General features: G+C 72.6%; 50 protein-coding genes, 1 pseudogene and 1 riboswitch (2 of these 52 running past the window's edge). Of the genes and pseudogenes, 33 read left to right on the top strand and 18 right to left on the bottom strand.

Going from position 1 to position 57,250, the window contains the following annotated elements; translation table 11 throughout:
* Window positions 1-591: the 5' portion of an RNA polymerase sigma-70 factor gene (locus LN251_RS00780; protein ID WP_458242641.1), read on the bottom strand. Its footprint begins 297 nt before the window's first position; only the first 591 of its 888 coding nucleotides appear in the window; it begins with the start codon at window positions 589-591; the stop codon falls past the left edge of the window.
* A 230-nt stretch (window positions 592-821) separates the two neighbouring features.
* Window positions 822-952: riboswitch (FMN riboswitch) on the top strand.
* A 144-nt stretch (window positions 953-1,096) separates the two neighbouring features.
* On the opposite strand from LN251_RS00780, the gene LN251_RS00775 reads away from it, so the two are divergent.
* The 9 genes from LN251_RS00775 to LN251_RS00735 all read left to right on the top strand — a co-directional run bounded on the left by LN251_RS00775 (window position 1,097) and on the right by LN251_RS00735 (window position 8,405).
* Entirely contained in the window at window positions 1,097-1,702 is a 606-nt protein-coding gene (locus tag LN251_RS00775) for a riboflavin synthase (RefSeq protein ID WP_058926546.1), read from the top strand.
* Window positions 1,699-2,340 carry a nicotinamide mononucleotide transporter family protein gene (locus LN251_RS00770; RefSeq protein ID WP_383673025.1) on the top strand — a complete coding sequence of 214 codons (642 nt, stop codon included), beginning with the start codon at window positions 1,699-1,701 and terminating at the stop codon, window positions 2,338-2,340. Before LN251_RS00775 ends, LN251_RS00770 begins: the two co-directional genes overlap by 4 nt.
* Window positions 2,337-3,626, top strand: a complete 1,290-nt coding sequence (locus tag LN251_RS00765; protein WP_458242640.1) for a bifunctional 3,4-dihydroxy-2-butanone-4-phosphate synthase/GTP cyclohydrolase II — start codon at window positions 2,337-2,339, stop codon at window positions 3,624-3,626. The genes LN251_RS00770 and LN251_RS00765 overlap by 4 nt, the downstream gene beginning before the upstream one ends.
* 25 nt (window positions 3,627-3,651) lie before the next feature.
* A complete protein-coding gene (gene ribH, locus LN251_RS00760) occupies window positions 3,652-4,137 on the top strand; it encodes a 6,7-dimethyl-8-ribityllumazine synthase (protein ID WP_058926549.1) in 486 nt (161 codons plus the stop codon).
* A 34-nt stretch (window positions 4,138-4,171) separates the two neighbouring features.
* Window positions 4,172-4,444: a phosphoribosyl-ATP diphosphatase gene (locus tag LN251_RS00755; protein ID WP_458242639.1), complete on the top strand. Its 273-nt coding sequence runs from the start codon at window positions 4,172-4,174 to the stop codon at window positions 4,442-4,444.
* Window positions 4,445-4,492: 48 nt separating this feature from the next.
* Window positions 4,493-5,341, top strand: a complete 849-nt coding sequence (gene hisG / locus LN251_RS00750; protein ID WP_458242638.1) for an ATP phosphoribosyltransferase — start codon at window positions 4,493-4,495, stop codon at window positions 5,339-5,341.
* 46 nt (window positions 5,342-5,387) lie between these two features.
* The gene (locus LN251_RS00745; RefSeq protein ID WP_458242637.1) at window positions 5,388-5,831 is read left to right on the top strand and encodes a PH domain-containing protein; all 444 of its coding nucleotides are present in this window, start codon (window positions 5,388-5,390) and stop codon (window positions 5,829-5,831) included.
* Between the two features lie 175 nt (window positions 5,832-6,006).
* The gene (locus LN251_RS00740; protein ID WP_458242636.1) at window positions 6,007-7,332 is read left to right on the top strand and encodes a hemolysin family protein; all 1,326 of its coding nucleotides are present in this window, start codon (window positions 6,007-6,009) and stop codon (window positions 7,330-7,332) included.
* Window positions 7,329-8,405 (top strand): hemolysin family protein, encoded by a 1,077-nt coding sequence (locus tag LN251_RS00735; RefSeq protein ID WP_458242635.1) that lies wholly within the window; start codon window positions 7,329-7,331, stop codon window positions 8,403-8,405. Before LN251_RS00740 ends, LN251_RS00735 begins: the two co-directional genes overlap by 4 nt.
* A gap of 97 nt (window positions 8,406-8,502) precedes the next feature.
* Here the strand turns inward: LN251_RS00735 and LN251_RS00730 are convergent, their stop codons facing one another.
* Both LN251_RS00730 and LN251_RS00725 read right to left on the bottom strand, forming a co-directional pair.
* Entirely contained in the window at window positions 8,503-10,362 is a 1,860-nt protein-coding gene (locus LN251_RS00730) for an AAA family ATPase (protein ID WP_458242634.1), read from the bottom strand.
* A gap of 427 nt (window positions 10,363-10,789) precedes the next feature.
* Entirely contained in the window at window positions 10,790-11,410 is a 621-nt protein-coding gene (locus LN251_RS00725; RefSeq protein ID WP_458243237.1) for a uridine kinase family protein, read from the bottom strand.
* A 242-nt stretch (window positions 11,411-11,652) separates the two neighbouring features.
* Here LN251_RS00725 and LN251_RS00720 point away from each other — a divergent pair, with 242 nt between their 5' ends.
* The 3 genes from LN251_RS00720 to LN251_RS00710 all read left to right on the top strand — a co-directional run bounded on the left by LN251_RS00720 (window position 11,653) and on the right by LN251_RS00710 (window position 14,074).
* Window positions 11,653-13,005 carry a peptidase C39 family protein gene (locus tag LN251_RS00720; RefSeq protein ID WP_458242633.1) on the top strand — a complete coding sequence of 451 codons (1,353 nt, stop codon included), beginning with the start codon at window positions 11,653-11,655 and terminating at the stop codon, window positions 13,003-13,005.
* Window positions 13,006-13,151: 146 nt separating this feature from the next.
* Complete coding sequence (locus LN251_RS00715; RefSeq protein WP_458242632.1) at window positions 13,152-13,292, top strand: SCO1431 family membrane protein; 141 nt, start codon at window positions 13,152-13,154, stop codon at window positions 13,290-13,292.
* A 122-nt stretch (window positions 13,293-13,414) separates the two neighbouring features.
* On the top strand, window positions 13,415-14,074 hold the full coding sequence (locus LN251_RS00710; RefSeq protein ID WP_458242631.1) for a TetR/AcrR family transcriptional regulator: 660 nt from the start codon (window positions 13,415-13,417) through the stop codon (window positions 14,072-14,074).
* Between the two features lie 56 nt (window positions 14,075-14,130).
* On the opposite strand, the pseudogene LN251_RS00705 reads toward LN251_RS00710, so the two are convergent.
* Window positions 14,131-14,475: pseudogene (locus LN251_RS00705) on the bottom strand (glycosyl hydrolase family 18 protein); the annotation flags it as partial.
* Between the two features lie 533 nt (window positions 14,476-15,008).
* Between LN251_RS00705 and LN251_RS00700 the strand changes: the two are divergent.
* Window positions 15,009-16,181 carry an acyl-CoA dehydrogenase gene (locus LN251_RS00700; RefSeq protein ID WP_458242630.1) on the top strand — a complete coding sequence of 391 codons (1,173 nt, stop codon included), beginning with the start codon at window positions 15,009-15,011 and terminating at the stop codon, window positions 16,179-16,181.
* Here the strand turns inward: LN251_RS00700 and LN251_RS00695 are convergent.
* Entirely contained in the window at window positions 16,159-16,392 is a 234-nt protein-coding gene (locus LN251_RS00695) for a hypothetical protein (RefSeq protein WP_458242629.1), read from the bottom strand. The genes LN251_RS00700 and LN251_RS00695 overlap by 23 nt on opposite strands.
* Before the next feature lie 140 nt (window positions 16,393-16,532).
* On the opposite strand from LN251_RS00695, the gene LN251_RS00690 reads away from it, so the two are divergent.
* Window positions 16,533-17,633 carry a hypothetical protein gene (locus tag LN251_RS00690; protein ID WP_458242628.1) on the top strand — a complete coding sequence of 367 codons (1,101 nt, stop codon included), beginning with the start codon at window positions 16,533-16,535 and terminating at the stop codon, window positions 17,631-17,633.
* Window positions 17,634-17,645: 12 nt separating this feature from the next.
* Entirely contained in the window at window positions 17,646-18,743 is a 1,098-nt protein-coding gene (locus tag LN251_RS00685; protein ID WP_458242627.1) for a phosphotransferase family protein, read from the top strand.
* A gap of 6 nt (window positions 18,744-18,749) precedes the next feature.
* Here the strand turns inward: LN251_RS00685 and LN251_RS00680 are convergent, their stop codons facing one another.
* Complete coding sequence (locus tag LN251_RS00680) at window positions 18,750-19,184, bottom strand: hypothetical protein (RefSeq protein WP_458242626.1); 435 nt, start codon at window positions 19,182-19,184, stop codon at window positions 18,750-18,752.
* A gap of 235 nt (window positions 19,185-19,419) precedes the next feature.
* Here LN251_RS00680 and LN251_RS00675 point away from each other — a divergent pair, with 235 nt between their 5' ends.
* The 4 genes from LN251_RS00675 (at window position 19,420) to fxsA (ending at window position 23,477) form a co-directional block, all read left to right on the top strand.
* Window positions 19,420-19,860, top strand: a complete 441-nt coding sequence (locus tag LN251_RS00675) for an Lrp/AsnC family transcriptional regulator (RefSeq protein WP_030677853.1) — start codon at window positions 19,420-19,422, stop codon at window positions 19,858-19,860.
* Window positions 19,861-19,908: 48 nt separating this feature from the next.
* A complete protein-coding gene (locus LN251_RS00670; protein WP_458242625.1) occupies window positions 19,909-21,507 on the top strand; it encodes an amidohydrolase in 1,599 nt (532 codons plus the stop codon).
* A gap of 534 nt (window positions 21,508-22,041) precedes the next feature.
* Window positions 22,042-22,836, top strand: coding sequence for a polyprenol monophosphomannose synthase (locus LN251_RS00665; protein WP_458242624.1), 795 nt, complete (start codon window positions 22,042-22,044; stop codon window positions 22,834-22,836).
* 80 nt (window positions 22,837-22,916) lie between these two features.
* Window positions 22,917-23,477, top strand: a complete 561-nt coding sequence (fxsA, locus tag LN251_RS00660; protein WP_458242623.1) for an FxsA family membrane protein — start codon at window positions 22,917-22,919, stop codon at window positions 23,475-23,477.
* Between the two features lie 117 nt (window positions 23,478-23,594).
* Here fxsA and LN251_RS00655 read toward each other — a convergent pair whose 3' ends face one another.
* The 4 genes from LN251_RS00655 to yczE all read right to left on the bottom strand — a co-directional run bounded on the left by LN251_RS00655 (window position 23,595) and on the right by yczE (window position 27,112).
* On the bottom strand, window positions 23,595-23,969 hold the full coding sequence (locus tag LN251_RS00655) for an RNA polymerase-binding protein RbpA (protein ID WP_010046329.1): 375 nt from the start codon (window positions 23,967-23,969) through the stop codon (window positions 23,595-23,597).
* A 255-nt stretch (window positions 23,970-24,224) separates the two neighbouring features.
* The gene (locus LN251_RS00650) at window positions 24,225-25,562 is read right to left on the bottom strand and encodes an MFS transporter (RefSeq protein ID WP_458242622.1); all 1,338 of its coding nucleotides are present in this window, start codon (window positions 25,560-25,562) and stop codon (window positions 24,225-24,227) included.
* A 54-nt stretch (window positions 25,563-25,616) separates the two neighbouring features.
* Window positions 25,617-26,393 (bottom strand): glycerophosphodiester phosphodiesterase, encoded by a 777-nt coding sequence (locus LN251_RS00645; RefSeq protein ID WP_458242621.1) that lies wholly within the window; start codon window positions 26,391-26,393, stop codon window positions 25,617-25,619.
* Window positions 26,390-27,112 carry a membrane protein YczE gene (yczE, locus tag LN251_RS00640; protein ID WP_458242620.1) on the bottom strand — a complete coding sequence of 241 codons (723 nt, stop codon included), beginning with the start codon at window positions 27,110-27,112 and terminating at the stop codon, window positions 26,390-26,392. Before yczE ends, LN251_RS00645 begins: the two co-directional genes overlap by 4 nt.
* 30 nt (window positions 27,113-27,142) lie before the next feature.
* On the opposite strand from yczE, the gene LN251_RS00635 reads away from it, so the two are divergent.
* Entirely contained in the window at window positions 27,143-28,654 is a 1,512-nt protein-coding gene (locus tag LN251_RS00635; protein ID WP_458242619.1) for an SCO1417 family PLP biosynthesis transcription factor, read from the top strand.
* A 108-nt stretch (window positions 28,655-28,762) separates the two neighbouring features.
* Here the strand turns inward: LN251_RS00635 and LN251_RS00630 are convergent, their stop codons facing one another.
* Both LN251_RS00630 and LN251_RS00625 read right to left on the bottom strand, forming a co-directional pair.
* Window positions 28,763-30,379, bottom strand: a complete 1,617-nt coding sequence (locus LN251_RS00630) for a hypothetical protein (protein WP_458242618.1) — start codon at window positions 30,377-30,379, stop codon at window positions 28,763-28,765.
* Between the two features lie 40 nt (window positions 30,380-30,419).
* A complete protein-coding gene (locus LN251_RS00625) occupies window positions 30,420-30,614 on the bottom strand; it encodes a hypothetical protein (RefSeq protein ID WP_058926570.1) in 195 nt (64 codons plus the stop codon).
* A gap of 260 nt (window positions 30,615-30,874) precedes the next feature.
* Between LN251_RS00625 and LN251_RS00620 the strand changes: the two genes are divergently transcribed.
* The 5 genes from LN251_RS00620 to LN251_RS00600 all read left to right on the top strand — a co-directional run bounded on the left by LN251_RS00620 (window position 30,875) and on the right by LN251_RS00600 (window position 36,374).
* Window positions 30,875-31,267, top strand: coding sequence for an ankyrin repeat domain-containing protein (locus LN251_RS00620; RefSeq protein ID WP_058926571.1), 393 nt, complete (start codon window positions 30,875-30,877; stop codon window positions 31,265-31,267).
* A gap of 301 nt (window positions 31,268-31,568) precedes the next feature.
* Complete coding sequence (locus LN251_RS00615; RefSeq protein WP_458242617.1) at window positions 31,569-32,987, top strand: HEAT repeat domain-containing protein; 1,419 nt, start codon at window positions 31,569-31,571, stop codon at window positions 32,985-32,987.
* Window positions 32,988-33,229: 242 nt separating this feature from the next.
* Window positions 33,230-34,375, top strand: coding sequence for a glycosyltransferase family 4 protein (locus LN251_RS00610; protein ID WP_458242616.1), 1,146 nt, complete (start codon window positions 33,230-33,232; stop codon window positions 34,373-34,375).
* The gene (locus tag LN251_RS00605) at window positions 34,372-35,529 is read left to right on the top strand and encodes a glycosyltransferase (RefSeq protein WP_458242615.1); all 1,158 of its coding nucleotides are present in this window, start codon (window positions 34,372-34,374) and stop codon (window positions 35,527-35,529) included. Before LN251_RS00610 ends, LN251_RS00605 begins: the two co-directional genes overlap by 4 nt.
* A complete protein-coding gene (locus LN251_RS00600; RefSeq protein WP_458242614.1) occupies window positions 35,526-36,374 on the top strand; it encodes an SGNH/GDSL hydrolase family protein in 849 nt (282 codons plus the stop codon). The genes LN251_RS00605 and LN251_RS00600 overlap by 4 nt, the downstream gene beginning before the upstream one ends.
* Window positions 36,375-36,569: 195 nt before the next feature.
* On the opposite strand, the gene LN251_RS00595 is transcribed toward LN251_RS00600, so the two are convergent.
* From LN251_RS00595 to LN251_RS00575, 5 genes are read right to left on the bottom strand one after another with little or no spacing between them, the layout of a single operon-like run.
* Entirely contained in the window at window positions 36,570-37,439 is an 870-nt protein-coding gene (locus tag LN251_RS00595; protein WP_458242613.1) for a 5-oxoprolinase subunit C family protein, read from the bottom strand.
* Entirely contained in the window at window positions 37,436-38,053 is a 618-nt protein-coding gene (locus tag LN251_RS00590) for a 5-oxoprolinase subunit B family protein (protein WP_458242612.1), read from the bottom strand. The genes LN251_RS00595 and LN251_RS00590 overlap by 4 nt, the downstream gene beginning before the upstream one ends.
* On the bottom strand, window positions 38,050-38,808 hold the full coding sequence (locus tag LN251_RS00585; protein ID WP_458242611.1) for a LamB/YcsF family protein: 759 nt from the start codon (window positions 38,806-38,808) through the stop codon (window positions 38,050-38,052). Before LN251_RS00585 ends, LN251_RS00590 begins: the two co-directional genes overlap by 4 nt.
* A gap of 15 nt (window positions 38,809-38,823) precedes the next feature.
* Entirely contained in the window at window positions 38,824-39,657 is an 834-nt protein-coding gene (locus tag LN251_RS00580; RefSeq protein WP_458242610.1) for a putative hydro-lyase, read from the bottom strand.
* Entirely contained in the window at window positions 39,654-40,949 is a 1,296-nt protein-coding gene (locus tag LN251_RS00575; protein WP_458242609.1) for an MFS transporter, read from the bottom strand. The genes LN251_RS00580 and LN251_RS00575 overlap by 4 nt, the downstream gene beginning before the upstream one ends.
* Window positions 40,950-41,123: 174 nt before the next feature.
* On the opposite strand from LN251_RS00575, the gene LN251_RS00570 reads away from it, so the two are divergent.
* From LN251_RS00570 to LN251_RS00555, 4 genes are all read left to right on the top strand, one after another.
* The gene (locus LN251_RS00570) at window positions 41,124-41,819 is read left to right on the top strand and encodes a GntR family transcriptional regulator (RefSeq protein WP_458242608.1); all 696 of its coding nucleotides are present in this window, start codon (window positions 41,124-41,126) and stop codon (window positions 41,817-41,819) included.
* Window positions 41,820-41,931: 112 nt separating this feature from the next.
* The gene (locus tag LN251_RS00565) at window positions 41,932-43,458 is read left to right on the top strand and encodes a hypothetical protein (protein ID WP_458242607.1); all 1,527 of its coding nucleotides are present in this window, start codon (window positions 41,932-41,934) and stop codon (window positions 43,456-43,458) included.
* A gap of 34 nt (window positions 43,459-43,492) precedes the next feature.
* Entirely contained in the window at window positions 43,493-44,383 is an 891-nt protein-coding gene (locus LN251_RS00560) for a hypothetical protein (RefSeq protein ID WP_249835842.1), read from the top strand.
* Window positions 44,384-44,417: 34 nt separating this feature from the next.
* Entirely contained in the window at window positions 44,418-49,085 is a 4,668-nt protein-coding gene (locus tag LN251_RS00555; protein WP_458242606.1) for a hypothetical protein, read from the top strand.
* A gap of 10 nt (window positions 49,086-49,095) precedes the next feature.
* Here the strand turns inward: LN251_RS00555 and LN251_RS00550 are convergent, their stop codons facing one another.
* On the bottom strand, window positions 49,096-49,635 hold the full coding sequence (locus LN251_RS00550; RefSeq protein ID WP_458242605.1) for a hypothetical protein: 540 nt from the start codon (window positions 49,633-49,635) through the stop codon (window positions 49,096-49,098).
* A gap of 419 nt (window positions 49,636-50,054) precedes the next feature.
* Here LN251_RS00550 and LN251_RS00545 point away from each other — a divergent pair, with 419 nt between their 5' ends.
* The 4 genes in view from LN251_RS00545 to LN251_RS00530 are tightly spaced (at most 24 nt apart) and all read left to right on the top strand, a layout consistent with a single transcriptional unit that may run on beyond the window.
* Complete coding sequence (locus LN251_RS00545) at window positions 50,055-52,976, top strand: nitrate- and nitrite sensing domain-containing protein (RefSeq protein ID WP_458243236.1); 2,922 nt, start codon at window positions 50,055-50,057, stop codon at window positions 52,974-52,976.
* Complete coding sequence (locus tag LN251_RS00540) at window positions 52,973-53,410, top strand: roadblock/LC7 domain-containing protein (RefSeq protein WP_058926586.1); 438 nt, start codon at window positions 52,973-52,975, stop codon at window positions 53,408-53,410. The genes LN251_RS00545 and LN251_RS00540 overlap by 4 nt, the downstream gene beginning before the upstream one ends.
* 9 nt (window positions 53,411-53,419) lie before the next feature.
* Entirely contained in the window at window positions 53,420-53,815 is a 396-nt protein-coding gene (locus LN251_RS00535) for a DUF742 domain-containing protein (protein WP_249841161.1), read from the top strand.
* A gap of 24 nt (window positions 53,816-53,839) precedes the next feature.
* Window positions 53,840-57,250, top strand: partial view of a hydantoinase B/oxoprolinase family protein gene (locus LN251_RS00530; RefSeq protein WP_458242604.1) — the 5' portion only. Its footprint extends 207 nt past the window's final position; the window shows 3,411 of its 3,618 coding nt (coding positions 1-3,411); it begins with the start codon at window positions 53,840-53,842; its stop codon lies off the right edge, out of view.

Below are 57,250 nucleotides of genomic sequence, written 5' to 3'. Positions count from 1 at the left end.
GAGCAGCTTCTCCAGCCCGGCGAGATCCCCGTCGCGGGCCGCTCCGAGGAACGAGGCGACGAGCTCCGCCTGCCGCTCGGGCACCGGCTCGAACCGCGAGCGCTCCTCGCCGACCCGCCGCACCGCCCGCCGGTACAGCTGACGGCAGTTGGCTTCGGTCACCTCCAGCACCCCGGCGATCTCCCGGTGGCCGTAGCCGAAGGCCTCCCGCAGCACGTACACAGCCCGCTCCGTCGGCGTCAGCCGCTCCAGCAGGACCAGCAGCGCCATCGACACGGCCTCCCGCTGCTCGGCCGACTCCAGGGGGCCCAGCGTGCCGTCCGAGGTGACCACGGGCTCCGGCAGCCAGGGCCCGACATATCGCTCGCGCCGGGCCCGCGCCGATGTCAGGCGCGTGAGGCAGAGGTTGGTGACGACCTTGGCCAGCCAGGCCGCCGGATGCTCGATGCCCGCGCGATCGGCGCCGCTGAAGCGCAGATAGGCGTCCTGGACCGTGTCCTCGGCCTCCTCGGCCGAGCCCAGCATGCGGTAGGCCAGCCCGAACAGACGGGGGCGGTGGAGCTCGAACTCCTCGGCGATCGCGCTGCTCATGGCATCACCCTGCCAGAGCGTGCCGACCATGGCGTCGGGAGGCCCGGCGGCGGGCAAGGGCCGTCGTCACCGCCGCCGGACCGGTCTGTGAGATCCAAAAAGGACTAGACCATAGGGTCCATCAGGGGGACGGCAGTTGAGAAGGCCAGTGAAGGTGGCTGTGAGGCAACGCACACCCGTCACTCGTATGGACGTCGATCGGGCGTGGCACACTGGCCCTGTACCAGAAGCAGCGCACTCCGGGGTCGGTGAAATTCCGAACCGGCGGTTACAGTCCGCGACCCGGTCGCTTCCAGCGGCCGGTTGACCAGGTGGAATTCCTGGACCGACGGTTAAAGTCCGGATGGGAGGCAGTGCGCGGCGGGCGGGCATTCGTGCGCGCCGCCGTATGCGCTCATCCACGTGGATGAGTCTGTCCGGCGTCGCCCCCGGTGTCCTCGCTCGTACTCTGTCGTCTTCGACAGCCCCGGAGTCCGTGCCCCCATGAGGCAGGAGGACCCGGGAAGTGTTCACCGGAATCGTCGAAGAGCTGGGCGAGATCACCGCGGTCGAGAACCTCGGCGACGCCTGTCGCTTCCGAGTGCGCGGCCCCGTCGTCACCGAAGGCGCGAAACACGGGGACTCCATCGCCGTCAACGGCGTCTGCCTCACCGTCGTCGACCACGAGGACGACGAGTTCACCGCCGACGTCATGGCGGAGACCCTCCAGCGCTCCAGCCTCGGCGCCCTCGCGGCCGGCTCCCGCGTCAACCTCGAACGCCCCACGGCCGTCGGCGCACGCCTCGGCGGGCACATCGTGCAGGGCCATGTCGACGGCACGGGCGAGGTCCTGGAGCGCAAGCCCTCCGAGAACTGGGAGATCGTCAAGATCTCGCTCCCGGCGGACCTTTCGCGCTACGTCGTGGAGAAGGGCTCCATCACCGTCGACGGCATCAGCCTCACCGTCGTCGACGCCGGACCCGACTACTTCACGATCAGCCTCATCCCCACCACCCTCGCCCTGACCACCCTGGGCATCAAGCAGCCCGGCGACCCCGTCAACCTCGAGGTCGACGTCGTCGCCAAGTACGTCGAGCGCCTGCTCGCGAGCGGTCAGGGGGCGGCCAAGTGAACTGGCTCAACTCCCAGGCGTTCGTCATGTTCGGCCAGCACATCATCTGGTCCGACATGATCGGCAACATCCTCGGCCTGATCACCCTCGCCCTCGGCTGGCGCCGCTCCCTGCTGACCTGGCCCGTGCAGTTCCTCTCCGGCCTGGTGCTGTTCGTCGCCTTCTACGGCCACCTCGCCGGCAGCGCCGGCAAGCAGGTCGTCGTCATGGTGGTCGCCCTCTACGGCTGGTGGCGCTGGAACCGCGACAAGGACGGCTCCGCCGACGGCCACATCAACCCGCGGTTCGCCACCTGGCGCGAGCGCGGCGCGATGGTCGCCGCCGCCGCGGCCGGCACGGTCGCCGTGGCCCTGCTCTTCAAGGCGTACCCGAGCCTGTCCTGGGACCCTTGGCCCGACGCCTACATCTTCGTCGGCACCGTCGTCGCCATGTACGCCCAGGCGCGCGGCATGGTCGAGTTCTGGATCGCCTGGCTCCTCGTCGACGTCGTGGGCGTGCCCCTGAACTTCGCCAACGGCTACGCCTTCTCCGGCTTCGTCTACGTCATCTACGGCGCACTCGTCCTGTGGGGCATGCGCGACTGGTGGCTGCGCTCCCGCAGGACGCCGCAGCCCGTCCTGGAAGGAGCGCCGGCATGAGCACGGCACCGATCCTGTACAGCGCGGACGGCATCGAGGACTGGTCCCTCGACCCGATCGAGCAGGCCGTCGCCGACATCGCGGCCGGCCGTCCCATCGTGGTCGTCGACGACGAGGACCGCGAGAACGAGGGCGACCTCGTCATCGCCGCCGAGAAGATCACCCCCGAGATCGTCGCCTTCATGATGAGCGAGTGCCGCGGCCTGATCTGCGCCCCCATGGAGAGCGAGGAACTCGACCGGCTGAACCTGCCGCAGATGGTCGACGACAACACCGAGTCGATGAAGACCGCCTTCACCGTCTCCGTCGACGCCTCCGGCGCGCACGGCGTGACCACCGGCATCTCCGCCGCCGACCGCGCCACCACCCTGCGGCTCCTGGCGAGCGGCGACGCCGAGCCGGGCGACTTCGTCCGCCCCGGCCACATCTTCCCGCTGCGCGCCCGGTCCGGCGGCGTGCTCGTGCGCAACGGCCACACGGAGGCCGCCGTCGACCTCGCCCGGCTCGCGGGGCTCCGCCCGGCCGGCGCGATCGTCGAGATCGCGGGCGAGGACGGCCGCATGCTGCGCCTGCCCGAACTGATCCCGTTCGCCCGCAAGCACGGCCTGACGATCATCTCCATCGAGGACCTGATCGCCTACCGCCGCAGCGCCGAGCCCACCGTCCGACGCGAGGCCGAGACCCGGCTGCCCACCGCACACGGCGAGTTCACGGCCTACGGCTACCGCTCCACCGTCGACGGCGTCGAGCACGTCGCCCTCGTCCACGGCGAGATCGGCGACGGCGAGGACGTCCTGGTCCGCGTCCACTCCGAGTGCCTGACCGGCGACATCTTCGCCTCCCTGCGCTGCGACTGCGGCCCCCAGCTGAACGCCTCCCTGGACCGCATCCAGGAAGAGGGCCGGGGCGTGGTGGTCTACCTGCGCGGCCACGAGGGACGCGGCATCGGCCTGCTGTCCAAGCTGCGCGCCTACGAACTCCAGGAGCGCGGCCGCGACACGCTGGACGCCAACCTGGAGCTCGGCCTGCCCGCCGACGCCCGGGACTACGGCGCCGGCGCCCAGATCCTCCAGGACCTCGGCGTCCACAGCCTGCGTCTGATGACCAACAACCCCGAGAAGACCGACGCGCTCGTCCGCCACGGCCTCAAGGTCACCGACCGCGAGCCGATGCCCGTACAGGCGAGCGAGCACAACCTCCGCTACCTGCGCACCAAGCGGGACCGGATGGGACACGATCTGCCCTGGCTGGACACCGTCCCGGCGTCCACCTGCAACAACCAGTAACAACACCCCGAGGAGACAGAAGAACGTGAGCGGCAAGGGCGCACCGGAGCTGTCCGTACGCAACGTCGGAGACCTGCGGGTCGCCGTCATCGCGGCGCAGTGGCACGAAAAGGTGATGGACGGCCTGGTGGACGGCGCCCTGCGCGCCCTGCACGACCTCGGCATCGACGAGCCGACCCTCCTCAGGGTCCCCGGCAGCTGGGAGCTCCCAGTGGTCGCCAAGGTCCTCGCGGGCCGCGGCTACGACGCGATCGTCGCCCTCGGTGTCGTCATCCGCGGCGGCACCCCGCACTTCGACTACGTGTGCCAGGGCGTCACCCAGGGCCTCACCCAGGTCTCCGTCGACACCGGCGTCCCGGTCGGCTTCGGCCTGCTGACCTGTGACAACGAGGAGCAGGCCCTGGACCGGGCCGGCCTCGAGGGCTCCAACGAGGACAAGGGGCACGAGGCGGTGACGGCGGCGGTGGCGACCGCGGCCACCCTCCGCTCAGTATCTGAACCGTGGCACTGAGCCAACGTCCCTTTGGCGTAGTCTGACGCTCACCATGTCCAATAAGACGTTCGAGGCGCTCTTCACCGAGCTCCAGCACAAGGCCGCCCACGGCGATCCCGCCACCTCCCGCACCGCTGAACTGGTCGGCAAGGGCGTCCATGCCATCGGCAAGAAGGTCGTCGAGGAGGCCGCCGAGGTCTGGATGGCCGCCGAGTACGAGGGCAAGGAGGCGGCCGCCGAGGAGATCTCGCAGCTGCTCTACCACGTCCAGGTGATGATGGTCGCCCGCGGCATCTCCCTGGACGACGTCTACGCCCACCTGTAAGCCGCACCACCGTTCCCACCCGAAACACACGCGAAGGAAGCCGACCTCATGCTGCGCATCGCCGTCCCCAACAAGGGTTCCCTCTCAGGACCTGCGGCGGAGATGCTGCATGAGGCCGGCTACCGGCAGCGCCGCGAGTCCAAGGAACTGCGGACCGTCGACCCGTCGAACGACGTCGAGTTCTTCTACCTCCGCCCCCGCGACATCGCGATCTACGTCTCCTCCGGTCAGCTCGACATCGGCATCACCGGCCGCGACCTGCTGGTCGACTCCGGCGCCGACGCCGAGGAGATCCTGCCGCTCGGCTTCGCCCGCTCCACCTTCCGCTTCGCCTCCAAGCCCGGCGCCGCGGCGGGCCTGGCGGACCTCAAGGGCAAGACCGTCGCCACCTCCTACGAGGGCATCGTCGCCGGCCACCTGGCCGAGAACGGCGTCGACGCCTCCGTCGTCCACCTCGACGGCGCCGTGGAGACCGCCATCGAACTCGGTGTCGCCGAGGTCATCGCCGACGTCGTCGAGACCGGCACCTCGCTGCGCAACGCCGGCCTGGAGGTCTTCGGCGAGCCCATCATGAAGTCCGAGGCCGTCGTCATCCGCCGCACCGGCGCGGACGGCGAGGAGCCCAAGGTGCAGCAGTTCCTGCGCCGGCTCCAGGGTGTCCTGGTGGCCAGGACGTACGTGATGATGGACTACGACTGCCGGGTCGAGCAGCTGGAGAAGGCCGTCGCCCTCACCCCCGGCCTCGAGTCCCCGACCGTCTCCCCGCTGCACAACGAGGGCTGGGTCGCCGTCCGCGCGATGGTCCCGGCCAAGGAGGCCCAGCGGATCATGGACGACCTGTACGACATCGGCGCCCGGGCCATCCTGACCACGGCCATCCACGCCTGCCGTCTCTGACAGCCGTCTCTGACAGTCGTAGGAAGCCCCGGAGAGCCCCAGAGAGATGTCCGACCTGCCCACCCTTCCCGTCACGTTCCGGCCGGGCCGCACCCGCGCGGTCCTGCTCACCGCCGGCGTCGCGATCTTCGTCGTCATCACCGCGGTCGCCCTGCTGCTGGAGGGCCTCGGCCCGGGGGAGCGGCTCAGCTTCATCCTCACCGGCGCCCTGATGGCCGGCGTGCTGGCGCTGCTCGCCCGGGTGAAGGTGGTCGCCGACGACACCGGCGTCACCGTGGTCAACATCGCCACCCGGCGGCACCTGGACTGGCCCGAGATCCTGCACGTCAACCTGCGCCCCGGCGACCCCTGGGTGTTCCTCGACCTCAGCGACGGCACCAGCCTGCCGGCCCTCGGCATCCAGCCCGGCATCGCCAGGGACCGGGCCATCGCCGACGCGCGCACGCTGCGCGCCCTCGCCGAAGCCCGCTCGCCGAGGGATCTGCCCTAGAGACCCCGGTCTTGATTAATCTGTTGGCGGAGGCGTTTTCGTCGCGCCTCCGCCGCCGGTGCTCCCGCGGACACCGGCTGCCCCTGCTACCCGAGGAGTGACTCCCTCCAGCGATGGACGGATCGTCCTGTAGTACCTGCGCCGCCCCCTCCCGACATACCGAGGTGGCGGCATCATGACCACCCCCCTGCTGCTCCTCGGAGCGGCGTTCCTGCTGATCCTCGCGAACGGCTTCTTCGTGGCCGCCGAGTTCGGCCTGGTCACGGTCGAGTCGACGGACGCCGAGAAGGCCGCCGCCGAGGGCGACAAGCGCGCCCGCAGGGTCGCCGAGTCGCTGAAGGAACTCTCCTTCCAGCTCTCCGGCACCCAGCTCGGCATCACCATCACCTCCCTCGTCGTCGGCATGCTCGCCGAACCGGCGCTGGCCCGACTGCTGCACGGCCCGTTCACGGCCGTCGGCATCCCCGCCGGAGCGGTCTCGGGCATCGCGGTCGTCGTCGGGATGCTGCTGGCCTCGGCCGTGCAGATGGTGATCGGCGAACTCGTGCCCAAGAACTGGGCGGTGTCCAGGCCCATGCAGGTCGCCCGTTTCGTGGCCGGCCCGCAGCACGTCTTCGCCCGCCTGTTCCGCCCGGTCATCGCCGCGCTGAACACGGTCGCCAACCGCCTGGTGCGCGCCCTGGGCGTCGAGCCCGCCGAGGGGCTGGCCTCCGCCCGCACCCCCGGCGAACTGGTCTCCCTGGCCCGGCACTCCGCGCAGGCCGGCGCCCTGGAGCAGGACACCGCCGACCTCTTCGTCCGGACGCTGTCGCTCGCCGAGCTGACCGCCCAGCACGTCATGACCCCGCGCGTGAAGGTCAGCGCGCTGCAGTCCTCGGCGACCGCCGAGGACGTGGTCAACCTCACCCGCGCCACCGGCCTGTCCCGCTTCCCCGTCTACAAGGAGAAGATCGACGAGGTCGTCGGCATGGTCCACCTGAAGGACGCGCTCGCGGTCCCCGTGCACGAGCGGCTGCGCACCCCCGTGGTCCGCATCGCCCGCCCGGCCCTGCTGGTCCCCGAGACCCTGCCGGTCCAGCCGCTGCTGGCCCAGCTGCGCAGCGAGCAGCCCATCGCCGTCGTCGTCGACGAGTACGGCGGCACGGCGGGCGTGGTGACGCTGGAGGACATCGTCGAGGAGATCGTCGGCGAGGTCCGCGACGAGCACGACGGCCAGGACGTGCCCGAGCTCGCGGCCGCCCCGCCGGAGGACGGCAAGCCCGCCTGGGACGCCGACGGCAGCTGCCGGGTCGACATCCTGCAGCGCATAGGCCTGGACGTGCCCGAGGGTCCCTACGAGACCGTCGCCGGACTCGTCGCCGACCTGCTCGGGCGCATCCCGGCCGCCGGCGACCGGGCGGAGCTGCCCGGCTGGCGGCTGACCGTGCGCCGCGTCGGCCACTACCGCGCCGAGCGGGTCCGCCTGGTGCGCACCGGGCCGGTCGTGGAGGTCGCCCGATGAGCGTGCTCCAACTCCTGTTCGCCGCACTGCTCGTGCTCGCCAACGGCTTCTTCGTCGGCGCCGAGTTCGCCCTGGTCTCGGTCCGCCGCAGCCAGATCGAACCGCTCGGCACGGCGCGGGCCCGCCAGGTCCTCTACGGCCTGGAGCGGCTGCCCCAGATGATGGCGGCGGCCCAGTTCGGCATCACGGTCTGCTCGCTGACGCTGGGCGCCGTCGCCGAACCGACGGTGGCCCACCTGCTAGAACCGGTCTTCGAGTGGATCCACCTGCCGGAGGGCATGATCCACCCGCTGGGCTATGTCATCGCGCTCGCCGCGGTGGTCTTCTTCCACCTGGTCATCGGCGAGATGGTCCCGAAGAACCTGGCCATGGCCGCCCCGGAGAAGGCCGCGCTGTGGCTGAGCCCCGGCCTGGTCTACTTCGCCCGCCTCTGCAAGCCGATCACCGTCGCCCTCGGCGCCTGCGCCCAGGGCATCCTGCGGCTCTTCCGCGTCGAGCCGAAGGACGAGGTGGAGTCCGTCTTCACCAGCGAGCAGCTCAACCGGCTGGTGGAGGACGCCGGTCAGGCCGGCCTCCTCGACCCCGAGGAGCAGGAACGTCTGGAGGACGCCCTCGAGCTGGGCTCCCGCCCGGTGACGGACGTGCTCCTGAAGCGCGAGTCGCTGGTGACGGTCCCGCCGTCGGTCACCCCGGGGCGGATCGTCGAGCTGACCGCCCGCACCGGGTACTCCCGTTTCCCGGTCGCCGCGGTCAACGGCGCCTTCATGGGCTACCTGCACGTGAAGGACGTACTCGACCTGGAGGACTCCGAGCGGGCCGTGCCGCAGCAGCTGTGGCGGCCGATGACGACCCTGCGCTCCGACCTCCCGCTGGACGACGCCCTGACGGTCATGCGCCGCGCGGCCACCCATCTGGCGCAGGTGGCCGACGGGTCCGGCAAGGTGCTGGGCCTGGTGGCGCTGGAGGACGTCCTGGAGCTGCTGGTCGGCGAGGTGACGGACCCGGCGCACCGGGAGGTGCCGCCCGCCCCGAGACTGGCCGAGCCGAAGGAAGAAGCGGCACTGCCCGGCTGACGCGGAGTCCCCGCGCCTCGAGAGGGGCGCGGGGACTCCGCGACGAGCCACGTGGCACCCGCACCCGCACTCGGGACGAGCCGCAACGCACCCGCGCCTACGTCCCCGAAGAGTCCTGCGGGCCCCGCCCGGACAGCACCTCGCCGTACGCCTGCATCAGGTCCGGCAGCCGCAGTGTCGACAAGTCGTCACGGGACAGGACGCCCGGATACGTCGACAGCCGCAGGTCGCGGTACGCGCAGCTCTTCTCGTACAGCGTCCGCAGGAACCGTCCGTTGCCCAGCTCGTCGATCCACCCCTGGTCCACGACGTGCCCGGCGATCGAGCGCAGCTCGTCCAGCGCCTCCTCGTCCCACACGTCACCGTTCTCGGCGGCCAGCACCTCGCCGATGGAGGTCAGTTCGAGGGGCCGGTAGGACGGGAAGTCGACGCGGGTGGTGAAGCGGGACGACAGTCCGGGGTTGGCGGCCAGCAGGCGGTCCATGCCCTCCGGGTAGCCGGCCAGGATCACCACCAGGTGGTCCCGGTTGTCCTCGGCCCGCTTCAGCAGGACCTGCAGTGCCTCGTCGCCGTACGCGTCGCCCTTGCCGTAACCGGAGTTGGAGAGCGAGTAGGCCTCGTCGACGAAGAGCACGCCGCCGATGGCGGAGTCGATCAGCTCGTTGGCCTTCACGGCCGTCTGGCCCAGGTACTCGCCCACCAGGTCGGCGCGCTGGGCCTCCACCAGGTGGTCGCCGCCGAGCAGCCCGAGGGCGTAGAAGACGCGGCCCAGGATGCGGGCCACCGTGGTCTTGCCGGTGCCGGAGGGGCCGGAGAAGACGAAATGCCGCTTGGGCGGCTGGACCGGCAGCCCCTGGCCCGCCCGCAGCCGCGCCATGTTGAGCTGCGCGGACAGCGCCTTGACCTGGCGCTTGACGGGTTCCAGGCCCACCATGCGCTCGAGCTCGGCGAGCGCCTCCTCCAGCAGCGCGGGGTCGGTGGGACCGGCGGGCAGCGGCGTGCCCGGGACGGTCTTCTCCCGCACCAGCGGATCGATCGTGGACGGCAGTGACCCGGCCGGCGGCAGGTCGGGCTCGGGGAACCTGAGCTCCCGGCCGTCGGAGCCGAAGAGCGGGTCGAACCCGTCGGGACCCTCCAGCACGTCCTGGCCGCCGGACAGCGCGATCGCCGCCAGATCGGCGGAGTCGTCGTAGCCGTCGCCCTCGGCGATCGCGGCGAGCCGGGCCGAGGTGTCCATGAAGGCGGGGTCGACGCGGTGCACCGCCCGGTACAGGGGGAGCGCGGCGGCGGAGCGGCCCGTCCCCTCGTGGGCGCGGGCCAGCCAGTAGCGCAGCTCCTTGCGCTGTGGCTGTTCGCTGCGGCAGCGCATCAGGGCGGCCGCCAGCAGGGGTTCGGCCTGGCGGTACATCTCCAGCCGGACCCGGGCCATCCCGCCGAACAGGCCCGCCTCGATGCCCAGCAGCGGGTCGTCGATCAACGGGTCGGTGTGCCGGACGAGTTGCTCCCAGTCCTTGACCAGATAGGCGCGGCAGGCGTGCAGGAAGCGGACCTGGTGGTCGGTGTCGACGGGCGGCAGCCCGGCCAGCGCCCGATCCAGCTCCGGCACGTGGCGGCCGTCCAGCCAGTGCGAGGCGTGGGCGAGCAGCAGGTCGCGCGGGCTCTCCAGCACCGGCTGCACCCACCAGCCCAGCCAGTACCAGGAGTTGAGGGCGCGGCGGTGCCGGGCGCGTTGTTCCCCGAAGCGGTCCCGGTGGCGGAACATCCTGAGCAGCGCGGTCGTCGTGTCGACGCGCAGCGCGTGCAGCCCGAGCCAGCCGTCGGCCATCCCGGGGTCCATCCGCACCGCGGCCCGGAACTCCTCCTCCGCCTGTGGATAGGCGCCCATCGTGTAGGCGTCCACGCCTCGCAGCCAGGCGAGGTCGGCCGGGGCCTCGGGGCCCTGCGTGCCGAAGTCCATCACGTCCCCCACAAACCGTGCCCCCGTCGGTTGGCCGCCGGGCGGTCACCCGGTGGCCTCCTTGATCGAACCGCCGTACCGCGGACCGGAGTTGCGGTGCGCGCAGCCGTCGTCCTAGGTCGCACCGAGGGCATCGTACCTGCGCTGTGTCGCCCGTCGAAGAGTGCCGCACAGGACGTTTGACGAGGTGGGAGCGGATGAGCCCCGGATCGGACGGTGACCGAGGGTGAGCAAAACGCCTCGCACAGCGTCCGGATGGGCGGCTGAAGGCAGAACGAAGCCCCCGATCACGGGGGAACAACCGGGGGCTTCGCGTGCGTGGGCGGCCACGCTTGACCGCACATTGGAAACGTAAGACCTGTACGGCCCCTCGGTCAAGCCGAGTTGAGGCCCTCCGGGAAGTTCGCGAGAGCCGATCTTCACAAGTTCAGCACACCGCCGATGGTCCGTCACTGTGTGTGTTCGCTTGGTCCGGTCCAAGTGTGTGCGCGGGTCCCGGCAGCACCACATATCCCTTCTCGCCCTGCCGTACCAGCAGGTCGGCGAAGGGGCGCGAGGGATCCTCGGCGAAGTGTCGCCGTTCCGCGCGGACCCACGCGGCCCAGAACTCCCGCTGCTCCTCCCCGTCCCGCAGGCGCCCGCGATTCCAGGACTCCTCGTGCGGCAACTCCATCCACAGCAGCTGGGCGAGGTGCGGGCGCAGGGCGCTGCGGCCCGCGCCGACGCCCTCGACGAGGATCACGGGGGCCGGCGGCAGGGCCCGGGGAGCGGTGAGGCGGCGGGCCCGCCAGTCGTAGGGGGCGTAGTGGGCGGTCTCGCCGCGCCGGAACGGGTCGATCACCTCGGCCCGGAGGCGGTCGGTCCACGCGAACAGCTGGTCGTGGGTGGCGATGTCGTCGAGGTGCAGCACCGGGGCGTCGTCGAGCGCCCGGGCCAACTGCCCGGCGAACGTGGTCTTCCCCGACCCGGCGTGTCCGTCGACGCCGACCAGACGGACCGGGCCGCAGGACGGGGGCAGCCGGCGGAGCCGGGAGGCGAGGTGCTGAATCGTCGTTCCTTGACTCGGGGGAGGGGTGTGGTCCTCGGGGCCAGTCTAGTCCGGCCCCGGCCGCGTCCTGGCAGGTGACGCCAGTGGTGCAGACCAATATTGGTGCGCGCGGCACGGCCCGAAGTGCTGGCTGCGGGGCCGGTCGGCGGCCATAGTGGGCGCACAACGGTGCATGTCAAAAGTGCTGTACCGCTGTGCCATCGGACCTGCCCCGACTCGGACACCTGGGGGTCATCCCACCCATGAGCAGAGCCGAACAGCCGTCCCGCCGAACCGTTCTCGCCGCGGCGGTCGCCGCAGCGGTGGTCGGCCCCTCGGTCACCCAGGGCGTGGCCGACGCGGCGGACACCGCCGAGGAGCCCGCCCGCACGGTGGACTACCGTGCCTGGACCTCGTACACCGACTGGCGCGCCGGCAGCGCGCAAGGCGCCCGTGCCGTCGCCGGGGTCCGTCCCGGCGTCGTCCTCGTGCACCCGGCCGGCACGGTGGACTACACCGACCCGCACACCGGCAGGACCGCCTCCTGGGAGTACGCGACCTGGACCTCCCCGGTGCACCGGCTGCGGGTGCCGGCCACCGAGGCGATCGCCTCCTGGAACGCGCACACCCCGGCCGGCACCTGGCTCCAGGTCGAACTGCACGGCACGTACTCGGACGGCACCGAGACCCCCTGGTACGTGATGGGCCGCTGGGCGGCGGGCGACGAGGACATCCGGCGGACCTCGGTCGACGGCCAGAGCGACGGCAGGAGCAGCATCTGGACCGACACCTTCGCCGTCGACGACGCCACCACCGGCCTGCGCCTGGTCGCCTACCGCCTCCGCCTCACCCTCTACCGCAGGCCCGGCACCGACCTCACCCCCACCGTGTGGCGGCTCGGCGCGATGGGCTCCGACGTCCCCGACCGCTTCACCGTCCCGGCCTCCACCCCCGGCCCGGCCAAGGAACTGATCGTCCCGCGGTACTCGCAGGAGATCCACAAGGGCCAGTACCCCGAGTACGACAACGGCGGCGAGGCGTGGTGCAGCCCCACCTCCTCGCAGATGATCATCGAGTACTGGGGCGGCCGACTCACCCCCGAGCAGCTGTCCTGGGTGGACCCGTCCTACGCCGACCCGCAGGTCGACCACGCGGCCCGCTACACCTACGACTACCAGTACGAGGGCTGCGGCAACTGGCCGTTCAACGCCGCCTACGCGGCCACGTACAAGGGGCTGCAGGGCGTCGTCACCCGGCTCGGCTCGCTCACCGACCTGGAGACGCTGATCGCCGCCGGCATCCCGGCCATCACGTCCCAGTCGTTCCTCAAGGGGGAGCTGACCGGGGCGGGTTACGGCACCGCGGGGCACCTCATGACCGTCATCGGCTTCACCGCCGACGGCGACGTGATCGCCAACGACCCGTTCTCGCCGGACGACGAGGCGGTGCGGCGGGTGTACCAGCGGCGCGAGTTCGAGAACATCTGGCTGCGCACCAAGCGGTACAACGCCTCCGGCAAGGTCGTCTCGGGCAGCGGCGGCGTCTGCTACCTGTACTTCCCCGCACGGCTCGGCATTCGCATGCGCAGGGCGCTGGCCGCGGTCGGCGTGCGCTGACGGCACGGTGCGAGCGTGAAGGCCCCGGACGAAACGGGGCCTTCACGCTGTGACCGACGTCTCTGCCGCGAAAGCCGCTCGGGGTGGCAAGGTGGACAGAAGAGTGGGGGGAGTCCACCGCACCCGTCCGACCTCAGTGAGACACCATGACCGCACACTCCGCCACCGCCGTCCGCACCCGCACCGGCGGTCCCGAAAACGACGGCTCGAAGGTCCTCGAGCACGTCATGGGCTGGACCCTGGTCATGGTCGTCGCCATGCTCGTCACCCAGCTCGGCCTGCTGTGATCCGGCGGGGGAAGGCCTGCGTCCGCTTCGCGCCCGCTTGTCGATCAGAGTCGAACGAGTGGTCGTTGTTGTTCTGACATACTGCGGATGTCCCGCCACCCCGCCCGAGACCAGGGTCGAAATTGAAGATCAGCGAACAGCGCGACGGCGCCCGTCCCCGAGCGCGCGGCACCGAACGCTCGCTGGCGCGACGCGCCGAACTCATCGCCATCGGGCGGAAGTTGTTCGCCGACACCTCCTACGACGCGCTGTCCATGGACGACATAGCCAAGCAGGCGCGTGTCGCCAAGGGGCTGATCTACTACTACTTCCAGTCCAAGCGCGGCTACTACCTGGCGATCATCCACGACTCGGTCGCCGACCTCGTCAGCTTCGCGGCGAGCGGCGTCGAACTGGAGCAGCTGGACCGGGTCCACCGCACCATGGAGAGCTATCTGCGCTGGGCCGAGCACAACCAGGCCGCCTACCGCACGATCGTCAGCGGCGGCGTCGGCTTCGACGCCGAGGTGCAGGCCATCCGGGACGGGGTGCGCGAGGCGATCGTGGCCACCATCGCCGACGGGGCCTACGGCCGTACCGACATCTCCCCGCTCGCCCGCATGGGCCTGTTCAGCTGGGTGTGCGGCGTCGAGGGCGCCGTCCTCGACTGGATCGACCGCCCCTCGCTCACCCGCGACCAGATGCGCGAACTGCTGGTCAAGAACCTCGGCGGCTCGATGCGCGCCATCGAGGAACTCGACCCGGCCTACCCGGCCCCGGCCCCGGCCCGCCGCGACGCCTGAGGCGAGGCACCCGGGACCAGACCCGCGCCCTCGCCCCACATGCCCTGGAAACAGGGTCAGTCGATGGCCTTGATCAGCTCACCGTTCGCCGTGTCCCCGCTCAGCTCCCAGAAGAACGTGCCGCCGAGCCCCTGCTGGTTCTTGTACGTCATCTTCGTCGCGATGGTCGAGGGCGTGTCGTAACTCCACCAGTTGCTGCCGCACTTGGCGTAGGCGGTGCCGCCCACCGTGCCGTTCGCCGGGCACTTGGACTTGAGGACCTTGTGGTCCTCGATGCCCTGCTCGTAGCTGCCCGCCGCCGGGCCGGTCGCCGTGCCGCCCGGTGCCGCCCGGTTCACGCCCGTCCAGACGCGGCCGTAGAAGCCGATGCCGAGCAGCAGCTTGGCGGCCGGAACGCCCAGTCGTGGTACTTGCGGTCGTAGGTGCCCCATTCGGTGAAGTGGCCGACGGCCTTGGAATCGGCCGCCTCCCGGGCCGAGGGCTCCGCGGTGGCCGTGCTCGCGCCGGCCGGCAGCCCGGCGCCGTGAGCGGCACAGCAGGCGGCGGACAGCAGTGCCCGGAGGCGGGCACGGTGGGGGAAGTGCATCGGGTGTCTCCTCGTGGGGGAGAGGGGAACGCGCGCCGATTGGCATGAACGCGGTAAAGCGTTGGTCGTGAACCCTAAGAGGACTAGACCAGTCGGGTCAATGGTGCGGACCAATGAGGCGCCGGCCGGAACGCGTCGCGAGCCGCTTCGGATATTCTTGAAGTAAGCGGTCGTTAACTGATGACGGGATGGCCCCGATCGGGCATACTCACAGCGCACAGCCGCTGGTCAGCAGCTTCCGAGACCCGGGAGGGCGAGCGTCGGCTGGGCCCGTGGAAGACCCGGCGGCCGCCCCCACCCAAGGCGCACGTCCGCCGATGTGCCCGAAAGAGGGAGGAGAGCGTCGCCATGCTCGATCGCGCCGCGCAGCCGGTGGACCGTCAACTGCCCACGGACGAGGCCCGGGATCTGATCTCGCTCGTCCGCGACATCGCCCAGCGGGAGATCGCTCCGAAGGCGGCCGAGGAGGAGGACGCGGGACGCTTCCCGCGCGAGGTCTTCACGCTGCTGTCCAAGGCGGGACTGCTCGGTCTGCCCTACGACTCCGAGTGCGGCGGGGGCGACCAGCCCTACGAGGTCTATCTCCAGGTGCTCGAGGAGCTCGCCGCGGCCCGCCTCACCGTGGGTCTCGGGGTCAGCGTCCACACCCTGGCCTGCTACGCGCTCGCCGCCTACGGCTCCAAGCAGCAGCAGATCGAGTACCTGCCCGCGATGCTCGGCGGGGGCCTGCTGGGGGCGTACTGCCTCTCGGAGCCGTCCTCCGGCTCCGACGCGGCCTCTCTGCGGACGAAGGCGGTGCGGGACGGCGACCACTGGGTGATCACCGGCACCAAGGCCTGGATCACGCACGGCGGGATCGCCGACTTCTACACGGTCATGGCCCGCACGGGCGAGGAGGGCTCGCGCGGGATCAGCGTGTTCCTCGTCCCCGGTGACGCCGAGGGCCTCAGCGGCGCCGTGCCCGAGAAGAAGATGGGCATGAAGGGCTCACCGACCGCCCAGGTCCACTTCGACGGGGTGCGGGTGCCCGACGAGCGGCGCATCGGGGAGGAGGGCCAGGGCTTCGCGATCGCCCTGGCCTCGCTCGACTCCGGCCGGCTCGGCATCGCCGCCTGTGCGATCGGCCTGGCCCAGGCCGCGCTCGACGAAGCGGTCACGTACGCCACCGACCGGCGGCAGTTCGGACGGCCGATCGCCGACTTCCAGGGCCTGCGCTTCATGATCGCCGACATGGCGACCCAGATCGAGGCGGGCCGGGCGCTGTATCTGACGGCGGCGCGACTGCGTGACGCCGGACGGCCGTTCGCCAAGGAGGCGGCGATGGCCAAGCTGCACTGCACCGACACCGCCATGAAGGTCACCACGGACGCCGTGCAGATCCTCGGCGGCTACGGCTACACCGCCGACTTCCCGGCCGAGCGCTACATGCGCGAGGCCAAGGTCCTGCAGATCGTCGAGGGCACCAACCAGATCCAGCGGATGGTCATCGCCCGTCACCTCACGGGTCCGGAAACCCGCTGAACTCGCCCGCTCTGACCTGCGGCGCCGCGAGCCGGGCCCACTCCGGGTCGTGGCGCCCGGGCAGGGTGCGGCCCCGGTCGGCCCAGGCGCGCAGCAGATCACGGTAGATGGGCGGGTCCTGGGGCGGTGCCGGCGGACGCGGAACCGTTCCTGTGGGCGGAGACACGAACACCCGGCGCTGCCGCTGGGCTGCTGCGTAGGTCGAGGTCATACCAAGGCAACGGAAAGGCAATGGCACAAGTCACCCGTCCGCGGAATCGACCGTGAGTTCACGGTCGTCCGCCCGCGGATCTGGTGGGCCGACGCCACCTGACGTACCGTCAGCCAAGCCGTCTCCCAGGGAGGTGTGGCATGGCCGACGAGCGTCCCGTACCGCTCGACGAGTACCCCGTGCACCAGGTCGCCCTGTCCATGAGGCACGTCGCGACCGGCGACCGCAACGCCTACGACCGGTGCATCTTCCACGTCCTCGACCACGAGGGACGGGCGCTGCTGATCGCCGGTCTCGGCGTGTACCCGAACGTCGGCGTCATCGACGCCTACGCGACCCTGCGCACGGGCGACACCCTGCACGCCGCCCGGGCGTCGGACGCGCTCGGCGAGGACCGCATGCGGCTCGCGGTGGGCCCGCTGCGCATCGAGGTGGAGGAGCCGCTGCGCCGGATCCGGCTGCGCTGCGACGACGAGTCGTTGTCGTACGACCTCCTGTGGACCGCCTGCTTCCCCGCGCTGTGGGAGCCCCACCACCTCCAGCGCCGCGGCGACCGGCTCACCCTGGAAGGGCGCCGCTTCGTGCAGGCGGGGAGCGTGGAGGGCGTCGTCCGGGCCGCCGGGGAGGAGTTCCGCGTCACGGCCGGCGGCTGGACGGGCACCCGCGACCGCAGCTGGGGCGTACGGCCCCTGCCGGGGGAGGAGGGCGGCCGGCTCGCCGAGGAGCACCCCACCGAGGGCTTCCACTGGCTGTGGTGTCCGGTCCGCTTCGAGGACCGGTTCCTGATGGTGATCGTGCAGGAGGACGCCGACGGCTACCGCACCCTCAACGAGGCCACCCTCGTCCGCCCCGGTCACCGGGACCGTCAACTGGGCTGGCCCCAGCCCGAGATCACCTACCGCCCGGGCACCCGTCACCCGGAGCGCGCCCTCGTCCACCTCGGCGACCTGCGCAAGCCTCAGGAGCTGGAGGTGGAGATCCTCACCTCCTCCCCGCTTGCCGTCGGCGCCGGCTACCCGCCCGCCGACGACTGGCAGCACGGCACCTGGCGCGGCAGGGGCTGGACCGACCGGCGCACCTACGACCTGACGGCGGCCCATCCGCTCGCCGCCTACGGGGTCACCGACCATGCGGCACGCTTCCGCCTGGACGGGCGGGTGGGACACGGCATCTTCGAGCACGGCTCGTTCGGGCGGCACGACCCGAGCGGCTTCACGGACTTCACATCGGTCGCACCCTAGGCGGTATGTGACATGGCACCCACCGCGCCCCGCCCCCGCACCACCACCCGCGACCCCGAGGACATCGCCCGCCGCCTCACCGCCTGGCTCGGCACCCGCCTGCCCGGCGCGAAGGCGACCGGCGTCGGCGTCCCCGAGTCCAACGGCATGTCCAGCGAGACCCTGCTCTTCGACATCGAGCACCCCGAACCCCCGCTGCGCGCCTGCGTGTTGAGGCTGGCGGCCGATCCCGCGGCGTACACCGTCTTCCCGGTGTACGACATGCCGCGCCAGTACCGCACCATGCGCCTGGTCGCGCGGCACACCGACCTGCCAGTGCCGAGGGTGCTGTGGCTGGAGGAGGACCGAGCACCGCTCGGCGCGCCGTTCTTCGTCATGGAGCGGGTGGCGGGACGGGTGCCGCCGGACGTCATGCCGTACACCTACGAGGGCAACTGGCTGCACGCGGCGAGCGACGCCGAGCGCGAGCACCTGGAGGCCGCCTCGATCGGACTGCTCGCCCGACTCCACGACCAAGTACCGCCAGAACGGGCCGAGTTCCTCGCACTCCCGGGCGAGGGCGACGCGCTGCGCCGCCATGTCGACGCCCAACGCGCCTACTACGGCTGGGTCGTCGACGGACTCCCCCGCTCACCCCTCATCGAGGCGGCCTTCGACCGGCTCACGCGGACCTGGCCCGCCGATCCGGGCACACCGGTCCTCAACTGGGGCGACGCACGCATCGGAAACGTCGTCTACGACGGGTTCGAGCCCGTCGCCGTCCTGGACTGGGAGATGGCGGCCCTGGCCCCGCGCGAGGTCGACCTCGGCTGGACCGTCTACCTGCACCGCTTCTTCCAGGACCTGACGGTCTCCTTCGGCCGGCGGGGCCTGCCCGACTTCCTGCGCCGCGACCGTGTCGAGGCCCGCTACGCCGAACTCACCGGCCACACACCGCGCGACATGGACTTCTACACCCTGTACGCGGCTCTGCGGCACGCGATCGTCATGCTGCGCGTCGCCTACCGGCGGGTGCACTTCGGCGAGGCCGTGGTCCCCGCGGACCCGGACACACTGATCCTGCACCACGGCAGTCTGCGCGCCATGGTGCAGGGCAGTTACCGGTACTGAGCGGGCTCAGGCGGCCTGACGGCGCATCACCGGCACGCGCATCGGGCGCGAGCCCGGGCCGCCGACGTGCGAGAAGGGCTGCGTACGCCAGTCGAGTCCCTGAGGGAGCGTCAACAGCAGTGCGGTGTCCTGCTCCTGGGGCTCGGGCGACTGGTCGGCGGAGCGCGCCTCGGTGGCCTGGCGGCCGGTGCCGGTGCAGACGGTGAGGCCGAACGGGTTCCACGGCGAGGCGCACAGCGCGTGCTCCGGCAGCACCTCCTCGTCGGCCAGCAGCGCGATGGGCTGGGCGCAGTCCGGGCAGATCACCCGGTACATCTCGAAGGTGTCGTACGCGTCGAGCTCGTCGTCGAACTCGTCGGGTTCGACGCCCTCCGGCTCGGGCTCGACCACCGGCTGGAGCCGCTTGGGCGCGGTACGACCAGGGCGCTTAAGACTCTGCATGGATAACTCCCCCTTGGGCTGGGGCCGTGAAGGCGCTGCGGCCTCGACCACAGCAAGCACTTCCCGCCCGGTCTCGGCGGTAATCACGAGACCATCACGCAGACGCGTCGGGGGGTGTGGCGTTCGTCACATGCCGCTCGCAGGTGCCCGCGGCGGACGCCCACATCACGAACCGGGCATGACCTGGGGTGCTGAGGTATCGGAGGAGATCAAGCGCCCTGTAGGTTCTTGCGCCATGGAGGAGCTCGACCGACAGATCGTTCAGCTGCTCGTCAAGGACGGGCGGATGAGCTACACGGACCTGGGCAAGGCCACGGGCCTGTCCACGTCTGCCGTGCACCAGCGGGTGCGGCGGCTGGAACAGCGGGGCGTCATCCGCGGCTACGCCGCGGTCGTCGACCCCGAGGCGGTCGGGCTGCCCATGACCGCGTTCATCTCGGTCAAGCCCTTCGACCCCAGCGCACCCGACGACATCGCCGAACGGCTGGCGGGAGTGCCCGAGATCGAGGCGTGCCACAGCGTCGCGGGCGACGAGAACTACATCCTCAAGGTGCGCGTTGCCACCCCCCACGAGCTGGAGGAGCTGCTGGCCCGGCTGCGTTCCCTGGCCGGAGTCTCGACCCGGACGACGGTGGTGCTGTCCACGCCCTACGAGGCCCGGCCCCCGCGCATCTGAACCGACCCGCGTACGAGCGCGGCATCGCGGCACGAGAAACTGTCGGTCATGAGTGAACGCACCGACCGGCCCAAGACCGTCCTGCTCCGCCGAGGCGAGGTGCACAGCCCCGCCGACCCCTTCGCGACCGCGATGGTCGTGGAGGCCGGACAGGTCGCCTGGGTCGGCTCCGAGGGCGCCGCCGACGCCTTCGCGGACGGTGTCGACGAGGTCGTCGACCTGGACGGCGCGCTCGTCACCCCGGCGTTCACCGACGCCCATGTGCACACCACCTCCACCGGCCTCTCCCTCACCGGCCTCGACCTGTCCGGCGCCCCCTCCCTGGACGCGGCCCTCGCCCTCGTACGGGACTTCGCCGCAGCTCGGCCGGGCGATCGCGTCCTGCTCGGGCACGGCTGGGACGCCGCCCGCTGGCCCGGCGGCCGGCCGCCGACCCGCGCCGAACTGGACGCGGCCACGGGCGGCCGCCCCCTGTACCTGAGCCGGATCGACGTCCACTCGGCGGTCGCGACGTCGGCCCTGCTCCACATGGCCGGACTGGGCGCGGTGGACGGCCCGCTCACCGCCGACGCCCACCACGCCGTGCGCGCCGCCGCGTTCGCGGCCGTGACCCCGGCCCAGCGGACCGACGCCCAGCGCGCCGCCCTCGCGCAGGCCGCGTCCCTCGGTATCGGGTCGGTGCACGAGTGCGCGGGACCGCAGATCTCCTCCGAGGACGACTTCACCGGCCTGCTGCGGCTCGCGGCCGAGGAGACCGGGCCCCGGGTCGTCGGCTACTGGGCCGAGCAGGACGTCGAGAAGACGCGTGAGCTCGGCGCGGTGGGCGCCGCGGGGGACCTGTTCGTCGACGGCGCCCTGGGCTCGCACACCGCCTGCCTGCACCTGCCGTACACCGACGTCGACCACACCGGCTCCGCCTACCTGGACGCGGACGCCGTCGCCGCCCACGTCGTCGCCTGCACCGAGGCCGGCCTCCAGGCGGGCTTCCACGCCATCGGCGACGCCGCCGTGACCACCGTCGTCGAGGGCGTCCGCGCCGCCTCGGAGAAGGTCGGCCTCGCGCGCGTCCGCGCCGCCCGGCACCGTGTCGAGCACGCCGAGATGCTCACACCGCAGACCGTCGCGGCCTTCGCCGAGCTGGGCCTGACCGCCTCCGTGCAGCCCGCCTTCGACGCGCTGTGGGGCGGCGACGACGGCATGTACGCCCAGCGCCTCGGCGTGGAGCGCGCCCGGACCCTCAACCCCTTCGCCGCCCTGCTGCGCGCCGGCGTCCCGCTCGCCTTCGGCTCCGACACCCCGGTCACGCCCTTCGACCCGTGGGGCACCGTCCGCGCCGCCGCCTTCCACCGCACGCCGGAGCACCGCGTGTCCGTACGCGCCGCCTTCACCGCCCACACCCGCGGCGGCTGGCGGGCGACCGGCCGCGACGACGCCGGTGTCCTGGTGCCGGGAGCGCCCGCCGACTACGCCGTATGGCGTACCGGCGAACTCGTGGTCCAGGCGCCCGACGACCGTGTCGCCCGCTGGTCCACCGACCCCCGCTCCGGCACCCCCGGCCTGCCCGACCTCGGCCCCGGCCGCGACCTGCCCGTCTGCCTGCGCACGGTGGTGGGCGGCCGCACGGTCTTCGTACGCCCGGGCGAGTGATCTCCCGGGTCGGCGCACCGCCGATCGTGGTCCGCCCGCCTGCGGCGCGACCTGCGCCTCCGCCCCGCTGATCAGGCATTTGTCTGAAGAGCCGCAGGTCGAACGGCTGTTGACAGGCGGAGGCGGGGGGCCGGTAGGTTCGGCGGAGTCCACCACCGGACGCCCGACCGGGGAACTTCCGCGCACTCGCCCGCGGCGCCGCTGGGTCAGGGACGGTGTGCCGCACCGGGGCACCGTCACTGGGAGCCAGGCTCAGCGCCCGCGCCGCTGCGGGGGAACGTTCCGGCCGGTAGGGGAGGTGCGACCCGGGTGGGGCCCGGCGCTCAGTAGACAACGGCTTTCGGTCGACCCGCAGCCAGCGGGCCCCAGGTCGGCCCGAAGGGCGCCGGGCCCCCATCCGCAGCGAAACCCGTAAAACGGTTGCTCTTACCCCGCTCTTGCGGAATCGACACCACGATACGAACGTCCTTGAACCGTCATCGCAGGCCGCGGCCACTATGGTGGACCTCTGCGTACGGACATGAAGGGGCAGCAGTGAACGACGGCGACGAGACCCTCGCGGCATCGGACCGGGGGAAAAAGTTCGGCCCGCTCGGCACGGCCTTGGTGATCATTCCGACCTACAACGAGGCGGAGAACATCAAGAAGATCGTCGGCCGGGTCCGCGCGGCCGTCCCCGAGGCGCACGTCCTCGTGGCCGACGACAACAGCCCCGACGGCACCGGCAAGCTCGCCGACGAACTGGCGGCCGAGGACGACCACGTCCAGGTCATGCACCGCAAGGGCAAGGAGGGCCTCGGCGCCGCCTACCTCGCGGGCTTCCGCTGGGGTCTGGAGCACGGGTACGGCGTCCTGGTGGAGATGGACGCCGACGGCTCCCACCAGCCCGAGGAACTGCCCCGCCTCCTGACCGCCCTGAAGAGCGCCGACCTGGTGCTCGGCTCCCGCTGGGTGCCCGGCGGCCGGGTGGTGAACTGGCCCAAGAGCCGCGAGTTCATCTCCCGCGGCGGCAGCCTGTACTCCCGCCTCGCCCTCGACCTGCCGCTCAGGGACATCACCGGCGGCTACCGCGCCTTCCGCCGCGAGACCCTCGAAGGCCTCGGCCTGGACCAGGTCGCCTCGCAGGGCTACTGCTTCCAGGTGGACCTCGCCCGCCGAGCGGTCAAGGCTGGCTACCACGTCGTCGAGGTCCCCATCACCTTCGTCGAGCGGGAACTCGGCGACTCCAAGATGAGCCGCGACATCCTTGTCGAGGCCCTGTTCAGGGTCACGGCCTGGGGTGCCACGGAGCGGGTCGACAAGGTCCTGGGCCGCGGCAAGAAGGCCTGACCCGGCCGCCGCGGGGCCTCCCCGACCCCGCCGGCCACCCGTTTATCCCGTCCTGAGCCGTCGGCAGGCACACTGGACGCATGACGACTGGCGCATCCACCCCCACCTACCCCGCCCGGCCCCGGCGCTCCCGGCTGCGGACGTTCCTGCCGCTGGGCGTCGCGGCCTGGCTGGTGCTGGAGATCTGGCTGCTGTCCGTGATCGCGGGCGCGACCAGCGGGTTCGTGGTCTTCCTGCTGCTCGTCGCCGGGTTCGTGCTCGGCGGCGCGGTGATGAAGAAGGCCGGCCGGCGCGCCTTTCGGAACCTCAACGAGGCGGTGCAGCGGGGCGGAACCCCGCAGGGCGGCGGGGGCAACGGCCTGCTCATGCTGGGCGGCCTGCTGCTGATGATCCCCGGCCTGATCTCGGACGCGGTGGGTCTGCTCCTGCTGGTCCCGCCCGTCCAGAGGGCCGTGAGCCGCTTCACCGAGCGCACGGTCGACCGCAAGCTGCGCGAGGCGGTCCCGGGCGGCTTCGGCGACGCCTTCCGGCAGGCCCGCATCCACCGCCCCGACGGCAAGATCGTCCAGGGTGAGGTCGTCCGCGACGACGAGCGCCCCGGTGACGCCCCGCGGGAGCCGCGCCCGCCCCTGACGCGCTGACGGCGGCACGCCGCCCGGGGACCTCCGCACACACACGACGGCGGGCGCCCACGTGAATCACGTGGGCGCCCGCCGTCTTTTGCGTGTGTGTTGGTGTCTACCCGACCCCGGCAGGGACTAGGCCGACTTGCGGCTGTCCCGCGGATGGATCGCGATGTTCATCGCTCCCGAACGCAGAACTGCCAGACGCTCCTCGAGGACCTCTTCGAGTTCCTCTCGGGTGCGTCGCTCCATCAGCATGTCCCAATGGGTACGCGCGGGCTTGGCCTTCTTCTCTTCCGGGCCGTCGCCGTCAACGAGGAGTGCCTGGGCCCCGCAGACCTTGCACTCCCACTCCGGCGGGATCTCCGCCTCGACCGAGAAGGGCATCTCGAAGCGGTGCCCCTTCTCGCATGCGTACTCCACGGCCTGGCGCGGGGCCAGGTCGATGCCGCGGTCCGTCTCGTAGCTGGTCACCACGAGGCGCGTGCCGCGAAGAGCTCGCTCACTCATGAATCGTGCCTCCCGGGCTTGTCGCCCACAGGACAGGTGTCGCTGTCGTCGTCATCCGGTCAACGTCCGGTCGGCGGTAAAGATTCCCGTTGCGGGACATGTGTCGCCGTCGTAGCCGCCCCTTGTTGTACCCACCGGCGCCCGGTTTGTCACATCTGCTAGCAGATGTCACCCAGCGTTTCGGCATCTTTGACGCGCAGTAACGGTACGCCTGGCAGGCCAAACGCGTACACTACAGCCCTTTCGCCGTGAGTGCTAAATCATCTCGGGAACGGGATTTCCCGCGTCGTGGATCGCCCTGCGCACCGGAACCCGTGCGAGCAGCACGAACCCGATGACGAAGAACGCCACCAGCGAGATGATCGCGTCCCGGTAGCTTCCCGTCAGCTGGTAGGTGATGCCGAACAGAAGCGGACCGAGCCAGCTCATACCCCGGTCGCTCATCTCGTACGCCGAGAAGTACTCGGCCTCCTTGCCGGGCGGGACGAGATGGGAGAAGAGGGAGCGGGACAGGGCCTGGCTGCCGCCGAGGACGAGCCCGATGCCGGCCGCGAGCACGAAGAACCACACCGGCGCCCCGGCCGGCAGAAAGTACCCGGCCGCCAGCGTCACCGTCCACGCCACCAGCGAACCCAGGATGGTGCGCTTGGCCCCGTACGCCCGCGCCAGCCGCCCCATGCCCAGCGCCCCCGCCACGGCCAGCACCTGGACCATCAGCACGGCCGTGATCAGCGTGGACTGGCTCAGGCCCAGCTCCTCGGAGCCGTACACCGACGCCTGGGAGATCACCGTCTGGATGCCGTCGTTGTAGATGAGGTAGGCGAGCAGGAAGGCCAGGGTGAGGGGCTTGCCCCGCATGTCCCGGACGGTCGAGGCCAGCTGCCGCCATCCGTGCACCGCCGGCGCGGCGGACGCCGTACGGCGGTCGTGCAGCCGCTTCAGTGGTACGAGGGTGAAGGCGCCCCACCACAGTCCCGCCGACGCCAGACAGATGCGGACCGCCACCGACTCCGAGACGCCGAAGGAGTCGTGGGCCGTGAACAGCACCAGATTCACGATCAGCATCGACGAGCCGGCCGCGTAGCCGAAGGCCCAGCCGCGCGAGGAGACCCGGTCGCGGTCCTCGGGCGGGGCGATCTGCGGCAGGTAGGAGTTGTAGACGACCATCGAGACGGCCACGGAGGAGTTGGCGACGATCAGCAGCAGGCCGCCCAGCAGATACCGGTCGCCCGAGAGGAAGAACAGCCCCGTCGTGGCCGTCGCGCCCACGTAGGCGCAGACGGCGAGCAGCGGCTTCTTGCGGCCCGTCCGGTCGGCCGCCGCGCCCACCAGGGGCATCACCACGATCGACACGATCACGGACGCCGAGACGCAGTACGCGAAGAACGACCCGGCCCGCACCGGGATGCCCAGCGGGTGCACGAACCCGTCCGCGTCCGCCGCCGACTTGGCTACGGCGGTCAGGTAGGGGCCCAGGAACACCGTGAGCACGCTCGTCGAGTAGACGGAGCAGGCCCAGTCGTAGAAGTACCAGCCGCGCTGCTCGCGCCGCAGGTCGGTGGTGGCCGTCCGCACGGTGTCGGTGGTGCTCACCCGCGCCTCGCTTTTCCGGTGGATGTCCCGCGCGAGGGCTGCCGGATGCGGCGGTCAGGGGTGGGGGACCCAGACGCCGCGGTCCTCCATGACCTTGCGCAACGTGTCGATGTGATCGGTCATGATGCCATCGACTCCCAGGTCCAGGAGACGGTGCATGCGCTCGGCCTCGTTGACGGTCCACACGTGCACGTGCAGCCCGCGCGCGTGGGCGGCGCGCACGAAGCGGTGGTCGACGACCTGGATGCCGGACTGCGCCTCGGGCACCTGGGCGGCGACGGCCGAGCGGCGCAGCGCCGCCGGCACGCCCCAGGAGCGCAGGCGCAGGTTGAGCACGCCCCGGGTGCCGTACGACGTCGCCAGGCGCGGGCCGGCCAGGCGCTGGGCGCGGACCACGCGCGCCTCGGAGAAGGAGCCCACGCAGATCCGGTCCCAGGCGTTCGTGCGCTCGACCAGCTCCAGGAAGGGCAGGAGCGAGGACTCCGCCTTCAGGTCGACGTTCCAGCGCACCTCGGGGAAGGTCTCCAGCAGCTCCTCGAACAGCGGAATCGGTTCCTTGCCCGCCACCCGGGCCCGGCTCACCTCCGCCCACGGCAGGTCGGCGATCCGTCCCCCGCCGTCCGCCACCCGGTCCAGCGTCGCGTCGTGGAAGGCGACCAGCCTGCCGTCCGCCGTGGTGTGGACATCGGTCTCGATGTACCGGTAACCCGCCGCCACCGCCCGCCGGAACTGCAGCAGGGTGTTCTCCAGGCCGTCCGCGGCACCGCCCCGGTGGGCGAAGGCGATCGGACCGGGATGGTCGAGATAGGGGTGGCGTATCGCTGGGGTCACGGTCGCAGTATGGCGCGCCGCGGTTGCCCGGCGGCAACGACCGTGCTGCCGCCGGATGCCGGGGGAACGTCGAACACCCGCAGGAACAGCTGGGCGAGGGGGCCGATCGACACTGCGTACAGGAGCGTGCCGATGCCGGCCGTGCCGCCGAGGACGAACCCCGTCGCCACGACCGCCACTTCGATCGCCGTCCGCATCGAGCGGATCGAGCGGCCGGTACGGCGGTGCAGGCCCGTCATCAGGCCGTCGCGCGGACCCGGACCGAAGCGGGCGGAGATGTAGAGCCCGGTGGCCACGCCGTTGAGCGCGATGCCGGCCAGGAGAAGGGGGAGGCGTACGGCCAGGGAGCGGACGTCGGGGAAGAGGGCGAGCGTGCCGTCCATGGCGATGCCGACCAGGAACACGTTGGAGACGGTGCCGAGGCCCGGGCGCTGGCGGAGGGGTATCCACAGCACCAGCACCGCCGCGCCCACGATGATCGACACGACGCCGATGGTGAGGCCGGTCAGCCGTGCGAGCCCCTGGTGCAGCACACCCCAGGGTTCGAGTCCGAGGCCCGAGCGGACGAGGAGCGCCGAGCTCGTGCCGTACAGCGCGAGCCCGACGTACAACTGGATCAACCGTCGTCCGAAACGGTCCCTGCTGGCCAAGGGATACCCCCTGTGGTCGTGGTGGCCTGGTGCATGCCACCCTGGTGGGTGAGTGGAAACCTCATCCATGGCCAATCCGGGGAAGGTGGACTGATTTCCATGGGGCAGTGGACCTCGGCGATGGGTGCCGCGCAGCTCGCCCGGCTCCTGAAGTCCCAGCAGGACCGGCCGGCCGGTCCGGGCACGCGCCGTCCGCCCGCCTACCGGGCCCTCGCCGACGGCATCCGTCTGCTGGTCCTGGAGGGCCGCGTCCCGGTCGCCGCCCGGCTGCCCGCCGAACGCGAACTGGCCCTCGCCCTGTCGGTCAGCCGCACCACGGTCGCGGCCGCCTACGAGGCACTGCGCACCGAGGGCTTCCTGGAGTCCCGGCGCGGCGCCGGCAGCTGGACGGCCGTACCGGCCGGAAACCCGCTGCCCGCGCGCGGTCTCGAACCGCTCCCGCCCGAGGCCCTGGGATCGATGATCGACCTCGGCTGCGCGGCACTGCCCGCGCCCGAACCCTGGCTCACCCGGGCCGTCCAGGGAGCCCTGGAGGAACTGCCCCCGTACGCCCACACGCACGGCGACTACCCGGCCGGGCTCCCCGCCCTCCGCTCGATGATCGCCGACCGCTACACCGCGCGCGGGATCCCGACCATGCCCGAGCAGGTCATGGTCACCACCGGTGCGATGGGCGCGATCGACGCGATCTGCCACCTGTTCGCCGGGCGCGGCGAGCGCATCGCCGTCGAGTCGCCGTCGTACGCCAACATCCTGCAGCTGATGCGGGAGGCGGGGGCGCGCCTGGTGCCGGTCGCGATGGCCGAGGGGCTGACCGGCTGGGACCTGGACCGCTGGCGCCAGGTGCTGCGGGACGCGGCGCCGCGGATCGCGTACATCGTCGCCGACTTCCACAACCCGACCGGCGCGCTCGCGGCCGAGGACCAGCGGCGGCAGCTGGTCGAGGCGGCCCGGTCGGCCGGAACGGTGCTGATCGCGGACGAGACGATGAGCGAGCTGTGGCTGGACGAGGACCTCGACGAGGACTCGATGCCGCGGCCCGTCTGCGCCTTCGACCCCGCCGGCTCCAGCGTCATCACCGTCGGATCGGCCAGCAAGGCCTTCTGGGCCGGGATGCGCATCGGCTGGGTACGGGCGGCACCGGACGTGATCCGCAGCCTGGTCGCCGCGCGGGCCTACGCCGACCTGGGCACGCCGGTGCTGGAACAGCTGGCCGTGAACTGGCTCTTCAACACCGGCGGCTGGGAGCAGGCCGTGGAGCTGCGGCGCGGGCAGGCCCGGGAGAACCGGGACGCGCTGGTCGCCGCGGTACGGCGGGAGCTTCCGGAGTGGGAGTTCGAGGTGCCCCGGGGCGGACTGACCCTGTGGGTGCGCACGGGCGGGCTGTCCGGCTCGCGGCTCGCGGAGGCGGGGGAGCGGGTCGGTGTACGGGTGCCCTCGGGGCCCCGCTTCGGGGTCGACGGCGCCTTCGAGGGGTATGTACGGCTGCCGTTCACCGTGGGAGGCGCGGTGGCCGAAGAGGCGGCCGTGCGGCTCGCGGCGGCGGCGAAGCTGGTGGAGTCGGGTGCGTCGGGCGGCGGCGGGGAGACGCCTCGCACGTTCGTGGCGTGAGGCCGGCGCGGGTCGTGAGTGAGGCCCACGCCGGTCCTGGCGTGCGCGCGTCCACGGTCGTGGCGTGAGACGCGCCGCCTCCCCACCGCATCCGGTGCCTGCCTCGGCTCACGAACTCTCGGCCACCGCGGCCTCGACGGCCTCCACGGGCAAGGCCTCGGCCTGGATCGGCTCCGTCTCGACCTGCCCGGTCTCCACGGTCTCCCCGTCGGCCGGCGTCGTCCGCGGGGGCAGCAGCGCGAGCACCGCCTGCCGGTCCGCGTCGCTCGTCGCGTCGTCGTGGGGGTCCGGTGTCGACGGCACCTGCAGGCGGTGCACCGGCCCGGCGCCCAGGCGCGCGTACCCCCGGCCGGGCGGCACCTGCGCCACCGGCGTCGTGTTCGGGGGCGCTCCGAGGACCGCCCGCAACTGCTCCGCGGTGGCGGGTCCGAGCACGACACGCGCGCGGGTGTGCTGGCGTACCGCGTCGCTCAGCGCGTCCGCGCTGTCGAACTGGTCGGCCACCACCACCGTGACGTTCGCCGCGCGGCCGTGCCGCAGGGGGACCTGGAGCAGGGCCTGCGGGTCCTTGCGGCCGTCCGCGGCGGCGAGGTGGGAGAAGGCGGTGGGGCGGTCCAGCAGGAGCCACAGCGGGCGCTTGGTGTCCTCCGGCGGCGGGTGGCCGGCCTGACGGGCGCGGTTGGCGGCGATGAGCCGGCGTTCCGTCTCGGTGGCCGCCCACTCCAGGCTGGCCGTCGCCCCCGAGAGCCCGCACTCGACGGCGAGGACGCCGTCCCGGCCGGTCAGGCACGCGTACTCACCGGTGCCGCCGCCCTCGACGATCACGACGTCGCCGTACTGCAGGGCCTGCAGGGCGATCGAGCGCAGCAGGGTGGAGGTGCCGCTGCCCGGCTGGCCCATGACCAGCAGGTGCGGCTCGGTGGAGCGGATCCCGGTGCGCCAGACGACCGGCGGGACGTCGCGCTGCTCCTCGCCGTAGCCGAGCGGGAGCGTGCGCTGGACCTGGGTGGAGTCGGTGAAGCCGAGGACCGTCTCGCCGGGGGCCGTCACGAAACGCTGGGCGGCAATGTCGGTGGGCAGCGGGGACAGGACCGTGACGGTCAGCTGGTTGCCCTCCTCGTCCCAGGCGAAGTGGTACTCGCGGCCGCGGCCCGACTTGGCGTGCAGCAGCTGCTCGATCCGGGCTCTGGCCTCGGCCTCGCCGTCCGGGAAGTAGGCGGGGTAGCGGATCACCAGTTCGGTGGTGCGGCCCGTCTGGTCGAACTCGTACGCCGGGAACGCCTTCTCCCACTCGCCGCCGTGGGCGTACAGGGGGTCCGGGTCCTCGGGGGTCGAGAAGTACGGCACCAGGGCCTCGTACAGGGACTTGAGGCGCTGGGTCTGCGAGTCGTCGGGGCCGTCCGGCTCCGGCGGCCTGCGGTCGCGGCCCTGCCAGGCCGCCGCCGACATCAGGACGACGGCGGCGAGGAGCGGGCCGTACGGCACGAGCGCCACGACCAGGACCACCGACGCCACCAGGAACAGCAGCGGTCCGCGCTTGTCCTTGGGTGTCTCGGCCCATCTGCGCCGGCCGGCCGCCGCCAGCCGGCGCAGACCGCGCGTGATCGTGATCAGCGGATGGAGTACGTCGGTGGCGCTGTCGGCCGCCGTCCGGGCCAGCTCCCGGCTTCGGGCGATCTGCGCGCTGCCTGTGCTCAGGATGCGGGGGAGGGGGCGCCGGGCCACTGCTGTCTCCTCGGGGTGCGTACGGGACGGAGGAACGGCGTCAGAACTTGATGCCGCCGAGGAGGCTGGCCAGGCTCTCGCCGCCCGCCTTGATGCTCGGGGCGATGGCGGTGCTGGACAGATAGAAGCCGAAGAGGGCCGAGACCATGGCGTGCGAGGCCTTCAGCCCGTCCTTGCGGAAGAAGAGGAAGACGACGATGCCGAGCAGGACCACGCCTGAGATGGACAGGATCATTTGAGTTCTCCTGGTTCGCGGGGACAGTCACCATGAGTACTTCCAGGATCACAGGATGTATCCATACGATAAAAGGTGCAACTGGGTGAATTTCGTTGGATTTCCCTCGGATGGCGGAGCCCTGCTGACCCCATTGAGCAGGGCGTTTGCGTCCGACCGGGCCTGTGGTGATCTTTACCTCCGGCACATCGGGTCATGTGCGGCGCGAGCCAGTACCCTTGCGATTCACCTGAACGGTTGTATGAGAGGCGGACCGGCCGATGACTGAAGCGCCCGACCCCGAGGTCGTGGAGCTGGCGACCAAGATCTTCGATCTGGCCCGTCAGGGTCCGGCCGAGGCACTCGTGGCGTATGTCGACGCAGGCGTTCCGGCCAACCTCACCAACGACAGGGGCGACTCGCTCCTCATGCTCGCGGCCTATCACGGGCACGCGGACGCGGTGCGCGAACTGCTCGCCCGGGGCGCCGCCGCCGACGAGATCAACGACCGCGGGCAGACGCCGCTCGCCGGGGCCGTCTTCAAGGGTGAGACGGACGTCATCAAGGCCCTCCTGGAGGGTGGCGCCGACCCGTCCGCGGGCACGCCGTCGGCTGTGGACACGGCCCGGATGTTCGGCCGGACAGAACTGCTCGAATTGTTCGGCGCACACTGATCCGTATGTTCTGACCAGCGAAAACACAGAAAACGGGGGAGGCGGTACAGGGCCGCCGAAATTTCGGTCGCGGCAGGTCGAACTGCCGAGTCATCATGACGTCGTGATTCACGGACGCGATGGCTGGGCAGGTGATGCCGCACCGCGCGGGCCGTGACGCGGCCCGCATGGGCCACCGACGAGAGGCAGAGAGAAATGGTCTACAGCAAGCAGGAAACGGCGGGCGCCCCGACGTGTTGTCACGCGGCCAGGTGAAGCAGGATCCCCGGTTGCGTCGACGCTTGATGTGAGGCTGTTTCCCATGTTCGAACCGGTCATAGCGCCCAGCGGTACGCTGCTCGGCCTGCTTCAGCGGGGCCGCGGCGACGGAACACTGCACGCGCTCACCGCGCCGCGCGCCGAAGCGCTCGCGGCTCTCAACCACTGTGTGCTGCGCGATCCCCGCCACGACTGGCAGGTGGAGAACCGCTCCCTCTACTACGCCCGCCTCTACCTCGACCTGCACGGCGAGCTGGACGAGATCGAGGCCCACCTCTTCGACGTCGAGGACGCCTTCGACACCGAGGAGTCCCGCACCGGCCTGGCCCTCGCGGTCCTCGGCCATCTCGCCTCCTACGGCCGGCGGGACGCGCTCCAGCTGCTGCGCAGGTACGCCGCCTCCGGCGCCAACTGGGCCTGGGCCCTGGACGAGCTGGCCCTGCGGGACGACGACGCCGGTCTGCGGTCCCTGGCCGCGCCCGTCCTCGCCCGCTTCGCCACCGACGCCGAGGGCGAGGCCGAGCTCGCCGCCGCCGTACGGGACGCCTTCGAGCCCCGGCCCTGGCGGCTGTGGGCCGAGGATCCCCGCGAATCGATCGCCACGCGTGTGCGTGCCGCCCACGAGGCCGGCTGCTTCGACCGCTGGCAACGGCAGATGCGACCGACCGGGCCCCGTCCAGGGTGGAGCGTGCAGGCCGTCTTCGAGTGGGCCCAGCAGGGCTTCGAGCGGGGCGCGGCCCTGCACGTCCCCGCCGCCCGCTGTCTGGTCGCCGTCGCCGGCCCCGAGGACCGGGCGGAGATCGTCCGGGCCGCCGAGGACGGCTTCGACGGGGCGCGCTGCACCGCCCTGCGCTACCTCGCCGACGGCAACGATCCCGACGCCCTCGACCTGATCGAGGGTGCTGTGGCCACGGGCTCACCGGCCGTCGTGGAGGCCGCCGTGGCCGCCTTCGAACGGATGCGGAGCATCGCCGCCGTCGACCGCGCGCGCGGCTGGGCCCGCCGCCCCGACCCGCTCGGCGCCGCCGCCGGCCGTATGCTCGCCTGCCGCGGCGGGGTCGAGGACAAGGACCTGGTCCTCGGCGCACTGCGGGAAGCCGTCCGGGGCGAGGGCCCCGACGCCCCCACGCTGTGGACCCTCGTGGACGGCACCGGCCGGCTCGGCATCGTCTGCGCCGCCCCCGTCCTGCGCCACATCTACCGCGAGACCGCCTCCTCCCACCTGCGCGGCCGGGCCGCCCGGGCCCTCGCCGCCACCGACCCCTCCTTCCCCGCCGGCTTCGCCGTCGAATGCCTCTGGGACTGCGAGGAGTCCACCCGCGAGATCGCCGCCCGGCACGCCGAGACCGGCGACGCCCGGGTCGTCGAACAACTCCGCCGCCTCGCCGCCGATCCGGCCGAGGAGGCCGAGGTCCAGACGGCGGTACGCAGCCGGATCGCACCCGAGGGGCCCGCCGTGTGAGGCGCGCGGACAGAAGGACGCCGACGGCGGGATCCGGGCAGGCCCGGTGCTGGGGAGACCCCCTCGGACCGTGACACCGGGTGGTGGCACGGCCGCCGGATGAACGAGGGATGACCCGCGGGTCAGCCGGTCATGGACACGGTCTGACCTGCCCGGGTGTGCGAAGGAACGCTCACGGGACGTTCATCGTTCGCAAAGATCCACGTTGACGCGGCCACGTCCGGCACGGCGAGAACACCGGTATGCGTGTCGTCATCGTGACCGAATCCTTTCCCCCCGATGTGAACGGCGTGGCCCACTGCGCGCTCCAGACCGCCCGGCACCTCGTAGATCGCGGTCACCATCCGCTCGTCGTCGCCCCGGCCACCGCGGCCCTGCTCGGCCGGGTCGGGACCGGGCCCGACGCCCAGGCGCCGTGCCCCGTCGTCCGTGTCCCCTCCCTCCCGCTCCCGGGCTATCCCCAGGTCCGTGTCGCCCTGCCCAGCCGGCGCCTCGCCGCCGCCGTGGTCGAGCACAGGGCCGACATCGTGCACCTGGCCAGCCCCTTCGTCCTCGGCGTCCGCGGCATGGCCGCCGCCGCCCGGCTCGGCATCCCCGCCGTGGCCGTCTACCAGACCGACCTGGCCGGATACGCCCGCACCTACATGGGCGCCGGTGAGGCCGCGGCCTGGCGGCGCATCCGTTCCGTCCACGCGGCCGCCGACCTCACCCTCGCCCCCTCCAGCGCCTCCCTGCGCGACCTGCGGACCCACGACGTCCCCCGGGTCAAGCTGTGGCCGCGCGGAGTGGACACCGTCCGCTTCCGTCCCGACCTGCGCGACGAGGCCCTGCGCCGCGAACTCGCCCCCGACGGCGAGCTGATCGTCGGCTACGTCGGCCGCCTCGCCCCCGAGAAGCACGTCGAACTCCTGTCGGGCGTGTGCGGACTCGACGGGGTGCGCGTCGTGGTCGTCGGGGACGGCCCGAGCCGGCCGAGCCTGACCGAGGCCCTGCCGGGCGCGGTCTTCCTCGGCCGCCGCACCGGCGAGGAACTCGCCCGGATCTACGCCTCCCTGGACGTCTTCGCGCACACCGGCCCGTTCGAGACCTTCTGCCAGACCGTGCAGGAGGCCATGGCCGGCGGTGTCCCGGTCGTCGCGCCCGCCGTCGGCGGCCCGCTGGACCTGGTCGCCCACGAGCGCACCGGGCTGCTGGTGCCGCCGCACGACGCGGACGCCGTCCGCGAGGCGGTGAGGTCCCTGATCGCCGACCCCGAACGGCGCTTCGTGTTCGGTGCCACCGCCCGCGCCACGGTCGAGGGGCGCACCTGGGCGGCCGTCGGCGACCAGCTGATCGGGCACTACGCGGACGTGCTCGCCGCCCGGAAGAAGACGGCGGTGGCGGCATGACCCCCCTTCGGATCGTCCGCCTCGCCAACTTCGTCGCGCCCGCCTCCGGCGGACTGCGCACCGCCCTGCGCGAACTCGGCAAGGGCTACCGGGTGGCCGGGCACGAGCCGGTGCTCGTCGTCCCCGGCGCACGCGCCGACGACCGCGACACCGAACAGGGCCGCGTCATCACCCTGCCCGGACCGCTGCTGCCCGGTACGGGCGGCTACCGCGTGCTGACCGACAAGCGGCGGGTCGCCGCCCTGCTGGAGGAACTGGCGCCGGACCGGCTGGAGGTCTCCGACCGGACGACCCTCAGGTGGACCGGCAAGTGGGCCCGGCGGCACCGGGTGCCCGCCGTGATGGTCTCCCACGAGACCGCCGACGGGGTGCTGCGCACCTGGGGCCTGTCCGAGGGCGCCGCCCGGCGCGCCGCGGACGCCCTCAACACCCGTACGGCGCACGCCTACGCGCGCGTCGTGTGCACCACCGAGTTCGCCGAGCGGGAGTTCGTACGGATCGGCGCGCGCAACGTCGTACGGGCACCGCTGGGCGTCGACCTGGTGGAACGCCGTCCCGCCCTGTACGACGCTGCGCTGCGCGCGCAGTACGCGCGCGTGACCGAGACGCTGCTCGTGACCTGCACACGGCTGTCCGTGGAGAAGCGCCCCGGCACCGCGCTCGACGCCCTGGAGGCGCTGATCCGTCGCGGCCGCCGGGCGGTGCTGGTGGTCGCCGGCGACGGGCCGCTGCGGGCACGGCTCGAACTGCGGGCGCGTGAACGCCGGTTGCCGGTGACGTTCCTGGGGCATGTCTCCGACCGCGTCAGGCTCGGCGCGCTGCAGGCCTCGGCCGACGTCTGCCTGGCCCCCGGGCCCGCCGAGACGTTCGGCCTGGCGGCGCTGGAGGCGATGGCCTGCGCCACCCCCGTCGTGGTGAGCGCGTCGTCGGCGCTGCCGGAGGTCATCGGCTCGGCCGGGGCCGTCGCGGCGGACCACGGGGAGGCGTTCGCGGACGCCGTGGACACGCTGCTCCGACTCCCCGAACGGGAACGGCGCGAGGCGGCACGCGCGCGTGCGGAGTGCTTCGGGTGGAACGCGGCCGTCGACGCGTTCCTCGCCGCGCACGACGCGACGGTCCCGGAGCGTCGCGTCGTCCCCGGGGGCGTGGCATGAGAGCCCCGCGTTTCGTCGCCCTCGGGGACTCCCTGACCGAGGGCGTGGGCGACCCGGCCGCCGACGGGTGGCGCGGCTGGGCCGCGCTGCTCGCCGGCGGACTCGCCGAGGCGGACGTCGAGTTCACCAACCTCGCCGTCAGCGGCGCGCAGACCCGGGAGGTGCTGGAGGTCCAGATGCCGGCAGGTCTCGCCCTGAAGCCGGACGTCGTGTCCGTGGTGATCGGCGTCAACGACACCTTGCGCCGCACGTTCGACATCCACGCCGTCGCCGCTCGTCTGGACCGGGTGTACGCCGCGTTCACCGCGCAGGGCGCGACGCTGCTCACCGCCTGTCTGCCCGACCCCGGCTCGATGCTGGGCCTCCCGGGCTCCCTGGCCCGGCCGCTGGCCAGACGGCAGCGGGCGGTCGACGAGGTGGTCCACGTGCTGTCCGACCGCTATGGGGCGGTGCATCTGCACGCGGCCGAGGAGGGCTGGATCACGGACCGCGCGATGTGGAGCGCGGACCGGCTGCACCCCGGCGAGCGCGGGCACCGGCAGCTGGCGGTGCGCTTCCACGCGCTGCTGGCGCAGGCGGGTCGTGCGACGGGGGCGGCGCCCTCGCCGGAGCCGGAGCATCCCGTGCCCACCAGGTCGGCGAGCCTGTGGTGGCTGGCCACGGCGGGCACCGCCTGGGTGGCGCGGCGGTGCACCGATCTGCTGCCGCAGCTGCTTCGGCTGGCCGCCGACGAGGTGCGGCACGGGGTGCGGGGGACGAGTGGGCGGCTGGACATCGGGGCTGCGGCGGCGGTGTCGGCGGCTCTGGCCGCGGTGTCCGTCCTGGAGCGGGCGGACGTCGCGTGAGGGCCGCCGGCCGGTGGTCTGCGCGGGTGCGTGGGGGGCTGGTCGCGCAGTTTCACGCGCCCCTGGGAGGGGCGCTACCTGCCATGCCTTCCTATGAAGCGGACCGGTGTTCCCGGTGCGGCCTAAGCGCCGGCCGGTGGTCTGCGCGGGTGCGTGGGGGCTGGTCGCGCAGACCACCGCGCCCCTGGGAGGGACCTACCTGCCATGCCTTCCTACGAAGCGGACCGGTGTTCCCGGTGCCGCCTGGGCGGCGGCCGGGAGGTCCTGGGGACGCACGACCGCGATGACCGGGTAGCCGCCGGTGGTCGGGTGGTCGGCCAGGAAGACCACCGGCCTGCCGTCGGGCGGTACTTGGACCGCGCCCAGCACCATGCCCTCGCTGGGGAGTTCGCCGGGACGGGCTCGTTCCAGGGCGGGGCCCTCCGTGCGCAGGCCGATGCGGTTGCTGGCTGGGGACACCCGGTAGGTGCGGGAGGTGAAGGCGTGCAGTGCCGCCGGGGTGAACCAGTCCTCACGCGGACCGAGCGTCACCCTCAGGACGAGCTCGCCCGGCGGCGCCGGCTGCGGGGCGGCGTCCACGCGCGCGTGAGGCGCCTCCGGCGTGCCCAGGGGCAGCACCGTGCCGTTCGTGAGCGGTGCGGGGCCCAGACCGGACAGCAGGTCCGTGGAACGGCTCCCCAGCACCGGATCGACGGCGACGCCCCCGGAGACGGCGACGTAGCCGCGTACTCCCGAGACGACGGTGCCGATGTCCAGGAGGGCGCCGGCGGGGACGCGTACGGGCGCGCCCCAGGGCACCGGGCGGCCCTCCACCGTCACCGGGCAGGGTGCGCCCCCGACCGCCACCGTGACCGCCGAACGCGGCCGCAGCGAGCAGCCGTTGACCGTGGTCTCCAGGACGGCGGCGCCGGGCGGATTGCCGACGAGACGATTGACGAGCGCCGCCGCGGGGCCGTCGAGCGCCCCGGAGCGCGGCACACCGAGATGGGCGTGGCCCGGGCGGCCCTGGTCCTGGACCGTCGTCAGGGCCCCGGCGCGTACGACGACGAGCGCTCGGTCCGTCATGAGCGCCCCACCGGGACGAACCGCACGCGCTTGCCGGGCGACAGCAGCGCGGCCGGCACGCGCGCGTGGTCCCACAGGACCGTGTCCGTGCTGCCGATCAGCTGCCAGCCGCCGGGGGAGGAGCGCGGGTACACGCCCGTGTAGGGGCCCGCGAGGGCCACGGCGCCCGCCGGGACGGCCGTGCGCGGGGTGGCCCGGCGCGGGACGTCGTAGCGCCGTGGCAGGCCGGTGAGGTAGCCGAAGCCGGGGGCGAACCCGCAGAAGGCGACGCTGAACTCGGTGCCGGCGTGGATGCGGGCCACCTCGCCGGTGTCGACGTCCCAGTGCGCGGCCACGTCCGCCAGGTCGGGGCCGTCGTAGCGCACCGGGATCTCGACCACGTCATGCGCGCGTGGGGGAGCGGGGGGAACCTCGGCGGCCGTCAACTCGGCGGTGAGGCGGGCCGGATCGTCCACGCCGTCCAGGAGGACCGTGCGGGCGGCGGGGACGATCTCGCGGGCCGACAGCGTGCCCTCCGCGCGGCGGCGCAGCAGTTCGGCGTGCAGCGCCCGCGCCTCCTCGCCGGAGGCCGCCTCGACCAGGAGGGCGCCGTCGCCGACGGTCAGCACCCTCATGCGAAGGCCTCCACCCGGACACCGGACGCCTGCAGGCGCTCCCGTACCAGCCGGGCCAGTTCGACGGCACCCGGGGTGTCGCCGTGCAGGCACAGGGACCGCGCGCGTACCTCGACCCGCGTCCCGGAGTGCGCGTCGACCCACCCGTCGCGGGCGAGGCCCACCGAGCGCTCCACGACCGCCTCCGGGTCGGTCACCACGGCGCCTTCGTGCGCGCGGGGCACGAGCGTGCCCTCCTCGGTGTAGGCGCGGTCGGCGAACGCCTCGGTGACGGCCGGGAGCCCGGCCTTCTCCGCGTACTCCAGCAGCCGCGAACCGGGCAGGCCGAGCACGGGCAGCGTGGCGTCGGCGAGCAGGACGCCGTCGACGACCGCTCCGGCCTGCTCCTCGTCGCGCACCACGCGGTTGTAGAGCGCGCCGTGCGGTTTGACGTACGACACGCGCGTGCCCGCCGCGCGTGCGAAGACCTCCAGGGCGCCGATCTGGTAGGCCACCTCGGCCGCCAGTTCGGCGGGCGGCACGTCCATCGCCCGCCGCCCGAAGCCGGCCAGGTCCCGGTAGGAGACCTGGGCGCCGATCCGGACGCCGCGCTCGGCCGCGAGCTCGCACACGCGCCGCATGGTGGCCGCGTCCCCGGCGTGGAAGCCGCAGGCCACGTTGGCGCTGGTGACCACGGACAGCAGCCGCTCGTCGTCGGTGAGCTGCCAGCGGCCGAAGCCCTCGCCGAGGTCGGCGTTCAGATCGATCGAGGTCATGGTTCCTTCGTTCTCTCAGGCCACGCGATACTGCTCGTCGCGGGCGTCCGTCAGGAACATCTGTCCCGGTGCGTGCGTGATGGCGAAGGGCGGCCGAGAGGCCGTCACCGCGGCCTGCGGGGTGACTCCGCAGGCCCAGAACACCGGGATGTCGTCCGGCTCCGCGTCCACCGCGTCGCCGAAGTCGGGCCGGCCGAGGTCGCCGATGCCGAGCCCCGAGGGATCGCCGCAGTGCACGGGGCTGCCGTGCACCGCCGGGAGCAGACTGCTCTCCCGGATCGCCGCCGCCAGCTGCTGCGGCGGCACCGGCCGCATGGACACCACCATGGGGCCGTGCAGCCGTCCCGCCGGGCGGCACTGACGGTCGGTCACGTACATCGGCACGTTGCGGCCCTGCTCGACGTGCCGGATCGGCACGCCCGCCTCGGCCAGCGCCCACTCGAAGGTGAAGCTGCAGCCGATCAGGAACGACACCAGATCCCGGCGCCAGTGCGCGCGCACGTCCGTGGGCTCGTCCAGCAACTCGCCGTCCCGCCACACCCGGTAGCGCGGCAGGTCGGTGCGCAGGTCCGCGCCGTCGGCGAGGACGGTGCTCCAGGAACCGGCGTCCGTCACGTCGAGCACCGGGCACGGCTTGGGGTTGCGCTGGCAGAACAGCAGCATGTCGTACGCCCAGTCGGCGGGCACCGAGATCAGGTTGACCTGGGTGTGGCCCGCCGCGACCCCGGCGGTGGGGCCGGTGAGGCCGTCCCGGAAGCGGGCGCGGGCGGCTTTCGGGCTCCACGCGTGCGCGTGCTCGTCGACCAGGGTCAGGGGGAGGTCGGCGACCGTGTCCTCGGTCCGGTTCACGCCAGCTCCTTCCCGCGCGTCTCCGGCAGCCCGAGCAGCGCCAGCGCCGCGAGGCCGTACCCGATCGCGCCGAACACCAGGGCTCCGCCGACGCCCCAGCTGTCGGCCAGGAAGCCGACCGCGGTGGGGAAGACGGCACCGACGGCGCGCCCGGTGTTGTACGTGAAGCCCTGGCCGGTGCCCCGCACGGCCGTCGGGTACAGCTCGCTCAGGTAGGACCCGAAGCCGCTGAAGATGGCCGACATGCAGAACCCGAGCGGGAAACCGAGCACCAGGAGCAGGGTGTTGGCGCCCTGCGGGATGTTGGCGTAGGTCAGGATGCAGACCGCCGACAGCAGGGCGAACAGCCAGATGTTGCGCCGGCGCCCGAGCCGGTCGGTGAGGTAACCGCCGGTCAGGTAGCCGAGGAAGGCGCCGGAGATCAGGAAGGTCAGGTAGCCGCCGGTGCCGACCACCGACAGGCCGCGGTCGGTCTTCAGATACGTGGGCACCCAGGTGGCCAGCGTGTAGTAGCCGCCCTGGACGCCGGTGGACAGCAGGCCGGCGAAGACGGTGGTGCGCAGCAGACCCGGCTTGAAGATCGCCGTGAACGAGCCCTTCCCTGTGCTCCGTTCGCGTACGGCGGCCGCCTCCGGGGCGTCGTGCACCCGGCGCCGCATCCAGATCACCAGCAGCGCGGGCAGGGCGCCGGTCCAGAACATGATGCGCCAGGCCAGGTCGTCGCCCGCGTACGAGAAGACGACCGTGTACACGATGACGGCCAGTGCCCAGCCCACGGCCCACGAACTCTGGATCGCGCCGAGGGTGCGCCCGCGGTGCCGGGCGCTCGCGTACTCGGCGACGAGGATCGCGCCGACCGCCCACTCGCCGCCGAAGCCGAGGCCCTGCAGCGCCCGGAAGACCAGCAGGGTCTCGTAGTTGGGCGCGAAACCGCAGGCCACGGTGAACACCGCGTACGTGATGACCGTGATCATCAGGGCCTTGACCCGGCCCACCCGGTCCGCCACCACCCCCGCCAGGGCGCCGCCGACCGCGGAGACCACGAGCGTGACGGTGGTGAACAGGCCGGTCTGGGCGCTGTCGAGGCCGAAGTACGCGGACAGGGCGACCATGCTCAGCGGGAGCGTGAAGTAGTCGTACGAATCCAGGGCATAGCCGCCGAAAGCGCCGGCGAAGGCGCGCCGGCCGCGCGGCCCCAGGGCGCGCAGCCAGCCCAACGCGCCGTCGTGATACGTGAGTTCAGGGGTGGGCGCGCCGGTGGCCGGTGCCTGGGGAGGAGGGGTCGTGCTCATGGGCACCTCGCAGAGGGAGGACGAAGGGTGCTTGAGGGGTGAGCCGTGCCGAGAGGGAGTCGTGGGCGCCGCCGGGAACCGCAGCGGTGCCGCGAGGAGAACCGTAGAGGATCGTTCAACGATCCCTCAATACCCATGTTGGTTCGTTCTTCTGATCTGCGATTGAATTCCGGCATGGCAGAGCAGCTGACGTCACTCGCCGAGGACCGCGCCCTCCTGGGGCGCACCAGCACCGCAGAACGCGTTTCGGACATTCTCAGAAGCCGCATCGCCGAGGGCTTCTTCCCGCCCGGCACGCGGCTGTCGGAGGACAGCATCGGGGGCGCGCTCGGGGTCTCCCGCAACACCCTGCGCGAGGCGTTCCGGCTGCTCACGCACGAACGCCTGCTCGTGCACGAGCTCAACCGCGGCGTCTTCGTCCGGGTCCTCGCGGTCGAGGACGTCGAGGACATCTACCGCACCCGCGGCCTCGTCGAGTGCGCCGTCGTCCGCGGCCTCGGCGAGCCGCCGTACGGGCTCGGCGCGCTGTCGGAAGCCGTCGACGAGGGGCTGCGGGCGGCACGCGAAGGTGACTGGAAAGCGCTGGGTACCGCCAACATCCACTTCCACCGGGAACTGGTCGCCCTCGCGGGCAGCGCCCGCACCGACGAGCTGATGCGCAGCGTCTTCGCCGAACTGCGGCTCGCCTTCCACGTCGTCGACGACCCCAAGCGGCTCCACGAGCCCTATCTCGCCCGCAACCGCCAGATCCTCCAGGCGCTGGAGGCGGGAGACCGGGGCGAGGCCGAGCAGCTGCTCGCGGTCTACCTGGAGGACTCCCTGGAGCGGGTGGTCGAGGTGTACCGCAGGCGGGTCGGCGAGGAGGCGTAGGCGCCGGAGCGGGTACGGCAGGGGTCTTGTCGCACTGAGGTGCAAAGTGTGACGCCAGGGCCCGTCTGAGTCGTTTGGGCCGTTGTCAGACCGAGGACCTAGTCTGTGCACCGTGACTTCGCCTGCACCGACGGACCGTGTTCCGCCCCAGCTCAGCGCGGGGCCGCGCCCCGCACCGGGCCCGGCCGCCGACGAGGGGCTGGCGCGGCGGCTGCGCGCGCTCGCCTGCACCGCGCCGCTGCACGACCTGGACGCCCGCAAGGCCAACCTCGCGGGGGAGTACTCGGTCTACGGCATGGCGGAGGTGGCCCTCGCGGCCATCGACCTGGTCACCCTGAACATGGACTTCGACACCGGCGCCGACCACGACCAGATAGTCGCCCGCCTCATCCCCCGCATCGCCGCCCAGGCCCCGCGGCGTCCCGTCGCCGAACACGAGCGGGTGGCCCGCTGGGTCCTGGAGAACCTGATCAACGTCGGCAGCGTCGACCGCGGCTTCCGCGCCGTCTACGGCACCTTCACGACCGACGGCAGCTATGTCCGGCGCGACTACGACTTCAAGCTCATCGAGGAGGTGCCCGGCCCCGGCGGCACGGTGTACCTCCGCACGACCGACGAAGCGGTCAACGTCCTGGTCGGCGCCCTCGACACGGACGTCACCAGCGCCCAGATCGCCGCCGAGGTCAAGCTCGAGGTGCTCATCAACCGGGGCCGGCTCGCCGACGCGCAGCTCGCCGCCGAGCAGGCCCGCTACCGCACCGTCCAGTACTCGGAGACCCTGCGCCGCGCCCTGGACGCGACCCGGCGCAACGTGCGGGCGGTGGACTGGCTCAACTCCGTGCCCGACATGATCGCCGAGGCGCTGGACCACGTGGCCGACCGGTACCGCCACGAGAACGCCATCCTCACCAACATCCGCAAGGCGCGCGACGAGACCGAGGACGTCGAGCACAAGCGGCGCGCGGCCGAGCTCGTCGACATCGTCAAGGACTGCATCCGCCGGCACACCCAGCTGCAGTCCCGGCTGCTGGAGGCCGGGCCGCTGTTCCGCGCCGAGCAGGACCGGCAGGCGTTCGCCACCCCCATGACCTCGTCGGGGATAGACCTGTACGGACATCTGGTCGCTCCCGTGCTGCCCCTGCCGCTGGAGCAGGCGGTCCGGGTCACGGACGCCTTCTTCGCGCGCGGGACGGGCCTGCGCACGCCGGTGTCGGTGCGGGTCGGCGACCTGGTCGACATCCTGCTGACGCCCCCGGTGGAGCGGGAGCACCTCGGCGCGGAGATGCCGGAACCCGATCTCATCGCGACGCCGGACGACAGCCGGTTCAGCGAGGAGCAGCTGGCCGCGGCGAACGAACTGCTCGACCTGCCCGCCGACGCGCCGCGCCGGCTGTCCGGACTGCTGGCGGAGGCCCGCCGGCTCGACCCCGAGCTGCCGTACCTGGTCGCCCTGCTGGCGGTGCACGCCGCCAGCCCGCCCGTCGGGACGGCCTACCGGCAGGGCGAGGAGAAGCTGCTGTTCGCCGTCGACGACGGCACCGAGCTGGACGATCCCGAGTTCGGCGGCGCCGACCTGATCGTCGGGACCGCCCTGCTGGACGCGGCGGGGATGGCCGCGGACCGGACGGAAGCGGCATGACCGAGGAACGAAGCGACAACAAGGAGCCCGAGCAGTGACCGAGCACGTCGACCGGAGCGACACGGAGGCACCGGCGCCCTCGGCGCCCAGCGCCGTCACGCCCGCCGACGCCGCCGACGCGGCGCGGCTCGTCGCCTTCGGGCTGCAGCCCAAACTGCAACCCGCGCGGGACCAGGAGTACGCCGAACTGCTGCGGCGCTACCGTGAGGACCCGCCCTTCGCGCGTCTCGCGGACGCCGTGGCCGCCGGGCTCGGACTGATCGTTCTGGAGGTCTCCCCGCGCGCCGGGATGGCCGTGACCGCGGCCGAGGACTCGGTGTTCGCCGTCCGCATGGGCGACTACGCACGTCGTACGTCCGCCGACGGCGGGGACCGCTTCCTGCACGGACTGGCCCACCTCGCCGTCGCCGCCATGGCCTTCCCCCGCCCCGAGGACCTGGCCGACGACGGCTACATCGGCCGCGTGACCGTCAACGGCGTCGACGCCTTCGTCCGGCAGGCCTGCCGGCGGCTGGAGGAACGCGCCGAGGAACAGGGCGAGAACACCGACCCGGCCACCGACGCGCCCGGGCTGGAGGCCGCGTGGCGGATCTGGATGAGACGCAGCGCGGCCGGCGCCACCAAGGACGCGCGCAGACTCGCCGGTTCGACGACCGGCATCGTCGGCAAGGCGGTCGCCTTCCTCACCGACTCCGGCTTCCTCCAGCGCACCGGTGACGACCACGGCGGCACCTACCGCACCACCGCCCGCTACCAGCTCCAGGTGCGGGACATGGCGGGCAGCGCCGCGATGGCCGAACTGCTGGAGTTGGGCGTCGTCCCGGTGACCGACGGCACCCCCACACTGCTGCCGCCCGAGGACACCGACGACCTGCACCTGGCGGCCGACGCCGGGCTGCCCTTCCATTCGTCGTCCCCGTCCTGACCCCCCACCTGCCGAAGACCTACGAGAGTCCGCCATGTACGAGCTGTCCCGCGTCCGCCTCTATTCCATCGGGCCCGCCGGTGCGCGCTACGCCGACACCGTGCTCGACCTGCGCGGCGTGGGCGAGCCCGTGCCCGACCCCGCGCCCACCCAGGCGGAGTTCTTCGAGGAGGAGCCCGTCGGGCCGCCGCGCCGCCCCGCGCCCGCCGGTGTCCTCTTCCTGGAGAACGGCGGCGGCAAGTCGGTCCTGCTGAAGCTGATCTTCTCGGTGATGCTGCCCGGCCACCGCAACACCCTCGGCGGCGCCAGCTCCGGCGTGCTGCGCAAGTTCCTGCTCGCCGACGACTGCGGGCACGTCGCCCTGGAGTGGCAGCACACGCTGACCGGTGAGTGCGTCGTCGTCGGCAAGGTCAGCGAGTGGCGCGGCCGGCAGGTCTCCAACGACCCGCGCAAGTTCGCCGAGGCCTGGTACTCGTTCCGGCCCGGACCCGGACTGTCCCTGGACAACCTGCCGGTCGCCGAGTCCACCGCCGTGCGTCCTGTGGTCGAGGGCCAGTCGGGCGCCCAGGGCCGCCGCCGCACCATGAAGGGCTTCCGGGACGCCCTCACCGAGGCAGGAAAGGCCTACCCCCACCTGGAGGTGCACTGGGAGGAGATCCACGACCGGTGGATCGAGCACCTCGGCGATCTCGGTCTCGACCCCGAACTCTTCCGCTACCAGCGCGAGATGAACGCCGACGAGGGCGAGGCGGCCGGTCTCTTCGCGGTCAAGAAGGACTCCGACTTCACCGACCTCCTGCTGCGCGCCGTCACCGACACCCGGGACACCGACGGGCTCGCCGACCTCGTCAGCGGCTTCGGCAACAAACTGGGCCGCCGCGCCGAGCTGATGGCCGAACGGGACTTCACCGCCGGATCGGTGGACCTCCTCGGCCGGATCATCGAGGGCGCGGAGGCACGCGCGCGTGCGCGCGACGTCCACGCCGGCGCCGAGCGCCGTACCCGCACGCTGGCCCGCCGGCTGTCCGCCCGCGGCGCGCGGGAGCGGGTGCGGGCCGCCGACCTCGCCCAGCGCGTCACCGCCGCCGCGTACGCGGTCACGCACGCCGAGGGCGCCCGCGAGCGCAGCGCGCTCATCGCCGCCGAACTCGCCTACCGCAACGCTTCCCTGGCGCTGGCCGCCGCCGAGAAGTCCGCCGCCGCGCAGAAGCGCGAGCTGGCCGACGCCCGCACCCTGCACTCCGCCTGGCAGGCCGCCGAGGCCGTCCTGCGCCACCGCGCCGCCGCCGACCGCGTCGCCCGCGTGGCCGCCGCCATCCAGGAGGCCGAGCGGGACGCGGCACCCGCGCTCGCCGCCCGCGCCAAGGCCGCCGTGGATCTCGTACGGGCCCTGCAGTCGGCCGCCGACAGCGCCGAGACCCTCGCCAACGAGGAGGAGGAGCGCTCCGCCGCCCTGCAGGAGGTCGGCGAGGCCGCCCACCGGGACTCGACGGCCGCCGCGACCGAGGCGCAGCGGGCCCGCAGCGAGATCGGGCACCTGCGGCAGCGCCTGACCGAGGTCGAACAGGAGACCGCCGAGGCGGTGCGGGCCGGCTGGCTCGACGACAGCGCACCCGACGCCGACCCGGCGCGCGCCGCCCTCGCGGCCAGCGACGCCGAGAAGACGGCCGTGGCGGCCTGGGACACGGCCCGGGAGGCCTCCCGCAAGGCGGCCGAGCACGCGCGCGAGGCGGCCTCGGCGGAGTCCCGCGCCGAGCTGACCGCGGCGCGTGCGGCGGACGCGGCGGCCGCGACACAGCGCTCCTACGAGGCCGAACGGCGGCTGGCCGAGGCTCTGGCGGCCGAGGAACGGCTGGCGGAGCTGCTGAGCCTGTCCGGCAGGCCCGGTGAGGCCGACCGGTCGGGCAGGCCCGGTGAGGCCGACCGGTCGGCGGTTCCCCGGCCTCGTCAGGAGACGGGGAGCGAAGAGGGAGCGCTCACGCCGGAGGAACTCGACCGCTTCGCCGACGAACTGCGCGAGCTCCTGGAGGACTCGGTCTCCACGGCCGAACGCCACCTCTTCGAACTGCGCACGGCCGCGGCCGACGACGCCCGGATCCTCGGCGCGCTCGGCGACGGCGGACTGCTGCCGCCCGGCCCCGACGTGCTGGCCACGGTCGAGTTCCTCGGAGAGCACGGCATCCCCGCGCTGCCCGGCTGGCGCTACCTCGCCCAGGCCGTCGACCCGGCCGACCACGCACGGGTGCTGGCCGCCCGGCCCGAGCTGGTCGACGGCGTGATCATCACCGACCCCGACACGCACGCGCGTGCCCGGGACGCCCTCGCCGACGCGGCCCTGCTGCCGCGCTCGGCCGTCGCCGTCGGCACCGCCGCCGCGCTGCTCGCACCGACCCCGGCGCACGACTCCGAGCACGGCGGCTCCGCCGGTGTGTTCCTCGTCCCGCCGAACCCGGCCATGCACGACGAACGCGCCGCCGACGAGGAGCGGCAGGCGCTGCGCGCACGGGCCACCGAGCGCGACGAGGAGATCCGCACGCTCGCCGCCCGGCTGGGCAAGGACCGCGAGCTGGCGGCCCGGCTCGCCTCCTGGCGCACGGGCTGTCCGGCCGGCCGCCTCGTGGAACTGGCCCAGGCGGCCCACGACGCCCGCGTGTTCGCCGAGGAGGCGGAGGCCGAACTGTCCGAGGCGCGCACGGTGCGGGCCGAGACCGACGAGGCCGCCGCCGAGGCCGCCCAGGTGCGGGACGAGCGGCAGGAGGCCGCGCAGAAGGCCCGCCGCGCCGCCGACGCCCTCGCGGGACTCGCCTTCCGGCTGCGCGAGCGGGCCGGCTGGCAGGCCAAGCTCCGTGAACTGGCCGACGAGGGCGCCGAGTCGGAGGCCCGCGCCCAGGTCTGCCTGGAGCGCGCCCGGGCCGCCGACGAGGACCGGCGCGCCGCCCAGCGGGCCGCCGACGACGCCCGCCGCACCGCCCGCGCGCTGCGCGCAGAGCGCGCCGAGATCGCGGGCGCCCCCGACGACGTACCGGAGGACGAAGCGGCGGCCCCGAAGGGGTCGCTGCCCGCCCTGCGCGAGGCCTACCGGGCCGCCTCACAGGTCTACGAGAAGGTCGGCGTCGGCGCCGACCTGCGCGCCGAGCAGGCCCGCGCGGAGAGCGACGAGAGCGCTGCCCGCACCGAACTGGACCGGCTCAGCAACAAGGTCCGCACCCGCGCCGAGCAGCTGCTGCAGTCGCCCGACGGCTCCGACGGGCCGTCCCGGCAGGCCGCCGCCGCCCGGGCCGAGGAACTGGTCCAGCTGCTGGAAACCCGGATGTCCAGCGCGAGCGAGCAGCTCGGCCGGCTGCGCGGCGAGGCGGAGCGGCACGCGCCCGAGGACGGCGAGGCGCACACCGAGCTGCCCGAGGAGCTCCGGCCGCGCGACGCCGAGCACGCCCAGGCACTGCTGCGCACGGCCACCACCGAACTGGGCTCCCTCACCGAGGCGTTGAGCCAGGCCCGGCAGGCGCACGCCGAACTGCTCGACGCGCACCGCGCGGCCGAGGACGCGGCCGGCGGCTTCGACGAGATCGCCGCGATGCTGCGGGACCTGTTGCGCGAGCACGCCTTCGAGGAGGAGCAGGAGGAACCGGAGCCCTACCCGGGCAGCCTGGAGGAGGCCCGGCACTCCGCCGCCGAGGCCCGCCGCTCGCTGCGCGGGTGCGCCGCCGACCTCTCGGCCGCCGAGTCCGCCGTTCGGGAAGCCAGTGACGTCCTCGTCCGGCATGCCAACTCCACGCGCTACGAGCAGGTCCGCACACCCGCGCGCCAGCAGATCCGCGAACTGCCCGCCGCCGCGCTGCCCGAGCACGCGCAGAAGTGGGCCGACGCCTTCGCGCCCCGACTCCGCGTCCTCACCGACGAGTTGGCGCAATTGGAGCGCAACCGCGACTCGATCGTGGACCGTCTGCGCGGCCTCGTCGAGTCGGCGCTGGCGACCCTGCGGTCCGCCCAGCGGCTGTCCCGGCTGCCGGAGGGGCTCGGCGAGTGGTCCGGGCAGGAGTTCCTGCGCATCCGCTTCGAGGAGCCGGACCAGGCCACGCTCACCGAGCGGCTGGGCGAGGTCATCGACGAGGCGACCCGTGCCGCCGTGAAGAAGAACTCCGACCTGCGGCGCGACGGCATGTCCCTGCTGCTGCGCGGTGTGGCCGCCGCCCTGCAGCCCAAGGGCGTCGCCGTCGAGATCCTCAAGCCGGACGCCGTACTGCGCGCCGAGCGGGTGCCCGTCGGGCAGATGGGCGACGTGTTCTCGGGCGGCCAGCTGCTGACCGCGGCCATCGCCCTGTACTGCACGATGGCCGCCCTGCGCTCCAACGACCGGGGCCGGGACAGGCACCGCCACGCCGGCACGCTGTTCCTCGACAACCCCATCGGGCGCGCGAACGCCACCTATCTGCTGGAGCTGCAGCGGGCCGTGTCCGACGCGCTGGGCGTCCAACTCCTGTACACCACAGGCCTGTTCGACACGACCGCGCTGGCGGAGTTCCCCCTCGTGATCAGGCTCCGCAACGACGCGGACCTGCGGGCCGGGCTGAAGTACATCAGCGTCGAGGAACACCTCAGGCCCGGACTGCCGCAGCAGAGCGCGAACGGCGAGGGCGAGGCGGTCCACAGCGAGATCACCGCCACGCGCATGTTCAAGCGGCCGGCACCGACGAACAGCTGAGCAACGGCCGTCAGGGGTGGGACAGCTGCCCCGCGCCGCCCCGGCGCCGTATGCGCGCCTGGGCCCGCGCGGCCACCTTCTCCTGGCGCCGCACCCGGCGTCGCTCGCGCCGCAGGGCCCGGGCGGTGCTGCTCGGGCTCGACACCACGCCGTTGCGCTGGTTCCACACCTGGCGGGTCACCCACACGTCCAGGGCACCCCAGGTGGCGACCACCGTGCTGACGATGCTGCTGATGACCATCGGGAAGGCCAGCCAGGAGCCGGCCATGGTGCACAGGAAGGCCACCATCGCCTGCAGCAGCGTCACGGCGATGATCAGCACCGCCCGCACCGCCGCCGTCCGCACCGGATCGGGCAGCCGGCGTCGCCGCGCCGGCTCCTCGACCCACAACGGACGGTTCGACGACCGGGCCCGGGCCGTGCCGCCCGTCCGCCCGTCCGCCCGTCCGCCTGCCGGACTGTCGCGATCCGGTGCTTCGGTGCCCCGCCGCACCGCCGTGCGCGTCACCGCGCCGTCCCCGGGCGCCTTGCTCCGCTCCGCCGTGCCCATCACCGTGTCACTCCCCACCGCCAGCAGACCGCTCGCCTCCGTGCCTCACAGCACGACTCCCCAGTGGCTGCCCGGCTTGCGCTGTTTTACGCCGCCCAGTTGCGGGATGCGGCTCCTGTGGCCGATTCCGCACCCGTTTCCTGTAGAGAAGGACGAGCGACACCCCGGGAAGATTCCCGGCAGCGAAAAATTTCGGCCAACACGCCGACCGGAACACCGCGATGAACTTCCGTCACCTCCAGGGCAAACCGGGAGGCAATCTCCCCCAATGAACGGACAACTCCCCATGTCTCGCCGCCCGCGCGGAAGTTCGGCCTCCGGACCGGTCTTCGGGTTACCTGTGCGTCGGTAGTAGGCTCGCGCCGTTTGTTGACGTACATGTGTACCCCCGTTCCGTGGGGGTCGAGCTGGGGGAGGCCATGCGCTTTCGCGGGAAGTCGATCCGCCGGAAGATCGTGGCGCTGCTTCTCGTGCCGCTGGTGTCCCTCACCGCGATCTGGGGCTTCGCCACGGTACTCACCGGACGTGAGGCGGAACAGCTGTTCAACGTGTCGGACGTGGTGGAGAAGGTCGCCTATCCGATCGAGGACACCGTCCGCGTCGTCCAGCAGGAACGCCGCCAGTCCCTCGTCTACCTCGCCGACCCCCGTGCCTCCCGGGGCATCAGCGATCTGCGGCGCACCCGGGCCGCCACCGACAAGGCCGTCGCACGGATCCGCAAGAACTACACCGATGCAGATGTGCGCGACGCCATGGGCGGGGAGACGACCGACCGCCTGAGCACCGTGCTCGAGGCGTTCAAGGGCCTCGACGACCTGCGGCACAGCATCGAGGACGGAACGGTCGACCGCGCCCAGGCCCTCGACCTCTACAACCACCTGATCGACCCCTGCTACGTGCTGCTCACCAACCTCCACGTCGTCGACAACGTGGAGATGGACAAGCAGTACCGCGCCCTGGTCAATCTCGCCCGGGCCCGCGAACTGCTCTCCCGTGAGGACGCGCTCCTCGGCTCCGCCCTGGTCGTCGGCAAGCCCTCCCGCACCGAGCTGCGCGAGGTCACCGACCTCATCGCCCAGCGCGGCCTGATCTACGACTACAACCTGCAGTTGCTGCCCGCCTCGGATCGCGGTCGCTACCAGCGGTTCTGGAACAACGCCGAGACCGCCCCGCTGCGCGTGGCCGAACAGTCCGCGACCTCCGCGCGAGCCGGCAGCTCCCCCGAGGTCACGGCCAAGAACTGGGACTCCGCCGCCGGGAACGTGCTCGACGAACTCGGCACCCTCAACGACCAGGCGGACGACCGCTACCAGGACCGGGTGGGCCCCGTCGCGATGGGCGTCATCGCGAAGGCCGCCGTCGCCGGTGTCCTCGGTCTGCTGGCCCTGCTCTTCTCGCTCTTCCTGTCCGTGCGCATCGGCCGCGCCCTCATCCGCGACCTGCGCAAGCTGCGCCTGGAGGCCCACGAGGCGTCGGGCGTACGGCTGCCCAGCGTCATGCGACGCCTGTCCGCGGGCGAGCAGGTCGACATCGAAACCGAGGCACCGCGCCTGGAGTACGACAAGAACGAGATCGGCGAGGTCGGCCAGGCCCTCAACACCCTCCAGCGCGCCGCCGTCGAGGCCGCCGTCAAACAGGCCGAACTGCGCGCCGGCGTCTCCGAGGTGTTCGTCAACCTCGCCCGCCGCAGCCAGGTCCTGCTCCACAAGCAGCTCACCCTGCTCGACAGCATGGAGCGCCGCACCGAGGACACCGACGAGCTCGCCGACCTCTTCCGGCTCGACCACCTGACCACCCGTATGCGCCGGCACGCCGAGGGCCTGGTGATCCTCTCCGGCGCCGCCCCCTCCCGGCAGTGGCGCAAACCCGTCCAGCTCATGGACGTCGTGCGGGCCGCCGTCGCCGAGGTCGAGGACTACGAGCGCATCGAGGTCCGCCGGCTGCCCCGGGTCGCCGTCACCGGACCGGCCGTCGCCGACCTCACCCACCTCGTGGCCGAACTCCTGGAGAACGCCACGGTGTTCTCGCCCCCGCACACGGCCGTGCAGGTCGTGGGCGAAAGGGTCGCCAACGGCTTCACCCTGGAGATCCACGACCGCGGTCTGGGCATGGCCGCCGACGCGCTGCTGGACGCCAACCTGCGGCTCGCCGAGACGCCCGAGTTCGAGCTCTCCGACACCGACCGGCTCGGCCTGTTCGTGGTCAGCCGGCTCGCCCAGCGGCAGAACGTCCGGGTCTCCCTGCAGACGTCCCCGTACGGCGGCACCACCGCCGTGGTCTTCATCCCGGACGCGCTCCTGACCGACGACGTCCCCGACACCAACGGCATCGGCTTCCGCCTCGACCGGCCGCAGCCCTCGAAGGAGGCCGAGCTCGAGGAGAGCCGCCGCAGCGAGCTGTCCCGGGTGCCCGTGCAGCTGCCCGGCGCGCTCCTGAACGGGCCGGTCGAGCTGGAGGCCCCGGTCGACCTCGACGCCGTCGACGGCTTCCCGGGCGCACTCGACGACGAGGACGACGAACGCGGCGGCATCTTCCGCCCCCTGCGCTCCAGGGCCCTCGCCGACGACGAACCCGGCGGCCGGCACGACGACCTGCGGCGCCCCGACACCGACGGCCGCGGGCCCGCCCTCGGCGACCAGGACGACCGCTCCGGCGCGGCCGTACCGCTGTCCCGGCGCAGCACGCCCAAGCTGGTCAGCTCCCATGGGAGGCCGGTCACCGAGCCGCGGCCCCGGCGCGAGGACGCCCACGAGGCCCCGGCGGCCCGCTCCGGCCGCCCGGAGCCGAGGACCAACGTGCCGCTGCCGTCCCGGCGCCGCGAGGAACTCCTGTCGGGCAACGCGCCCGACGCCCCGGACGCGGAGACCGCACCGCCCCTGCCGAACCGCCGGCGGGGCACCTCGCCGCTGCGCCCGGGCCCGGGAGACGCCGGCCGTCCCGGCCAGGGCGCCACGCCCGGAGCATCGGGAGCCCCCGGGGGACCCGGCGAGCACCCGCTGAGTCCCGCCCTTCCCGCACGGACCCGCCCCGCGGCCGCCGCGCGCGGCCGAGCGGACGCCACCGACCTGCGGCCCGGCGCCGGCACGCCGGAGGCCGGGCCCGGCGCGGGCGCGCTGCCCCGGCGGGTGCGCCAGGCCAACCTGGCCCCGCAGCTGCGCCAGAGCGCCGTGCGGCGCCCGGAGGAGCGCGCGGAACCCGCCGAGCGGGACGCCGACGAGGTACGCAACCGTATGGCTTCGCTCCAGCGCGGCTGGCAGCGCGGCCGCGAGGAGAACGCCGTGGGCGACGACGCCCAGCGCGGCACAGCACCACAAGGAACGACAAAGGGGGACGGTCGATGACCGCACCGAAGGCGACCGGCCACAGCGCGACCAATCAGTCCGGGGAGCTGAACTGGCTCCTGGACGAGCTGGTGGACCGCGTCGCGAGCATCCGCAAGGCTCTCGTGCTCTCCGGCGACGGCCTGCCGACCGGCGTGTCCCGGGACCTGACCCGGGAGGACAGCGAGCACCTCGCCGCCGTCGCCTCCGGGTTCCACAGCCTCGCCAAGGGCGTGGGCCGTCACTTCGAGGCGGGCAACGTCCGGCAGACCATCGTGGAACTCGACGAGGCCTTCCTGTTCGTGACCGCCGCCGGCGACGGCAGCGCCCTCGCCGTGCTCTCGGACGCCGACGCCGACATCGGCCAGGTGGCGTACGAGATGACTCTCCTGGTCAAGCGCGTCGGCGCGCATCTCGGCACCGCTCCGCGCACCGATCTGCCCGCGGGCGGGTAGTGAGATGTCATGAGCGCTGACGGTCAGGGAACAAGCCACTGGTTCGACGACGAGGCCGGACCGGTCGTCCGCCCCTACGCGATGACACGCGGTCGCACGACCAGCCCGGGGCAGCACCGCCTCGACCTGATCGCGGTGGTGGTCGCCGAACCGCACGCGGACGACCCGGACGCCGACACGACGCTGTCCCCCGAACACGTGGACATCGTCGACCTGTGCCGGGACACACCCCAGTCGGTCGCCGAACTCGCCGCCGAGCTCGATCTGCCCATCGGTGTGGTCCGGGTGCTCGTCGGAGATCTCGTGGACGCGGAATTCGTCCACGTCAACCGGCCGATCCCGCCTGCCGAGCTGGTGGACGAGAGTATTCTGCGCGACGTGATCAACGGCCTCCGGGCGCTGTGAGCGGCGCGGAAGCGGGGTACTGACGTGACTGGCTGGCAGTTCTGGGTGGACCGGGGCGGCACGTTCACCGACATCGTCGCGCGCCGCCCGGACGGCCGCCTGCTCACGCACAAGCTGCTGTCGGAGAACCCGGCGCGGTACTCCGACGCGGCCGTGGCGGGCGTCCGGGAGCTGCTGGACGGCTCCCGAGAGGCCGTCGAGGCCGTCCGGATGGGAACGACGGTCGCCACCAACGCCCTGCTGGAACGCAAGGGCGAACGCACGCTGCTCGTCGTCACCCGCGGCTTCCGCGACGCCCTGCGCATCGCCTACCAGAACCGGCCGCACATCTTCGCGCGCCGTATCGAACTGCCCGAACTGCTCCACGAGCGGGTCGTCGAGGTCGACGAGCGCATCGCCGCCGACGGCAGGGTGCTGCGCGCGCCCGACCTGGACGCGCTGACCGGGCCGCTGCAGGAGGCGTACGACGACGGGATCCGCGCCGTCGCCGTCGTCTGCATGCACAGCCATCTGCACCCCGCCCACGAGCAGGCCGTCGGGGAGCTGGCCGCCCGCATCGGCTTCCCGCAGATCTCGCTGTCCAGCGAGGTCAGCCCGCTGATGAAGCTCGTCCCGCGCGGGGACACCGCGGTCGTCGACGCCTACCTCTCGCCGGTGCTGCGCCGCTACGTCCGGCACGTCGCCGACGAACTGGCCGGTGTGCGGCTGATGTTCATGCAGTCCAACGGCGGTCTCGCCGAGGCCGGGCAGTTCCGCGGCAAGGACGCCATCCTCTCCGGCCCCGCGGGCGGGATCGTCGGCATGGCCCGCATGTCGCGGCTCGCCGGGTTCGACCGGGTCATCGGGTTCGACATGGGCGGCACCTCGACCGACGTCTCGCACTTCGCCGGTGAGTACGAGCGCGTCTTCACCACGCAGATCGCCGGTGTCCGGCTGCGCGCCCCGATGCTGGACATCCACACCGTGGCGGCCGGCGGCGGCTCGGTCCTGCACTTCGACGGCTCCCGCTACCGCGTGGGGCCGGACTCGGCGGGGGCGGACCCCGGGCCCGCCTGCTACCGCGGCGGCGGCCCGCTCGCCGTCACCGACGCCAACGTCATGCTCGGCCGTATCCAGCCCGCCCACTTCCCGAAGGTCTTCGGCCCCGACGGCGACCAGCCCCTCGACGACCAGCTCGTCCGCGACCGGTTCGCGGCCCTCGCGCGCGAGATCCGCGAGCGGACCGGCGACGACCGTACGCCCGAGCAGGTCGCCGAGGGCTATCTGCAGATCGCCGTCGCCAACATCGCCAACGCCGTCAAGCGGATCTCGGTCCAGAAGGGCCACGACGTCACCCGCTACGCCCTGACCACCTTCGGCGGCGCGGGCGGCCAGCACGCGTGCATGGTGGCCGACTCGCTCGGCATCCGCACCGTCCTCGTCCCGCCCATGGCCGGTGTCCTGTCCGCGCTCGGCATCGGCCTCGCCGACACCACCGCCATGCGCGAGCAGTCCGTGGAGGCGCCCCTGGAAGCCGGGGCCATGCCCGCCGTCCTCAGGACGGCCGACGACCTCGAGGGCGCGGCCCGCGCCGAACTCCTCGCCGAGGACGTCCCCAAGGACCACATCCGGGTCGTCCGTCGCGCCCAGCTCCGCTACGACGGCACCGACACCACCCTCACCGTCGAGCTGACCGAGCCCGGCACGATGCGTCACGCCTTCGAGGAACGCCATCGCGCCACGTACTCCTTCACGCTCGACCGCCCGATCGTCGTCGAAGCCCTCTCCGTGGAAGCCACCGGCATCACCGAACCCCCCGATCTCTCGGCCCTCGCGCCGTACGAAGGCCGCACCGCCGCTCCCGACACCGTGCGGCTGCACACCGGCGGCACCTGGCGCGACGTACCCCTCCACCGCCGTGAGGACCTCCCTCCCGGCGAGGAGGTCACCGGCCCCGCGATCATCACCGAGGCCAGTGCGACGACCGTCGTCGACGACGGCTGGCAGGCCGTGGCCCGCGACGACGGGCATCTGGTCATGGAACGCGCGGCGGTCACGCAGAGTTCCGATCTCGACACCAAAGCCGATCCGGTTCTGCTCGAGGTCTTCAACAACCTCTTCATGTCGATCGCCGAACAGATGGGCGCGCGGCTGGAGTCGACGGCCCAGTCCGTCAACATCAAGGAGCGCCTGGACTTCTCCTGCGCGCTCTTCGACCCGGACGGAAACCTGGTGGCCAACGCCCCCCACATCCCCGTCCACCTGGGCTCCATGGGCACCAGCGTCAAGGAGGTCATCCGGCGCCGGGGGCCGGCCATGCGGCCCGGTGACACCTACGCCGTCAACGACCCGTACCACGGTGGGACCCACCTCCCGGACGTCACCGTGATCACGCCGGTGTTCGACACGGAGGGTGACCGGATCCTCTTCTACGTCGCCTCGCGCGGCCATCACGCGGAGATCGGCGGCATCGCGCCGGGCTCCATGCCCGCCGACAGCCGCACCATCGAGGAGGAGGGCGTCCTCTTCGACAACTGGCTGCTCGCCGAGGCCGGCCGCTTCCGCGAGGAGGAGACCCGCCGGCTGCTCACCGAGGCGCCCTACCCCTCCCGCAACCCCAGGACCAACCTCGCCGACCTGCGCGCCCAGATCGCCGCGAACCGCAAGGGCGTCGACGAGGTCGCCCGGATGATCGAGGACTTCGGGCTCGACGTCGTCCAGGCCTACATGCGGCACGTCCAGGACAACGCCGAGGAGGCCGTCCGCCGGGTGATCGACGCCCTGGACGACGGCGAGTACGCCTACGAGACCGACTCCGGCGCCGTCATCCGCGTACGCGTGCGCGTGGACCGCGAAAAGCGCTCAGCGGCCGTGGACTTCACGGGAACCTCCCCGCAGCTGGCCGGTAACTTCAACGCGCCCTTCGCGGTGGTCAACGCGGCCGTCCTGTACGTCTTCAGGACCCTCGTCGCCGACGACATCCCCCTCAACGACGGCTGCCTGCGGCCCCTGGACATCATCGTGCCGCCCGCCTCGATGCTGGCGCCCGAACCGCCCGCCGCCGTCGTCGCGGGCAACGTCGAGACCTCCCAGGCCATCACCGGCGCCCTGTACGCGGCGCTCGGCGTCCAGGCCGAGGGCTCGGGCACCATGAACAACGTCACCTTCGGCAACGAGCGGCACCAGTACTACGAGACCGTCGCCTCGGGTTCGGGCGCGGGCGACGGCTTCCCCGGCGCTCCCGTCGTCCAGACCCACATGACCAACTCGCGGCTCACCGACCCCGAGGTCCTGGAGTGGCGGCTGCCCGTGCGGCTCGAGGAGTTCGCCGTCCGGCACGGCAGTGGCGGTGCCGGACGCTGGCGCGGCGGGGACGGAGCCGTGCGCCGCATCCGCTTCGAGGAGCCCATGACCGTCTCCACCCTGTCCCAGCACCGCCGGGTGCGCCCGTACGGC

This window comes from Streptomyces sp. MAI_2237 (assembly GCF_054189285.1).
Note: the sequence above shows the minus strand (reverse complement) of the source record. Positions and strands in the feature narration are given on the sequence as shown.

Coding starts and splice junctions, on each gene's coding strand:
- LN251_RS00765 (WP_458242640.1), top strand. CDS start 2,337: ATGAGCACGGCACCGATCCTGTACAGCGCGGACGGCATCGAGGACTGG.
- LN251_RS00755 (WP_458242639.1), top strand. CDS start 4,172: ATGTCCAATAAGACGTTCGAGGCGCTCTTCACCGAGCTCCAGCACAAG.
- hisG (WP_458242638.1), top strand. CDS start 4,493: ATGCTGCGCATCGCCGTCCCCAACAAGGGTTCCCTCTCAGGACCTGCG.
- LN251_RS00745 (WP_458242637.1), top strand. CDS start 5,388: ATGTCCGACCTGCCCACCCTTCCCGTCACGTTCCGGCCGGGCCGCACC.
- LN251_RS00740 (WP_458242636.1), top strand. CDS start 6,007: ATGACCACCCCCCTGCTGCTCCTCGGAGCGGCGTTCCTGCTGATCCTC.
- LN251_RS00735 (WP_458242635.1), top strand. CDS start 7,329: ATGAGCGTGCTCCAACTCCTGTTCGCCGCACTGCTCGTGCTCGCCAAC.
- LN251_RS00730 (WP_458242634.1), bottom strand. CDS start 10,362: ATGGACTTCGGCACGCAGGGCCCCGAGGCCCCGGCCGACCTCGCCTGG.
- LN251_RS00720 (WP_458242633.1), top strand. CDS start 11,653: ATGAGCAGAGCCGAACAGCCGTCCCGCCGAACCGTTCTCGCCGCGGCG.
- LN251_RS00715 (WP_458242632.1), top strand. CDS start 13,152: ATGACCGCACACTCCGCCACCGCCGTCCGCACCCGCACCGGCGGTCCC.
- LN251_RS00700 (WP_458242630.1), top strand. CDS start 15,009: ATGCTCGATCGCGCCGCGCAGCCGGTGGACCGTCAACTGCCCACGGAC.
- LN251_RS00695 (WP_458242629.1), bottom strand. CDS start 16,392: ATGACCTCGACCTACGCAGCAGCCCAGCGGCAGCGCCGGGTGTTCGTG.
- LN251_RS00690 (WP_458242628.1), top strand. CDS start 16,533: ATGGCCGACGAGCGTCCCGTACCGCTCGACGAGTACCCCGTGCACCAG.
- LN251_RS00685 (WP_458242627.1), top strand. CDS start 17,646: ATGGCACCCACCGCGCCCCGCCCCCGCACCACCACCCGCGACCCCGAG.
- LN251_RS00680 (WP_458242626.1), bottom strand. CDS start 19,184: ATGCAGAGTCTTAAGCGCCCTGGTCGTACCGCGCCCAAGCGGCTCCAG.
- LN251_RS00675 (WP_030677853.1), top strand. CDS start 19,420: ATGGAGGAGCTCGACCGACAGATCGTTCAGCTGCTCGTCAAGGACGGG.
- LN251_RS00670 (WP_458242625.1), top strand. CDS start 19,909: ATGAGTGAACGCACCGACCGGCCCAAGACCGTCCTGCTCCGCCGAGGC.
- fxsA (WP_458242623.1), top strand. CDS start 22,917: ATGACGACTGGCGCATCCACCCCCACCTACCCCGCCCGGCCCCGGCGC.
- LN251_RS00655 (WP_010046329.1), bottom strand. CDS start 23,969: ATGAGTGAGCGAGCTCTTCGCGGCACGCGCCTCGTGGTGACCAGCTAC.
- yczE (WP_458242620.1), bottom strand. CDS start 27,112: ATGGATGAGGTTTCCACTCACCCACCAGGGTGGCATGCACCAGGCCAC.
- LN251_RS00635 (WP_458242619.1), top strand. CDS start 27,143: ATGGGGCAGTGGACCTCGGCGATGGGTGCCGCGCAGCTCGCCCGGCTC.
- LN251_RS00625 (WP_058926570.1), bottom strand. CDS start 30,614: ATGATCCTGTCCATCTCAGGCGTGGTCCTGCTCGGCATCGTCGTCTTC.
- LN251_RS00620 (WP_058926571.1), top strand. CDS start 30,875: ATGACTGAAGCGCCCGACCCCGAGGTCGTGGAGCTGGCGACCAAGATC.
- LN251_RS00615 (WP_458242617.1), top strand. CDS start 31,569: ATGTTCGAACCGGTCATAGCGCCCAGCGGTACGCTGCTCGGCCTGCTT.
- LN251_RS00610 (WP_458242616.1), top strand. CDS start 33,230: ATGCGTGTCGTCATCGTGACCGAATCCTTTCCCCCCGATGTGAACGGC.
- LN251_RS00605 (WP_458242615.1), top strand. CDS start 34,372: ATGACCCCCCTTCGGATCGTCCGCCTCGCCAACTTCGTCGCGCCCGCC.
- LN251_RS00600 (WP_458242614.1), top strand. CDS start 35,526: ATGAGAGCCCCGCGTTTCGTCGCCCTCGGGGACTCCCTGACCGAGGGC.
- LN251_RS00595 (WP_458242613.1), bottom strand. CDS start 37,439: ATGACGGACCGAGCGCTCGTCGTCGTACGCGCCGGGGCCCTGACGACG.
- LN251_RS00590 (WP_458242612.1), bottom strand. CDS start 38,053: ATGAGGGTGCTGACCGTCGGCGACGGCGCCCTCCTGGTCGAGGCGGCC.
- LN251_RS00585 (WP_458242611.1), bottom strand. CDS start 38,808: ATGACCTCGATCGATCTGAACGCCGACCTCGGCGAGGGCTTCGGCCGC.
- LN251_RS00575 (WP_458242609.1), bottom strand. CDS start 40,949: ATGAGCACGACCCCTCCTCCCCAGGCACCGGCCACCGGCGCGCCCACC.
- LN251_RS00570 (WP_458242608.1), top strand. CDS start 41,124: ATGGCAGAGCAGCTGACGTCACTCGCCGAGGACCGCGCCCTCCTGGGG.
- LN251_RS00555 (WP_458242606.1), top strand. CDS start 44,418: ATGTACGAGCTGTCCCGCGTCCGCCTCTATTCCATCGGGCCCGCCGGT.
- LN251_RS00550 (WP_458242605.1), bottom strand. CDS start 49,635: ATGGGCACGGCGGAGCGGAGCAAGGCGCCCGGGGACGGCGCGGTGACG.
- LN251_RS00545 (WP_458243236.1), top strand. CDS start 50,055: ATGCGCTTTCGCGGGAAGTCGATCCGCCGGAAGATCGTGGCGCTGCTT.
- LN251_RS00540 (WP_058926586.1), top strand. CDS start 52,973: ATGACCGCACCGAAGGCGACCGGCCACAGCGCGACCAATCAGTCCGGG.
- LN251_RS00535 (WP_249841161.1), top strand. CDS start 53,420: ATGAGCGCTGACGGTCAGGGAACAAGCCACTGGTTCGACGACGAGGCC.